A 41,928-nucleotide genomic window follows, 5' to 3' on the forward strand; every position below is an offset into this window, starting at 1 on the left:
GTCGACAGGTAGTCGCGCGGGGCCAGCAGCAGCCACACGGGCAGCACGGACGCGATGAAGCCGTAGACGATCAGGATCCAGGTCAGGCCCTTGCCGTCGAAGTCGAACATCGGGCCGATGACCGGATGCGCGGCGACGTCCTGGCCGAAGGTGATGGCGGCCATCAGGCCCACGAAGCCGATGATGGAGACTTCGCCGATCTTGCCCGGGCGGATGTAGCGCAGGTACACGCCCATGAAGAGCGCGATGGGGATGGTCGCGGCCACCGTGAAGGTGCCCCACGGCGAATGCGTCAGCGCCTTGACCACGATCAGCGCCAGCACGGCCAGGATGATCACCATGATCATGAAGGCGCCGAACAGCGCGATCACGCCCGGGATCTTGCCCAGTTCGGACTTGACCAGGTCGCCCAGCGAGCGGCCGTCGCGGCGCGTGGAGATGAAGAGGATCGTGAAGTCCTGCACGGCGCCGGCAAACACGACGCCGGCCAGGATCCACAGCATGCCCGGCAGATAGCCCATCTGCGCGGCCAGCACCGGGCCGACCAGGGGGCCCGCGCCGGCGATGGCGGCAAAGTGGTGGCCGAACAGCACGTGCTTGTTGGTGGGCACGTAGTCCAGGCCGTCGTTGTACTTCCAGGCCGGCGTCATGCGGGTCGGGTCCAGCTGGAAGACCTTGCGCGCGATGAAGCGGCTGTAATAACGGTAGGCGATGAGATAGACGCAGACGGCGGCAATCACCACCCATAGCGCGTTGATGGTCTCTCCTCTGGCCAGCGCCACGGTGCCCAGCGCGAACGCGCCCAGTACCGCAACCGCCAGCCAGACCAGGTGCTGACCCAGTCCCTTACTGCTGGTATGCATAAGTGCTCCTCTTGCCTCCCGCCATGCTCTTGGCGTGAAACGCTTTTTTCGTCCCGCGGAAGGCAGACTCATTGTTGTGGGGTGGCGGACGCACGCGTCCACGCTGCGTCCTGTCGACGCGGGCGCCAGTATTCCGCCTCACCCTGGCGCCAACAAGCGCGGAACTACGCAAACCGGGTACGTATTACTACGCCATGCGGCGCAGCAAAAAATCCTGGAAATCGTAAAATCCACCCGCAATTCCCAGTTTCCCGCCTGGGCCACGTCCCCTAATGCGCCGCAGCAATCCCCGCCTGCGCTGATACAAATCCTTATGAAGCTGCGCCTCAAGATCCTGCTGCTCGCGGCGGTGCCCCTGCTGGTGGCCGTTGCCGCCATCACGGTCGCCGTCTATGTGCAGGGACTGCAATTGGCGCAGCGCGAAAAGCAGGTCGTGGAAACCGCCTGGCTGGCCAGCAAGGAAGGCGAACTGCGCCACTACGTCAACCTGGCCTATAGCGCCATCGCCCCCCTGCAGGCGTCGGGCGACGACGACGCCACCCGCCAGCGCGCGCTGGACCTGCTGGCGCAAATGGAATTCGGGCATGACGGCTATTTCTTCGTCTATGACCTGAACGGCAAGAACCTGATGCACCCGCGCCAGCCGGAGCTCGTCGGCCAGGATCTCTGGAACCTGCGCGACACCAAGGGCCAGCCGGTCATCCAGAACCTGCTGACGGCCGCCCGGCGCGGCGGCGAGCAAGGCGAGGCGGTGCACTATCTGTGGGAGAAGCCGTCCACCCACCAGACCGAGGAAAAGCTCGGCTACGTGGTGGTGCTGGAGCGCTGGGGCTGGATGCTGGGCACCGGCATCTACCTGGACGACGTGCAGCAGGCGCTGGTGCGCATCGACGCCGCCGCGCAGGCCAACATCCGCAGCATGTTCGCGTGGGTGGCGGGCATTGCCGCAGTGTCCATCCTGGGCGTGGCCGCCTGCGGTCTTGCGCTGAATATCAGCGACCACCGCCAGTCGGACGCCAAGCTACGCCTGATGGCCCGGCAGCTTGTCCGGTCGCAGGAAGACGAACGCGCCCGGCTGTCGCGCGAGCTGCACGACGGCATCAGCCAGGTGCTGGTGTCCATCAAGCTGTCGCTGGAGGCCGCGCGCGAACGATTGCGCCAGTCGCAGCCGCGCGACCCGCAAGCGCTGGCGCATATCGACACGCCGCTGGGCAGCGCGCTGGACCGCCTGAACACCGCCGTGGGCGAGGTGCGGCGCATTTCGCACAACCTGCGCCCGACGCTGCTGGACGACCTGGGCCTGCCGGCCGCGCTGGAGCATCTGGGTCGTGAATTTGCCGTTCCCGCCGAAAACGGCGCGCCGCCGCTGGCGGTGAGCCTGCGCACCACCGGGCAGCCGGTGAAGCTGCCCGACGCCTACGCGACCGCGCTGTTCCGCGTCACCCAAGAAGCGCTGACCAATGTACTGCGCCATGCCGGCGCCACGCGCGCCGATCTGACGCTGGCCTATTCTGGCCGCGACCTGCGCCTGACGATCACCGACGACGGCCGCGGCTTCGACTACGCCGAGGTGCAACAGGACCCGCACCGCGGCATCGGCTTGCGCAACATGCGTGAACGCATGAATGCGCTGGCAGGCAGCCTGAGCTTCCATTCCTCCGCCCAAGGCACGACCTTGCAGGCCTGGCTGCCCCTGCCGGCCGCCGGCGCCCCACCTGTGAATCCCCAAGCATGACCGACAACTTCGACGCCGTCCGACTCCTGCTGATCGACGACCACCCGCTGGTGCGCGACGGCCTGCGCCTGCGCCTGGAAACCGTGCCGCATCTGCGCGTCGTGGGCGAAGCCGGCAATGCGGCCGCCGCGCAAGCCTTCCTGGCCGCCTGCATGGCCGAGGACCCGCAGGGCGGCACCCTGCCCCATCTGGCGCTGATGGACCTGAACATGCCCGGCGTGGGCGGCCTGGAGCTCACGGCCCAACTGCACGAACGCTATCCCCAGATCGCCGTGCTGGTGCTGTCCATGCACGACAATCCGGAATACATGGTGCAGGCGGTCAAGGCCGGCGCCCGCGGCTACCTGCTCAAGGACGAGCCCGCCCAGGAGATCCTGGCCGCAATCGACGCCGTCATGGCCGGCCGCAGCTACTTCAGCGCGGCGGCGGCCGTGCGGCTGTCGCAGGCCAGCGCGCTGGCCACGCTGCTCACCCAGCGCGAACGCGACGTACTGCGCCACATCGCCGACGGCCACGCCAACAAGCAGATCGCCCAGGCGCTGGGACTGTCCGTGCGCACGGTGGAAACCCACCGGCTGAACATCAAGCGCAAGCTGGGCATCGACGGGCAGGCCGAGCTGATCAAGTACGCGGTGGAGAACCGGGGCGTCTGAGTGGGGAGCCCCCACGCCGCGCACGCTGCGCGTGCTTGCTGCCCCCCGAGGGGGCTGCCCCGCCTTCGGGCGGCCGGGCGGCGGGGCCCGCCCCGCCGGCTGCGGTAGACTTGCGTCACGTATGCAACACAACGCGCGGCGTCGCGCGCAGGACCAGGAGTTCCCCCATGTCATTGGAAAAGCACTACACCGCCATTCTCGAAGCACTGGGGGAAGATCCGTCCCGCGAAGGACTTGCCGACACGCCGGCGCGCGCGGCCAAGGCGATGCGTCACCTGTGCCGCGGCTACGACCAGAATCTGGACGAAATCGTCAACGGCGCGCTGTTCACGTCCGACACGCGCGAAATCGTGCTGGTCAAGAACATCGAGCTGTATTCGCTCTGTGAACACCACATGCTGCCCTTCATCGGCAAGGCTCACGTGGCCTACCTGCCGGCCGGCAAGGTCCTTGGCCTGTCCAAGGTGGCCCGCATCGTCGAAATGTACGCGCGCCGCCTGCAGATCCAGGAAAACCTGAGCCGCCAGGTGGCCGAGGCCGTCCAGAGCGTCACCGGCGCGGCCGGCGTGGCGGTCGTCATCGAGGCGCAGCACATGTGCATGATGATGCGCGGCGTCGAAAAGCAGAATTCGTCCATGGTCACCTCCGTCATGCTGGGCGAATTCCACGACAACCCGTCCACCCGGGCGGAATTCCTCAGCCTGATCCGCTGAGCGCAGGCGGCGCCGCCGCCCCCTCATCCTTTTGGCGCATATCGCGGGCCCGCCCGCTGCGACGACGATGCCTCCTCGGGCATTGCCGGCGCGGCCGGCGGGCCCGGCCGCTTTTGGCGCCCGGCTTTGGCCGCCGGTTTTGGCACCTACTGATCCGGGCATCTGGCCCTAGCGTTCTGGTCCCATCCGGGCAAACTGGCACCAGCAAGCCGGTCGCGCCGGGGCGCGGCCGTTCTCTATCCCGGAGATCACCATGAACGCGATATACCGCCTGATTCGCCGCTGCACCCTGGCCGGCCTGGCCGCCGCGCTGCTGGCCGCGCCCGCCTACGCGCAGACCAAACTCGTGGTGGGCTACCAGCTCATCGTCGGGCCGTTCCTGTCCGCTATCGCGGACGGCAGTTTCGACAAGGCCCTGAAAGAGGCCGGCTACCAGGTGGACTGGCGCCAGTTCACCTCCGGCGGCGACATTTCCACCGCGCTGGCCTCCGGCAACGTGCCGGTTGGCGTGCTGGGGTCCACCGGCATCACCTCGGGCGCCACGCGCGGCGTAGACATGCAGCTCTTCTGGATCCTGGACAACATCGGCAAGTCCGAGGCCCTGGTGGCGCGCAACGGCTCCGGCATCAACAGTACGGCCGACCTGAAGGGCAAGCGCGTCGCCACCCCGTTCGTGTCCACCTCGCACTTCCACCTGCTGGTCGGGCTGGAACAGGTCTGGAAGGTGCCGCCGCGCGACGTGCGCATCCTGAACATGCAGCCGCCGCAGATCGTGGCCGCCTGGCAGCGCGGCGATATCGACGCCGCCTACGTCTGGCCGCCCGCGCTGACCGAGATCGCCAAGACCGGCAAGATCATCGCCGACTCGGAGCAGATAGGCGCCGCCAGCGTGCCCACTTTCGACGGCATCGTGGTCGACAAGGCCTGGGCGCAGAAGCATCCCAAGTTCAATGGCCGCCTTCACGGGGGTGCTGGCCAAATCCTATGCCGACTACCGCGCCAACGGCGCCAAGTGGACGGCGGACTCCCCGCAGGTCAAGGGCATCGTCAAGCTCATCGGAGGCAAGCCCGAGGACATCGTCGAGGCGCTGGGCCTGCTGGTGTTCCCGACCGTCGAAGAACAGATCTCCAAGACCTGGCTGGGCGGCGGCAAGGAATCGGGCGCCGCGCGCGCCTTCGCGGCCAGCGCCAAGTTCCTGAAAGACCAGAAGCAGATCGACAAGGCGCTGGACGACTACAGTCCCTTCGTCACCGATCAATACGCGAAGGCGGCGGCAAAGTAGCGCAGCCCGCCACGGCGCGGCGTCATCCCGGCGCCGTCGCCCGCCACGGGCGCAGCCCTACAGAACAGGGGGAAGCGGCATGACCATGCAGTCCACACCCGCCGCGCGGAGCCTGTGCGCGGAAGGCGTCAGCGTGACCTATCCCGGCCTGCACGACAGCGGCCCGGTCATTGCGCTGCACGACGTCAACCTGACCATCGAGCCGGGCGAATTCGTCGTCGCCCTGGGCGCATCCGGCTGCGGCAAGACCACCCTGCTCAGCCTGCTGGCCGGCTTTCTGTCGCCCACCGAAGGCGAGATCACGCTGGACGGCAAGCCCATCGTCGGCCCCGGCGCCGACCGCGGGGTGGTCTTCCAGAAGCATGCGCTGCTGCCCTGGCTGAACGTGCTGGAAAACACGGAGTTCGGCCTGAAACTGCAGGGCGTGGACAAGGAAACGCGCCGCGCCCGCGCCCGCCGCAATCTGGAACTGGTGGGCCTGCAGGACTTCCACCGCCACATGATCTACCAGCTGTCCGGCGGCATGCAGCAGCGCGTGGGCATCGCGCGCGCGCTGACCTGCGATCCCGCCATGCTGCTGATGGACGAGCCCATGGCCGCGCTGGACGCGCTGACCCGCGAGACCATCCAGGAACTGCTGCTGGACATCTGGCGGCAGACCGACAAGATGTTCTTCTTCATTACCCACAGCGTGGAGGAAGCGCTGTTCCTGGGCTCGCGGCTGATCGTCATGTCGCCGCGCCCGGGCCGGATCACGCACACCTTCCAGCCGGACTTCAACCGGCGCTACCTGGAGACCCGCGATGGCCGTGGCATCAAATCCAGTCCCGACTTCATCGCCATGCGCGAGCAAGTCCTCGGCATCATCTACGGGGACGAGCGCGCCGCCGCCCCGCACCCGGTCCATGCCTAAGCGCCGCGCCGGCCACACGCCCGCCGTGCCCGGCAAGGTCTACGGGTCTCCGGGCGCGGGCTACAGCGGGCACATCAGCCTGCTGACCAGCCTGGCGCTGCTTGCCCTGTGGTTCCTGGTCACCAGCGCGGGCTGGGTGCGGCCGCTATTCCTGCCCTCGCCCATCGCGGTGTACGACAAGTTCGTGTTCGCCATGACCGAAGGCGTCGCCAATTCGACGCTTACCGAGCACGCCCTGGCCAGCCTGTCGCGGGTGTTCGGCGCCTTCTTCCTGGCTTGCGTCACGGCCATCCCCATCGGCATCCTGATGGGCGTGAACCGGTATGTCCGGGGCGTCTTCGACCCGCCCATCGAGTTTTACCGCCCGCTGCCGCCGCTGGCCTATCTGCCGCTCATCATCATCTGGTTCGGCATCGGCGAATTCCCCAAGATCCTGCTGATCTACCTGGCCATCTTCGCGCCCATGGCGATCGCCGCGCGCGCAGGCGTGCGCTCGGTCTCCATCGAGCAGATCCACGCGGCCTACGCCATGGGCGGCACCAGCCGGCAGATCGTCTGGCACGTGATCCTGAAGGCGGCCATGCCCGAGATCTTCACGGGCATGCGCATCGGGATCGGCGTGGGCTGGACGACGCTGGTGGCCGCCGAGATGGTGGCTGCCGATCGCGGGCTGGGATTCATGGTGCTCAACGCCGCCCAGTTCCTGGCCAGCGACACCGTGATCATGGGCATCATCGTGATCGGCGTGTTCGCCTTCGCCTTCGACCTGCTGGTGCGCTACCTGGAACGCTTCGCCATCCCCTGGAAGGGCCGCATCTGACAGGGCAATCCCGCATTCCTTACCCCATCCGGCTCCTTTATCCTGAGGCTCGGACACCCCGGCCGCGGCAGCACCGCGCCCGGCCGTGCCGCAGTCAAAAGGAGCCATCCATGTCCAGCCAGGCCTCGATGCTCAAGCCGGTGCTGTGGGAACGCCTGTTCGAAAAGGCCAGCGCGCCCAACCTGAGCCTGCAGGGCCGCGTGCGGCAAATGCTGGTGTCGGCAATCCTTAGCGGCCACCTGCCGCCGGGCATGCCGGTGCCCTCCAGCCGCTATCTGGCCGACCAGCTGCGCATCGCCCGAAACACGGTCGTATTCGCCTACCAGCAACTGGTCTGCGAAGGCTATCTGGTGTCGCGCGAGCGCAGCGGGCATTTCGTCAGCGACACCGTCATGCAGGGGCATTCCGGCCCGGCGTCCGACGCTGCAACGCCGGACGACACCGCGGCGGCTGATGCCGCCGGCGGCCACGGCGTGCGCTGGGACGAAAGGCTGCGTTTCCGGCCCAGCCGCCAGCGCAACATCACCAAGCCGCGCGACTGGCAGAAGCAACCCTACCCCTTCGTCTACGGACAGTTCGACCAGGACCTGTTCCCCACAGCCGAATGGCGCGAATGCTGCATCAAAGCCCTGTCCGTGCTGGACATCCGCAGCTGGGCGCCGGACCTCATCACGCACGATGACCCCGCGTTGATCGAACAGATACGCACGCAGGTGCTGCCGCGCCGCGGCGTATGGGCGGACGCCGAGGAAATCGTCTGCACCGTGGGCGCGCAGCACGCGCTCTACCTGCTGGCGGACCTGCTGGTGAATGAGGACACGGTCGTGGGCATGGAAGACCCCGGCTACCCCGACGCCCGCAACATCTTTGCCAGCCATACCCGCCACCTGCTGCCCCTGCCGGTGGACGAACAGGGCCTGCGCACCGGCACGCAGCTGCTGGGCTGCGACTACGTTTTCGTAACGCCCGGGCACCAGTGCCCCACCACCGTCACACTGTCAGCCGAGCGCCGCGCAAGCCTGCTGGCGCTGGCGCGGCAGGCCGACAGCCTCATCATCGAAGACGACTTCGAAAGCGAAAGCCGCTGGGGCGAAGGCGCGATTCCGGCCCTGAAAAGCCTGGACCGCGACGGCCGCGTCATCTACGTCGGCAGCCTGGCCAAGTCCTTCGCGCCCGGGCTGCGCATCGGCTATATCGTCGCGCCGCGCGAACTGGCGGCCGAACTGCGTGCGCTGCGCCGCCTGATGCTGCGCCATCCGTCCGCCTACATCCAGCGCGCATTCTCGCTCTTCATTTCGCTGGGGCATCACCATTCGCTGCTGCGGCGCCAGTCGCAGGCCTACCAGAAGCGCGGCGGCGAACTGGCCCGGGCGCTGGCCCGCCACCTGCCGGACTTCAAGTCCATGCCCATCACCGGATCGTCGTCGTGCTGGCTGCAAGGGCCGCCATGGCTAAACGCCAAGGCGCTGTCCGAGGCCGCGCTGGCCGAAGGCGTAGTAGTCGAGCCGGGCGACGTTTTCTTCATGGACGGCGTCGACGCGCCCCGCAACTTCCTGCGCGTGGGGTTCACGTCGATCCGCCCGGAACTGATCGAACCCGGCATCGAACGGCTGGCCAAAGTCGTCGACGCCCAGCGCCGCGCCGCGCAGGACCTGGCGTACTGCCCGGGCGCCTGACGGCTACAGCAACTCGTCCCGCAAGTAATACCACCGGTACAGCAACCCCTGCCCGATCCTGCGGAACGGCGCGAACATATGCCCGGGCAGCGGCGAGTCGTAGATCGGCAGGTCCCACGAAACGCCGTCCTGCCCCATCATCCGCTGCGCCAGCCGCCGGCCGGCATGGGCTGAAAACGCCACGCCGTTGCCGCCATAGCCAAAGGCGTAATACACCTGCTGCGCCGGATCGGGCTGCGTGATGCGCGGCATCATGTCGTGGCTGACGTCCACCCAGCCCCACCACGAATACGCCACGTCCACCCCCCGCAGCGTGGGGAACTTGCGCGCCAGGCCCTCGCGCAGCAGCGCCAGGTGGCGCGGGTTCTCCGCGTCCGCCCCGCGCAGCGCGCTGCGGCTGCCGATCTGCATGCGGCCGTCGGGCAGCAGGCGGTAGTAAAAACGCAGGGTCCGCGTGTCCGTAATGAACACCGTGCTTTTCAGCCCCGCCGCCTCGCGCTCGGCCGGCGTCAACACCCGCGTCACCATTGAATTGGACAGCACCGGCATGATGCGGTTGTCCAGCAGGCGGTTCACGCCCTGCGCGGTGTAGCCGCCCGTGGCGAACGCCACGCGCCTGGCGCGCACCGTGCCGCCGGGCGTCTGCAGCAGATACATGCCGTTGTCCACGCGCCAGCCCAGCACCGGACTGGCCGGATGCAGGCGCACGCCCAGCGCTCGCGCCTGCCGCAGATACCCATACGCCAGCTTGAGCGGATGCACGCCCACACCGTCCGGCTCGTGCATCGCGCCCACGGCCTCGCGATCGTCCACATAGCGTTCCCGCAGCTCGGCGCGACTGAGCATTTTCACGTCGTAGCCGAACGTCTCGCGCATGACGCGAGCTTCGTTCTCCAGGAAGGCCATCTTCTTCTGGCGATGCGCCGTGTACAGGTGGCCGCCCGGCTGCGCATCGCAGTCCACCTGGGCTACCAGGCTTTTCCAGTATTCGAAGCCCTCGCGGATCTCCGCATCCAGGCGTTTCGCCGTCTCCAGCCCCCAGCGCGCGATCCACTGCGAACGATACAGGCGGCCAGAGGCGTTCTGGCCCTGGCCGCCGTTGCGGCTGGTGCAGCCCCACACGGCGCGGTTGGCCTCCAGCACCACGGCCTTCACGCCGAAGTCCCGCGCCAGCGCCAGGGCCGCGGACAGGCCGGTGAAACCGGAACCGACGATGACCACGTCGGCGTCGATATCGCCCTGGATCGGTCCATCGTCCTCGGGCGGCGTGCCGGCGGTCGCGACCCAATACGTGGGCGCATAGTCCTGGCCCTGGCCGGGCGGCGACACCAGCGGATCATAAGCCGGGTTATAGGCGTTGATGGCGGCGCCGGGCGCGGCGGCCGGGCGATGGGATCCGGCAGACATTTGCGTATCCATGGCCGGTGCTACGCCCGTGCCGGCAACGCTGGACGCTGCTTGCGGAACGCGTTTTTCACGCGGATCTTGCCGTCCTGGAAAGTGAAGACGTCGACCATGTCGGCCTCAACCCGCGAGCCGTCCGGCGCGGTGCCGCGGAAGGTGGATTCGGACACGCCGCGGTCGCCGGCGACCCAGTGCCGGCCGTCGTCCCAGCGGGCGTCGGGAAAGTTCTTCCAGGCCGCGGCAAACGCCGCGCGCACCGCTTCCGGGCCGGCATGGCGGCTGCCGTACTGCTCGGGGCCGGCGACGGTCTCGAACACGCAGTCCTCGCTCATGAAAGACATCAGGGCGTCGATGTCGTGCCGGTTCCAGGCGGCCGCGAACTCGGCCAGCATCTCCACGGTGACGGACTTTTGCATTGCCTACCCTCCTCTGCTGGCGGGGCGCGAGATGCGCCCACGCTGAACACCCAAGGTACGTTCGGGGTACGTCAGGGTCTAGAACCAGACGCGGGGAATCGCTTGCACCAGATCTAATGCCGAATTTCATTCAACTTGGCATTTGGAGGACTTTTCGGATTTGTCCTAAGCATTTGGCGGCAAATCGGGATGGATCCTATATGCCATAAACCAGCGATTGCGCAGGATTGAGCACTAAGTCCAAGCGCGTCCATTGCCATCCATCGTTGCAAACGGGACGCCTGTTCACAGGCGTGACTATCCACCCAAATCCGGAGGAAGAGGCCTGCTATTGCACGGAGCAAGCATGCCTTCTCAATCCGACCAGCGCTTCACCTTCGACCTCGTCGGCAGCGAGGCGCCGCTCGACGCAGACGTGGAACGGTACCTCGCGCTGATCTCCGGCAACCTCTGGCTACTGCATAGCGATGAGGCCCGCGTCCTCCTCAACGACCTCACAGAGTCCCCTCAGGCCCGCCTTCGCAAGTTGGAAGCGCTGGCGCGCGGGAAGGAATCTTCCAATGACTAAAACAAGTGCTGGCAGTGCAACGTCGACACCGGCATGCAGTCCGCGCGTTCCCATCCTGCCCATCCGCTACGCGATCGTGCCCAACGCGGGCGGCGCGCCGCTGTACCGTTATGCCGAGTCCGGCTTCAAGCTGGAGCAGGGCTTACCCAGGATCGAACTCTCTTCCTACACCTTGCGGGCGCTTCGGCCTGGGTACGTCTACGTCTTCATGAAGGGCCCCAAGGGCGAAAAGTTTGTCATCCATGAATACGACGGCGAGGGCCACTACAAGGAACTGACCTACCTGGGCCTGGAACAGTATCACCGCAAGGATCGTTACCGGACCGTAAGCAGCCGGGGTTGGGTTTGGGCCGATACGAGCCCCGACACCGCCAGCGAAGTCTGGATCGGCTTCAGCCCGCACCTATGGACCAATGCCGTCACAGCCAGGATGGCGGCGGACCCGTCTGCGCGCAAACGTCATATGCGCCAGATCGACATGGCCGAGCTGACCTCTGGCGAGAAAACACCCTCAAGCCAGCCGCACGTGTTGCCCGCCAGCGCATTGAGCCATTGGGTCGAGGACTTCAAGCCCAGGGACCAGCGCATGGACCTGGATTGGAGCAGCCATTGCAGCAAGGACGATCTGCCCATCAGCACCTTTCTGGCCCAGGGGCAGCACTATCGCTACACGCAGCCGCGCGTGCCGGTGGTAGTCGTACTTAATGATGCGGAGGGCCTGAGCCTGGATCTCGGCCTTTCCGTCGCCGCCTACCAGCACCAACTGCGCGACATCTTGCCAAGCCAACAGCATGAGGCCATTGCAAAACAAGGCAAAGCGGAGTTCGCCGTACCCGCCTGTTTCAGCCAGGACGTCGAAAAGCTGAGCGTCCAAAGCCAGCGCTATCACCATAAGAATCTGGTAGCCATACTGCTGGAGCAGACGCTGCAATCCATGTACCCGGCGGACCAGACGCCGCCGGAAACCCTGGCCAGGCTGCGCGACGAATACCAGCGCAAGCAAGTCGGCGGCAGCCGACGGGCGACGCTTTCCGAATTGCGCTATCAGGTTCTTACCGATAGCCGCATCTCGCCGATGGGCCGACGCCTTGCTGAGCGCATTGATACCGCCAAATATCACGCTTTCCTGGCCGAACGCGACCAGCGCGAGGCGCACCTGCGATCCTGCCTCGACACCGCCCTGAAGGCTTGCCGTGACCATGACCGATGGCTGGCCACGGCAGAGTCTGAGCACCGGGACGTTCCCACCAGCCTGGCCGCCGCGCTGGCCGCCTACGACCGTGACGAGCGCCTGTCGGCCGGGGGGCTGGAAGTGTCTCTGGCCCTGATGATCCACCCCATGAGCCAGGCCCTGCCGGGCACCGAAGACGACGACGCGCGATTCCAGCGGCTGTCCGCCTGGCTGGACAGGCAGGACAGTCCGCTTTACATGGCGCTGGCGCCATTCAACCCTTTCAAGGAAAAGGCCGATTCGGTCGGCACGCTGTTGGGGGCCGCCGACAACGCCATCGAAGGGCTGGCCGGCCGCTTCCCCGCCATGGCCGGGATCACCGACTTGACCGCTGAGGCGGTGACGACCGTAGTGCTCACGCGTCTGCCAGGCAAGACGCGCTGGACCGCTAGCGACAGTTTGCGGCAGCGGGTTCTGGCCGCGGTCCAAGAGGCCAATGGGGAGAAAGCCGTGGGATTGATTGGCGCGCGCTACCGCGTCACCGACCAGGCAGTGCTGAACGATGCCTACAGCAAGGAAGTGAACAATTTCCTTCAATCCGGGATGGCCGAAGTCACCGAGAGTAAGCGTGTCCGAATCACCGGTACCCGTACCGTCACCATCGAGCAGACCCTTACCCGGCGCGTGCGCCCGAACGTCTCGGCGTTGCTGACCACTGCCGGGGGCGGGGTGCTGAATGTGGGCATGCTTTGGTTCAATGTGATCAGCCTCAAATCCGCGTATGCGAGCTTGAAGAAGGACGCCGACGTAGCCGCTTCCGCCGCTTTTGCGTCCGCAATCTTCGGTGTGGCCGGGGCCACGGCCGCCGTTTTGGTCAGCGCCCGCGCAACGCAGAAGGTGCTTGTGCTGCGCTACGCGGCAGCGGCGCCGGGTATGGAATTTGGCAATGGGTTCATGCGGTTCATTGCGGGAAATCTGTTTGCGCGGTGGGTGGGGTATCCCGCGATATTGGCGGGGTTTGCATCTGATGTTGTATCCGCAAACCGAAAGCACCAGTCTGGTGATGAGGTTGCCGCTGCCTATACGTTCGGTGGAGGTGTCTTGGTCGGGCTTGGATCTGCTGTCGTACTTGAAGGCGCCTTAGCCATTGCGGGCCCAACAGTGGTAATTCCATACGCCGGGTGGGCTGCCGCAGCAATCGTGCTTGTGGGCGCTGGAATTCTTGCTGGTGGCGTTTGGCTTCACTCCCTAGCGGCGGCGCACGTTCACAGCCCCCTCGAACTCTGGGCGGCTCGCGGCATCTTTGGCACGCGCAAGAACGACGGCGAAATCCGCACTGGCATCGCGTTGGACGCAGACAAGATGCTTCCCCCCTTTGACGACGTGGCCGAGGAAATCAAGGCCTGGTATGCCGCGTACTACGCGCCACAACTCCTGGAGAAGCAGCAGGCCGAGGCGTTGGGCATCAAAGATGTCGACAGCCGGTGGCAAAGCGCATCCTCATGGTCAATCACAAGGAGTGCCGCTCCGAGTGTTGTGGAGTTCACCGTTTTGTGTCGGGGATACCTCATCGGGCAAAGCGCTTGGTCCGAGATGCTCGAACAAGACAAAGCCTGCGTTCCCGGTACCCCTGCCTGCTACGACACCGCAGCAGGGCTGGTCCTGCATTACAGGAAAGAAATCACGGATGCTCATCAAATGATATTGACGGTCAATTACTGCCCAAATCAGGGCATGGATGAAAGTGCCGTGGCCACCGTGCAGTTCAAGTTGGAGGGCTGAGGAAGTGGCTATATCGTGGCAGTTTTCAAGACAAGGCAGAACGGGCTTGGCGCCAGCTATTGGCGATCAATTGGTCAGCGTTGATCGGCATGTTCTCTGCTTGCGGAATCCATGGGTTGCAGATTCTGTGTTCATGGGAAAGATGTACACCTCATCCATGCTAATTCTCTTTTTCTGGAATAGTGTCCTATGGTGGGATTCTGGAATTTGGCGTATATCAGACACCTTTGATTTTTTGTTTTTTTTAATGGTGCTAGTAGGCCCTTTTTTCGCTGCCCCTCTTTTATGGTATCGAATATTCCTGATCAAGCGCCTCTCCAACTTCTACTTCAACCGCAAAACCCAGCGTATCTACTACCAGCGCAACAAGACGCTGATAGCCTTCGATTGGGCTGAGACTGAGGGCGGCGTGTTCGTGCGCAATGAGTTTGGCGGCAGCTCGTTCAGCACGAATTTCGCACTCGCCTTCGGCCCGCGACCGGCGCCCGGTGAAGAGAAAAAACGCGTCGCCCTCTGGGTCGACAGCAACGCATCCACCAATCCCGACCCGCGCCACGTTGCCCAGGTTTGGGAGTACATCCGTCAGTTCATGGAAAAAGGCCCCGACCGGTTGCCCGAGCCAGGAGAGCCGAACTGGTGGTACGTGCCGCTGCACAGCATCTGTCTGACGCCGGCCGAAGCTTGGCACCATTACGCCCCGTGGCGTACCGGCGAACGTGGAGAGCGGCAGGGCAAGAAGAACTGGCTATTGCCGATGTGGCTGGTGCTGTTTCCCTACAACCTGTTCTCGGCATTGTGCTGGTGCGCAGTATGCCGCCTGTTCAACGTGCGCGCCGCGCCGCCGCCGGCGCAAGCTTTGGAAGGTTGAGGCTGGCATTTGGTGGCGCAGCAGGGCTGCTCCTGCATTACAAGAGCGTAGCTCACCAGATTACGCTGCCTAGCGAGGACCTTGGACAGATCCGGAGAGGCGGCAGCCTGCGCCTTCACTGATTCGAAATAGTTGGCGATGAGCGTTGCGCTCTGCAACTTCTGGGCATTCTTGCCGGGATACTTGGTCTTGTCCGCCAGCCGCCGCCAAGCCCGTTCTGCCCTGTCTTGAAAACTGCCACGATATAACCACTTCCGTATCCACCCATCGGGCGCCGGCTTAGTACCAAACCGCCGGACTTGCTGGTGCCAGGGGTCCGGCGGCTCAGCCGCCCAGCGCCCGCGCATACAGGGCCGCGACGGCGCAGCTGTTGACGCGCGCGTCCATGGAGTCGGAGCGGCTCGTCAGCAGCACCGGCACACGCGTGCCCAGCACCAGCCCCGCCGCGCCCGCGCCCGCCAGCCAGGTCAGCTCCTTGTAGAGCATGTTGCCGGCCTCGATATCGGGGACCAGCAGAATGTCCGCGTCGCCCGCGACGCGCGACACGATGCCCTTCTGGTCCGCAGCCTCGCGCGAGATGGCGTTGTCGAACGCCAGTGGTCCGTCGATGTCGCCGCCGCGGATCTGTTGGCGGTCGGCCATTTTGGACAGCGCCGCCGCGTCCAGCGTGGCGGGCATGGCGGGGTTGACCGATTCGGTGGCGCACAGCACCGCGACCTTGGGCCGCTCGACGCCCAGCGCGCGCGCCAGGTCGATGGCGTTCTGCGCGATATCGGCCTTTTCCTGCAGACTGGGCGCGATGTTGACCGCGGCGTCGGTCAGGATGAGCAGTTTCGGATAGGCGGCCACCGCCATCACGAACGCGTGACTGATGCGCCGGCCCGTGCGCAGGCCAGACTCGCGCGTCACCACCGCCGACATGAAGTGATCGGTGTGCAGGCTGCCCTTCATCAGCATGCTGACCGCGCCATCGCGCGCCAGCGCGGCCGCGGCCCGAGCAGCCAGCAATTCGTCGTCCGGCGCATCGACGACCTCCATCGAACCCGCGCGCAGGCCTTCCTGCTCCATCAGCGCTGCCAGCCGCCCCGCCGGCCCGACCAGCACGGGCTCGATATAGCCCGCCGCCCCGGCCTGCGCGGCGGCGCGCAGGCTGACGGGACACAAGGGATACGCCACCGCCGTGCGCAAGCGTCCCGCCGCCAGCGCGGCAACGCGCAGCGGCTCGAACAAACGGTCGAATGCCATGTCTTCGCTCCTGCCGCGGGCGCGCCCGCGGCCGCCCGGAAGATGTCCGGCGCGGGCGGCACCTGCCAGCCCGCGCGTCGCGCCCGCCTTTTAGCGTCCCGCCGGCTCGATCGGCAGCGGCACCTCGCCCGCCTTGAAAGGCTGGTTCACGTACTTGCGGTATTTGTCCAGGAAACGCACCGGCTGCTTGAGGGCGTCGCGCCGGAACGGGTCGCCCAGTTCCTGGCTGACCATCATCTCCAGCACGGTGGTCTTGCCTTCCAGCTGCGCCTTGCAGGCGGCCTGCAGCGCCGCGCCGACCTGGTCGGCGTGCTCGACGCGGATGCCCTCCGCCCCCATGGCGCGCGCCAGGTCGGCAAAGCCCGGATTGCGCAGATTGCTGCCCACGAAGCGCCGTCCGTAAAAGTCCACCTGGTTCTTCTTTTCGGCGCCCCATTGGCCGTTGTGGAACACCACCGCGGTCACCGGAATCTGCTCGCGCACGCAGGTCAGCAGTTCCTGGAAGCTCATGCACCACGCGCCGTCGCCGACATAGGCCACGGCCGGCCGGTCGGGCCGGCCCAGCTTGGCGCCGATCAGCGCCGGCAGCGCGTAGCCGCAGTTGCCGAAGCTCATCGCGGCCAGCATGGAATTGGGTTCGTCAAAGCGCAGGTAGCTATTGGACACCGAGCAGATGTTGCCGATGTCCGTCGACACCATCACGTGCTTGGGCATGGCGCGTTCCAGCTCGCGCAGCATGCGGCGCGGATGCATGCGGCCGCCGCCCTGCTCGATGATGTCCAGGCTCCAGTCGTCGCGTTCGTGCGACCAGCCGTCCAGTTCCTGCTCCCATTCCGCCTTCTGCGCGGCGATCTCGCCGGCGCGCTGCTCCTTCGTGCGGACGCAGGCGACCTCCCTGCCCTGCAATTTCGCCGACAGCGCGGCGGCGGCCGGCTTGGCGTCGCCGCAGATGCCCACCGACACCGGCCGCACCAGACCCAGCATGCGGTGGTCGGCGTCCACCTGGATGATGCGGGCGTTCTGTGGCCAGTAGTCCAGACCGTGCTGCGGCAGGGTGCCGAAGGGCCCGAGGCGCGTGCCCAGCGCCAGCACCACGTCCGCCTGCGACAGCAGCTTCATGCCCGCCTTGGCGCCCTGGTAGCCCAGCGGGCCGCACCACAGCGGGTGGCTGGCCGGAAAGGCGTCGTTGTGCAGATAGCTGGTCACCACGGGCGCGCCCAGCAGTTCGGCCAGCGCCACGCATTCGGCCTGTCCATCCGAGAACAGCACGCCTCCGCCCGCCACGATGACTGGGAACTTCGCCTCGGCAAGCATGCGCGCCGCCGCTTCCAGGTCCTCTTCCGATCCGGGCCCGCGGCGGATCCGGCGCGGCTCGGGAATCGCCACGTCGATCTCGCCGTAGAAATAGTCGCGCGGGATGTTCAGCTGCGACGGCCCGCGTTCGGCCATGGCGTTGTCGAACGCCTTGGCGGTGAATTCCGCGATGCGGTCCGGGCGGTTCACATGCGCCTGGTATTTGGTGATGCGCGAAAAGATGGGCAGCTGCTCGGTTTCCTGGAAACCGCCCAGGCCCATGCCCGACGTCCCGGTCTCGGGCGTGATCGCCACCACCGGGCTGTGCGCCCAGTAGGCCGCCGCCACGCCGGTCACGAAATTGGTGATGCCCGGGCCGTTTTGTGCGATGCACACGCCGTGCCGGCCGGTCACCCGGGAATAGCCGTCGGCCATGTGCGCCGCGCCCTGCTCGTGCACCGTCGGCACGAAGCGGATGCCGGCCGCGGGAAACAGGTCCAGCGCATCCATGAAGGCCGAACCGACGATGCCGAAAACATCCTTGACGCCCTGCGCGACCAGCGTCTCGACGAATGCTTCGCTGGGGGTCATGTGTTGCTTGCTGCTCATGGTCTCTCTCCTGGCGGGCCGGCGCTCGTCCGATTGCTCATTGGCCGGTGTGATCCGATACTGCGCCAGAAATCTCGGGCTTCCCACCCCTCGCCGTTTCATTTTCTGCAAATTCTGTGCGAGGATGGCCTGCCCTTCGCCGAATCTTCAAATATTGAAAGATGAAAGACGAATCCTCCGCCGCCCTGCGTGCGCTGACGCTGCTGGAACAGGTGGCGCGTTCCGGCCAGCCCGTGTCCCTGGCCGCCCTGACCGAATCGACCGGACTGCCCAAGCCGTCGGTGCTGCGCATCCTGTCGCGCCTGGTCGACGCCGGCATGCTGCTGCGCGAACCTGCCGGCAAAAGCTACGTCAGCGGCCCGCGCCTTTCCGCCCTGGCCCGCGACACGCTGCTGAACTCGCCACTGCGGGGCGAACGTCACCGCATCCTGGACAGCCTGGTCGACGAAATCGGCGAAACCTGCAACTGCACCATGCTCGACGGCGACGAGGTCATCTACCTGGATCGCGTGGAAACCGCCTGGCCGCTGCGCGTCAACCTGACATCAGGGTCGCGCGTGCCGCTGCACTGCTCGGCCAGCGGCAAGCTATTCCTGGCCTACATGCGCCGCGAAACGCGCCAGCGCCTGCTGGCCGCCGCCGCGCTGCCGCGCTACACGCCCAACACGCTCTGCGACGTGCCGGCGCTGGAAGAAGAACTGCGGGAGATCAAAAAGGAAGGCGCCAGCTTCGACCGGGAAGAATTCCTGCTGGGCATTGTCTGCATGGCCGTGCCCATTCTGCACGGGACGCGGGCCATAGCGGCGGTTGCGCTGCACGCGCCGGTGGCGCGGCTTTCGATAGAGGGCGCCCGCGCGTGGCTGCCCAGGATGCAGGAGGCGGCGCGGGCGCTGGCGGGGACGTATGAGCCGCAGGACTAGGCCGTCTGCGGCTCGCGCCGCTCAAACGCCGAGCAGAATCCCAAGACGGCTGTTCCACGTATCGCCGTAGCCTTTTCCGGAAACCGGGATCCTGATCAACGGCCTCTTGAGATCGCTGGTGGAAAAGTCGAAGTGCACATTCTTGAACGAAAGGCCGCCGTTGCCCGAAACCTCGGTCCACTTCAGTTGCCAGCGGCGGATGTAGGCAAAGTCGAGCACTTCGCCCGGATCCTTGGCCCCCGTCACCACGCACAGCTTCTGGGACTCGGGATCAAACGCAATGACAACCTTCTTGTCATTGGCGCTAAGGATCAATTCACTGTCGACGCTGTTTTCGGGAAAGGACGTGCCCAGCCGTTGATTGTGCTCACGGAACTTCGCCAGCAGCGCGTTATGCCGCTTCGTCTGCAGGTGAACTCCCCAGGCGATCAGGGCGACGATTGTTACGACGATAGAGATGAAAGTGAACATGGCGCTAGTTTTTTCCGTTGGAGCATGGAAGCTGTATCGGCGTTAACGGCAGCCCGCGTGCGGAACTTTAGCGCCACGGCGCATTTTCGAGGTCTGCCCAACCCCAACGGAAAGATCCCACCCCAACTCAGGCCTTAAACTATCACCCAATTCAGCCTTTGCCCGATCCCGCCGGGATCCGCCCCACCGTGACCGACACCGCCTTTTCCACTCTGCCCCTCCTTCCCGCCCTGCTCGACAACCTGCAATCCCTGGGTTTCGAACAGATGACCCCGATCCAGGCGCAAGCCCTGCCGCTGATCCTGGAACGCCGCGACGTGATCGCGCAGGCCAAGACCGGCAGCGGCAAGACCGCGGCGTTCGGGCTGGGGGTGCTTCAGAACCTGGACGTGAACCGCCTGGCCCCGCAAGGGCTGGTGGTGTGCCCCACGCGCGAACTGGCCGATCAGGTCGCGCAAGAACTGCGGCGCCTGGCGCGCCTGATTCCCAACGTGAAGATCCTGACGCTGTGCGGCGGTGCGGCGGCGCGGCCGCAGGCCGAATCGCTGGCGCGCGGCACGCATCTGGTGGTGGGCACGCCGGGCCGCATCCAGGACCATCTGGAGCGCGGCAGCCTGGATCTGTCCGGCCTGAACACGCTGGTGCTGGACGAAGCCGACCGCATGGTGGACATGGGCTTTTACGACGACATCGTCGCCATCGCCTCGCACTGCCCGACCAAGCGGCAGACGCTGCTGTTCTCGGCCACCTACCCGGACAACATCCGCAAGCTCAGCGCCCGCTTCCTGCGCAACCCCGCCGAGGTCAAGGTCGAGGCGCAGCACGACGCCAGCCGCATCGAGCAGATCTTTTACGAAATCCGCGACGACGAAAGGCTGGACGCCGTGGCGCGGCTGCTGGCCCACTTCCGCCCGGCGTCCACGCTGGCGTTCTGCAACACCAAGATTCGCAGCCATGACCTGGTCGAGCGCCTGCAGGCCGAAGGAATCAGCGCGCAGGCGCTGAACGGCGACCTGGAACAGCGCGAGCGCGACGAGATCCTGATCCAGTTCGCCAACCAGAGCTGCGCCGTGCTGGTCGCCACCGACGTCGCTGCCCGCGGCCTGGACATCCAGAACCTGGGCGCCGTGATCAATGTGGACGTGACCAAGGACACCGAGGTCCACGTGCACCGCATCGGCCGCAGCGGCCGCGGCGACCAGAAGGGGCTGGCGCTCAGCCTGTGCTCGCCCGAGGAAATGCGCTGGGCCAACCTGATCGAGCAATACCAGGGCTCGCCACTGAAATGGGGCGACCTGAAATCGCTGCGGCCCAAGGCCGACCGTCCGCTGCGGGCGCCCATGATCACCTTGAGCATCCAGGGCGGCAAGAAGGACAAATTGCGCCCCGGCGACCTGCTGGGCGCACTGACCGGCGACGGCGGCCTGACGTTCGAACAGGTCGGCAAGATCAACATCACCGAATTCACGTCCTACGTGGCGCTGGACCGCCAGATCGCCAAGCAGGCGTTTTCGCGCATCTCCAACAGCAATATCAAGGGAAAGCGCTTCCGCATGCGCTTCCTGGAAGAGTTCTGAACGCCTTGCGCCGGGATCGCCGCCCGATGATGACCGCGATCCCGGCGCAAAACTTGGTGGTTTTGCCCGGCCTTTGCCATAATGGCGCCGCCAGCACCTGGGCAGCCCCTCTCGCGGGGGACTGGCCGGACGCGGAACCAAAGGCAAGCGGCGCGCTCCAACCAGCGCACTGTCCCCCTTAACCATCACAAGAGAAACTCACCATGATCAAGTCCGATGACACCGGCAAGCTGATCCTGCGCCTGACCCTCGGTATCCTGATTCTGCTCCACGGCCTGGCCAAACTGACCGGAGGCGGCGTCAGCGGCATCAGCGGCATGTTGTCCTCGCACGGCCTGCCCGGCTTCCTGGCCTACGGCGCCTATGTCGGCGAAATCATCGCTCCCGTTCTTTTGATCATCGGCGTCTACACCCGCCTGGGCGGCCTGCTGATCGCCATCAACATGGTCGTCGCCATCTTCCTGGCGCATAGCGGACAGATCGGCAGCATGACCAACAACGGCGGCTGGGCGCTGGAACTGCAAGGCATGTTCCTGTTCACCGCCCTGGCCATCGCCTTCATGGGCGCGGGCCGTTTCAGCCTGGCCGGCAACGGCGGCCGCTGGAACTGACGACAACGCTTCCGACCCGTCCGCGGGTCGGCATGGCAAGCGGGGCCGCTCTCTGAGCGGCCCCTTTCTTTTGCGCAGACATTGATACGAACGACATTGATACGAACGACATTGATACGAACGACATTGATACGAACGACATTGATACGAACGACATCGACGGTCACGCAGACGCAAACATCCGTCACCCGAAAGCTGTTTCGGAACGATTACAGTCCGGAACGCGCAGCCACTGCTGTGGCCTAATTCCTACGAGCGCAAGAAACGGCGTGTCTCACGCCCGGCGCCCGGCAGGAGCTGCGAATGAAGAAGAGTCTGTTGTTGTTGGTGGCGATGGCAAGCGCCCTGAGCGGGTGCGTGGTGGTTCCGGCGCGGCCGGCCTACTACCGTCCCGCGCCGGTCTACTACACGCCGCATTATTACTACCCGGCCTATCCCGCGCCGCATTACTACTACCGCGCGTATTGATCCGCGAGCCCTGCGCCAAGGAACTCCATGAATCCTTACTTCCAGATCGTCCGATTGCGGCCCTTGGCCACCGCGGCCCTGCTGGCGGCCAGCGCGGCGGCGTACGCACAGACCTATGCGCCGCCGCCCGCGCCCGTCGATGCCGCCTACGACCCCGCCTACGACAGCGGCGACCCCGCCAACGCCAACCTGGCGCTGGTCGACCGCAGCCCCGAGCCGCCGCCCGCCCTGCCCGTCTATGTGCAGCCCCCCGCCCCCGGCGACGGCTACCTGTGGGTGCCCGGCTACTGGAGCCGCAATCACTACGGCTTTTTCTGGGTCCCCGGCGCATGGGTGCTGGCGCCCTATGCGGGCGCCCTCTGGACGCCCGGCTACTGGGGCTATTCGAACGGCGTGTATCTGTGGAACGCGGGCTACTGGGGCCCTCATGTGGGCTTCTACGGCGGCATCAACTATGGCTTCGGGTACACCGGCCTGGGCTACGTCGGCGGCTATTGGAAGCGCGACCGCTTCTACTACAACCGGTCCGTCACGAACGTGAACGTCACGCGCGTCACCAACGTGTACAACCATACCGTCGTGGTCAACAACGTCGACAAGCGGCGGGTCAGCTATCACGGCGGCCCGTCGGGCATCCGGCGCCAGGCCGACCCTCGCGAGCTTGCCGCCCGCAAGGAACGCCATGCCCCGCCGACCGACGTGCAGCGCGGCTATGTGCGCGACGCCGGCAATAACCGCGCGCAGTTCTACGACCACAACAAAGGCCGCCCGCCGCAGGCGTACCTGGACCATCCTGACAACGGCAGGCGTTCCGACTGGCAACGGCCGGGGTCCGACGGCCGCCCGGGCTACAACCGGGACGGTCGGGACAACAATGGTCGGGACAACAACGGCCGCGACAACGGGCGCGACGACGGACGGGACAATCGGCCCGGCGGCGGCAACGACGCGGCTCAGGAACAGCGCCAGCGCGCCCAGTTGGCGCAGCAGGACCGCCAGCAGCAGGTCCGCGACCAGCAGGCCCGCGAACGACTGCAACGCGAGCAGCGCAGCCAGCAGCAGGCGCGCGAACAGCAGGGCCGCGATCAGCAGGCGCGGGAACGCCAGCAAAACGACGCCCAGGCTCAACAGCAAGCCCGCCAGCAACAAGCACGCGACCAGCAGGCGCGCGAACGCCTGCAGCGCGATCAGCAGAACCAACAGGAATTGCGGGACCAGCGGCAGCGGGACCAGCAAGCCCGCCAGCAGCGCGAGCGCGACGACCGCGCACAGCAACAGGCGCGCGACCGCCAGGAGCACGAGCGGCAGGCGCAACAGCAGCAGCAACGCGACCAGCAGGCCCAGCAAGCGCGCCAGCAACAGCAGCAACGCGACCAGCAGGCCCAGCAAGCGCGCCAGCAACAGCAGCAGCAACGCGACCAGCAGGCCCAGCAAGCGCGCCAGCAACAGCAGCAGCAACGCAACCAGCAAGCTCAGCAGGCACGCCAGCAACAGCAGCAGCAACGCGACCAGCAAGCTCAGCAGGCGCGCCAGCAACAGCAGCAGCAACGCGACCAGAACCGCGGCGATGGCAATGGCCGCGGCGGGCCGGGGCGCGACTGAACTGGACCCGCGCCATCCGCGCCGCTACAGTAGGCAACTTGCGCGGCCTTCCCCCGCGCCTCGATTCAGGAGACTCCGATGAAGCGCCTTGCCCCGTGGTTACTGGTATGCGGCCTGATGGCCGGTCCGTCGGCGCAGGCTGCGCTGAACGTAGGCGCCCCCGCGCCGGACTTCAGCGCTCAGGCGTCGCTGGGCGGCAATGTGTTCACCTTCAAGCTGAACGAGGCCCTCAAGCAAGGTCCAGTGGTGCTGTATTTCTTCCCCGCTGCCTTCACACAGGGCTGCACGATCGAAGCCCACAACTTCGCTGAAGCCACGGACGAATACAAGTCGCTGGGCGCCACCGTCATCGGCGTGTCCACCGACAACATCGACACACTCAACAAATTCTCGGTTAGCGAATGCCGCAGCAAATTCGCCGTGGCGGCGGACGGCGACGGCAAGATCATGAAGGCGTATGACGCCGTGCACGACAGGCGCCCCGAATACGCGCAGCGCGTGTCTTACGTGATTTCGCCCGAAGGCAAGATCCTGTATGAATACACGGACATGAGCCCGGAATCGCACGTGGCGAACACGATGCGCGCGCTGCGCGCCTGGAAGGCGAAGCAGTAGGTCCGGCAGCCCCCGGGCAGATAACCCGCGACCGCAGACCAACTCAGTTGAAGGGCCAGACCGTCTGATGGGTGCCGGGCGGGCTGGACGGACGCGTCCAGCGCGCTGGGGTCTCGGAAAACTGCGCGGCGTGGCGCACGGCGACCAATTCGCCGAAGCCCGAGGGCACGGCTTCCATCAGTCCGTCGAATCCGGGCATGGGACAGGCCAGCCCGCCTTCCACCCGTCCCAGCCCGCGCAGCCAATGGGCCGTCTGCGCCAGCGAGACCCGCACGTGCCAGCTGCCGCCCTCGGTCGCCTGGCGCGCCAGCGCCACTTGCGCGCCGAACGCCATCAGATACCCCGACGCGTGGTCCAGGATCTGCATCGGCATCGGCTTGGGCGTTTCCTGCCCGGCGGCCTGCGCCTCCGCGTGGTTGAAGCCCGTTGCCGTCTGCACCAGCGAATCGAAGCCCCGGCGGTTGGCCCACGGGCCGCTGGTGCCGTAGGCGGTCAGCGACACGTAGACGATGCCCGGGCGGATGCGCGCCGCATCCTGCGGGCCGAACCCCAGGGCGGACATCCCGCCGGGACGGTAGCCCTGGACGAAGATGTGCGCGCTGCGCAGCAGATTGCCCAGCGCGATGCGGCCGTCGGCCGTGTCCAGGTCGGCCAGCACGGAAAGCTTGCCCCGGCTGGTGTCGATGATGTTGTCGATATTGGGCAGTTGCGGCGAATTGACCAGCATGACGTCGGCGCCGTAGGCGGCCAGCGCCCGGCCGCACACCGGGCCCGCAATGATGCGCGTCAGGTCCAGCACGCGGATGTCCTTGAGCGGACGCGCGTCCTGCCCATACCTGGGCAAGGGTCTGGGATCGGCCTCGCCGATGCGTTCGATGGTCAGCAGCGGCTGCGCAGCCACGGCCTGGGCCTGTGGATGGCGGTCCCATTCTTCGAAGCTGCGCATGGCGGACACCACCATGCCGGCGTCTGCGGCCACCTGCTCGAAATCCAGGGCCTTCCAGCGGCCCAGCGCGCGCTCCACGGCCTCGCGCGTGGCGCCGTCTCCGGTGGGGCAGCCCAGCAGCGCCAGGGCCCCGTCGCGATGATGGGCGAAATTGGCGTGGATGCGCACCCAGCCCCCGTCGCCGCACCGGTACACGCCGGTGATGGGATCCCAGGGATTGGGCGTGACGCCATTGATCGTGAAATGGCTGCGGCACTCCTGCGCCGCATGCAGCATGTCAATGCTGACCTGCTGCCGCGCGCCGCCGCGCAGATGCCAGACTTCGGCGGCCGCCAGCGCGGCCGCCGCCATGCTGGCCTGCGCCGCCGTTCCCACGGCGAATGACGAAGGAACAACCGGGTCGGCGCCCGTCAGCACCACATGTTCCAGCGATTCGTCGGGCAGGTCGACCGAGCGCCAGAGTTTTTGCAAGACATCCCGGGACGACTTGCCGGAGGGTGTGCGTCCCTTCAGAAAGGACGGGCGAAGGTCCATCAGGTTTCCCATAGCGTTTGTCTACTCTAATCGTTTACTTGCATTACATGGCGGGGTATCCACGGCGTCAATATGCGCGCCGCGCCAGCGTGTTTCATGGTTTGACGGCTAAAAAAGGACGCCTCGCCACCCGAGCGCATGCTCGGCTCTCCCCGTCCCCGCGATCCCGCGCATCGGTTGCGCTGCAACACCCGTCACATCTCCTCGTAGTATTTACATTGTCTTCCATGGGCTGCGCCCCAGTGGCGGCGGCCGGGGCTCGGGATAGAATCCCAGCCTCGCCGGCATGCCGCGCGCGCCGATTCCCCAGCCCAGGAGCCCTCTTCATGAACACACTGCTCTGGCTGCGCACCGACCTGCGCATGCACGACAACGCCGCCCTGGCCGCAGCCGCCGAAGGCGGCACGGTGACCGCCCTGTTCCTGGCGGCGCCCGGCCAATGGCGCCAGCATGGCGACGCGCCCGCCAAGGTGGATTTCTGGCTGCGCAATCTGCGCGAGCTGTCTGCGGACCTGGCGCGCAAGGGCATCCCCCTCAAGCTGCTGACCGTCCACGACTGGCGCGAAGCGCCGGAAGCCATCGCCCGCTTCTGCAGGGCTCACGCGATCACGCAGGTCCACGCCAATGCCGAATGGGCCGTCAACGAGCGCCGCCGCGACGCCGCCGTCGCGGACGCCCTGCAGGCCAGCGGCGTGGACTGGACGCTGCACCACGGGGCGACCCTGCTGCGGCCGGGCACTGTGCTGACCGGCAAGGGCGAATGCTATCGGGTCTATACGCCCTACGCCCGCAGCTGCCGCGAACGGCTGCGCACTGCGCCGATCCGCGCCATCGCCGCGCCGCGCGCCCAGACGCCGCCCGGCTGGGCGGCCGATCCCCTGCCCGACGCCTTCGACGGTTTCGAGGCGCCGGGCGACGCCGTGCGCGCGCTCTGGCCGGCCGGCGAAACCGCCGCCAGCGATCGCCTGGCGGCCTTCGCGGACGACGCCATCGACGCTTACAAGGATGAACGCGACTTCCCCTCGCTGCCCGCCACAAGCTGCCTGTCGCCCTATCTGGCGGCGGGCGTGCTGTCGCCCGGCCAGGCCCTGCGCGCGGCGCTGGCCGCCAACCAGGGCGAACTGGATAGCGGCAAGGCCGGCGCCGCCACCTGGATCAACGAACTGCTGTGGCGCGAGTTCTACCAGCACCTGCTGGCCGCCTATCCGTCCTTGTCCATGCACCAGCCCATGAAGCCGGAAACCGCCGCCGTGCCCTGGCGCGACGCCCCGGACGACCTGGCCGCCTGGCAGCAGGGCAAGACCGGCATTCCCATCGTCGATGCGGCCATGCGCCAGCTGCTGGCCCTGGGCTGGATGCACAACCGGCTGCGCATGGTGACCGCCATGTTCCTGTCCAAGAACCTGCTGATCGACTGGCGGCTGGGCGAAGCCTGGTTCATGTCGCAGCTGGTGGACGGCGACCTGGCGGCCAACAACGGCGGCTGGCAATGGAGCGCCTCCACCGGCGCGGACGCCGTGCCCTACTTCCGCGTCTTCAATCCGCTGTCGCAATCGCGCAGGTTCGACCCGCGTGGCGCCTTCCTGCGCGAATGGCTGCCGGAGCTTGCGCACCTGGACGACAAGGCGATCCACGATCCCAGTCCGATGGAGCGCGCCGCCGCCTGCTATCCGCAGCCGATCGTGGACCTGGCGCAAAGCCGGCTGCGCGCGCTGGAAGCCTTCGGCAATCTGCCCAGCGCCTGAGACCGCCAACCTCCCCCTGCCTTGACCTGCGTCAACGCCGCCGCCCCGCCGGTCCCGGATGATCCCGCTGCCCCCGCCCATCACAGGACGAAAGACGCATGCGCAACAATCAGCCGGTCTATGACAAGGAATACACGCTGCGGGACGAGCAGTACCTGATATCCCGCACCGATGCGCGCGGCCGCATCATCTACGCCAATCCGGCGTTCGTGGAAGTCAGCGGCTTTGCGCTTGAAGAACTGCTGGGCTCTGCCCACAACATCGTGCGCCATCCCGACATGCCGCCGGCCGCGTTCGAAGACCTGTGGCGCACCATACAGCGGGGCCAGTCGTGGACGGGCGTGGTCAAGAACCGTCGCAAGGACGGCGGTTTCTATTGGGTGCTGGCCAACGTCACGCCCATCGAGGAACGGGGCGAAACCGTCTGCTACGCCTCGGTCCGCGTCAAGCCGACGCCGGCGCAAATCGAAGCCGCGGAACACGCCTACGCGCGGCTGCGCGACGGCGCCGCTGGCGGCATCCGGCTCACCGGCGGGCGAGTCCGCCCCACCGGATTGCGGGGCGTGCTGGCGCGCCTGAAGTTCTGGCGCCTGACGGGCGTGCGTTCGCGCATGCTGGCCTGGGCGGTGCTGGCGTCTTCGCTGTTCCTGGGCGCCTCGGGCGTGGCCCTGCACGGCATGGCCGGCCGCCTGGGCGCCGAAGGACTGGCCATCGCGGCCGGCCTGATGGCCGGCGGCGTGATCCTGATCTTCGCGTCGGGCTGGGGCTTTGCGCGATCCATCACGGGCCTGCTGGTCGACGCCACCGACTTCACGCGGCAGATCGCCGCGGGCAACCTCAGCACGCCCCTGCCGGCCGGCGCCATGCGCGACGAAATCGGCGAGCTGAAGTTTTCGCTGGAAGTCATGCGCAAGAGCCTGGTCAGCATCACGCGCGACGTCCATAACGGCGTCGAAAACGCCCTGCAGTCCGCCGCCGACATCGCCGACGGCAACGCCGATCTGTCCGCCCACACCGAGCGCCAGGCCGCGTCGCTGGAGGAAGCCGCGGCCAGCATGGAAGAACTGGCCGCAACCGTGAAGCACAATGCCGCCAACGCCCACGATGCGGACAAGATGGCCTGCCAGGCCAGCGATGTGGCCAAGCATGGCGGCCAGGTGGTGGACGAGGCGGCGCAAGCCATGCAGGGCATCGTGCAAAGCTCGTCGCGCATCGCCGAGGTGGTGGGACTGATAGACGGCATCGCCTTCCAGACCAACATCCTGGCCCTGAACGCGGCCGTGGAAGCGGCCCGCGCCGGAGAGGCCGGCAAGGGTTTCGCGGTGGTGGCGAGCGAGGTGCGCAGCCTGGCGCAAAAAAGCGCCACCGCCGCCCACGAAATCAAGGCGCTGATCGAGACATCCAACGAACGGGTCGACGACGGCGTGCGCCACGTCGAACGGGCCGGCGCCAGCATGCGCGACATCGCCGCGTCGGTGCACCAGGTGACGCGCATCATGAGCGACATCGCCGCAACCTCATCCGAGCAGCATGCAGGCATCGACACCGTCAGCCGCACGATCTCGGAAACCGACAACGCCGCGCAACGCAACGCCGCGCGCGTGGAGCAGGCCGCGCAAGCCGTGCAGACCTTGCGCACGCACGGCGCGCAGCTGCGCCACGCCATCGAGGTATTCCGGGTGTCGGGCGCGCAGACCGCAGCGCGCGCCGTCGCGGCTCCCGCCGAACGATCTGCCGCGTTACGGTCCGTGGTCGCGCTGCCGGGCAGGCGCATGGCGCGGGCCGCGGCACAGGGCCAGGGGGAAATGACGTAGCATGCCGGGTCGCAAATCAGCCACGGCGCCGCCCGCACACACAACATGGACAAGCAGGCCAGGAACATCCTTTTCAAGACCTACTGGAACGCTGGCGGTTGGGTAGACCGGGCGCAGCGCCGCACCGCCCCCGAGGATTTCGAATACGCGAAGTCCAAGGGGCTGATGTTCGACCCCGCCTGCTTCTCGCACGACGACTGCCTGGCGCAGACACTGGCGTTGCGCGACCGCATCCCGGCGTCGCTGCCCGGCCGCGCATTCCTCAGCAGCCTTTCCAGCCGCCGGCTGGACTGGCGTTCGGGCCTGGCCTCGTATCTTGTGGCCCAGGCACTGGCGCCCCATGCCTACATGGCCGCAGTCAGCGGCCAGAGCTACGCCCCCGACGGCAGCGTCGCGCATGTCAGCCATGTCTGCGGCGTGTGCCGCGACGCCGGCGACAGCGTGGTCGCCAAGGAACACTACGCGGACGTCGACCTGAATGTCCTGAACTTCGAACGGATCAAGTGGGGCGGCGTGCGCCACGGTTCGCTGGAATACACGTGGTTCGACCTGCGCGAACTGGCGCGCGCCGAGATCCCGGCGCCCACCGCGCAGGACCTCGCCGTGTTCCGGGAAATCCTGGCGGTCGTTGCGGCCTGCGACGCCAAGGACGGCCCTGGCGCGCTGGAACAGAAGCTCAAGACGGTCCTCGCGTCATCCAAGGCCGAGCGCCAGATGTTGATCGACATCCTGGCCTGCGCGGGCGTGCTGCGGCCGCAGTCGTACGATAGACGGGTGCCCGGCCGCAGCGACTGGCGCTACGCGGGCGCGTGGCGCGGCGAGGACGGCTATTCGGAAGACGCCGTGCAGCGCTGCTTCGGCGGCTATCTGTAGGCGGGCGAGCCCCAGGCCCGCGAGCCGCCCCGCGGTGGCTCAGGCGCCTGCCGCCGCCCCTTTGTCCAGGCGCTTGATGAACACCTGCAGCTCTTTGACGACCTGCTGGTCGCCCCGGGCATGGGCTGCCGCAAGGCCGGATTCCCAGGCGGCGCGCGCGCCGTCCTTGTCGCCCAGCCCCAGGCAAGCCTTGCCCAGCCATTTCCACGCCACCGAATACGCGGGATCGAACGCCAGCGCAGCGCGCAGGTGTGTTTCGGCCTCGCGGTAGCAGGCCTGCTCGGCGTAGGCCTTGCCCAGCGAAAACCGCAACAGCATGTTGTCGGTGCCCTTGGCCAGCATCGCCTCCAGGCGTTCCGTCATTCCTTCCATCTTCTGGCTCCTATCTGCACTGGCGCAACCGTCAATAGCGCATGATAGGACCGGCGCGGCTTCCGGACGGCAAAGCCCCCGCGGCCACTGGGGGCGGCGCTACACTCGCGGGGTCATCCCGCGTGGGCGCGCCGCGTCCAAACGCACACCCCAGGAGCCCGCATGACCACGATCCATGATTTCACCGCCCGCGACATCGACGGCACGGAACAGTCCCTGGCCGCGTATCGCGGCCGCGTGCTGCTGGTGGTGAACGTCGCCTCCAAATGCGGCTTCACGCCGCAGTATGCGGGGCTGGAGAATCTCTACCGCTCGTTCCACGACGACGGCCTGACCGTCCTGGGCTTTCCCTGCGACCAGTTCGGCCACCAAGAGCCGGGCGACGAAGCCGAGATCCGGAATTTCTGCAGCATGCAGTACGACATCACCTTCCCGCTGTTCGCCAAGATCAACGTCAACGGCACCGACGCCCATCCGCTTTACCAATGGCTCAAGGGCGAAAAACCCGGCGTGTTCGGCACCGAAGGCATCAAGTGGAACTTCACCAAATTCCTGGTGGGGCGCGACGGCCAGGTCATCAAGCGCTACGCGCCCACCGACAATCCGGCAAGCATCCGGGACGATATCGCCAAGGCCCTGGCCGCGCCCGCCTGACGCCTAGCGCAGGGGCGGCAGCCGCCGGCGCACCGTATGCGCCTTGACGATGGACGTGTTGGTTTCGGCGAACTCGGTCACGCGGTCCAGAATGCCGTCCAGGTGCGAGATCGACCTGAGCACCATGCGGGCGATGAAGCAGTCGTCGCCCGTCACCTTGTCGCATTCCACGAATTCCGGGATCTCCTGGATCACGCCTTCGACATGGCGCAACTGCCCTGGCAAGGGCCGGATGCGCACGATCGCTTCCAGCCCGTAGCCCAGCGCCGCGGGGTCGACGTCCAGCGTGTAGGCGCGTATCACCCCCGAATCCTCGAGCCGCCGCAGGCGGTCCGCCACGCTGGGTGCGGACATGCCGACCTGCCGGGCCAGGTCGGCCGTGGTGGTGCGCGCATTGACCGACAGCATCTCCACGAGGCGGCGGTCGATGCCGTCCAAAACCGGGCTTTCATTTTTTAGGTCGTTTTGCATAAATTCCACCTAAATAAAGGTTGAATCGTCAAAGAGCCACGGCAACATCATATAAGCAGTTGGAAGCGCCTGGGATAATTTCTCCAACAAACATCGCGGCCTCAGGGCCTGTGGAGAAACATCATGATCCCCTCGACTGAACGCGTCGGCCTCGCGCAAATGGCGGCAGCCATGACCTTGTCGGGAACACTGGGCGTATTCGTGCTGGAATCGGGCCAGAGCGCCTGGAACGTCGTGTTCTTCCGCTGCGTCTTCGGCGCGCTGTCGCTATTTCTGTACTGCTGGGCCCGCGGCCTGCTCAAGCCCGGCCTGTTCACGGCCAGGACGCTGGCCCTGGCGCTGGGCGCGGGCGCGGCCCTGGTGCTGAATTGGGTGCTGCTGTTCTCGGCCTACCGCCTGGCGTCCATTTCGCTAGCTACCGCCGTCTATAACGTGCAGCCCTTCTTTCTGATCGGACTGGGCGTGCTGTTCCTGGGCGAGCGCCCGTCGCGCGGCAAGCTGGCCTGGTCGGTGGTGGCCTTCGCCGGGCTGCTGCTGGTGCTGCGCCTGGGCGACACGAACCTGGCGGGCGGCAGCGCCTATCTGTCCGGGCTGATGCTGGGCCTGGGCGCGGCCGCGCTTTATGGCGTCACGGCCATCATCGTCAAGCGCCTGAAGGGCATTGCTCCCCAGGTGCTGGCCCTGGTGCAGGTGACGCTGGGCGCGGTCATGCTGCTGCCCATGGCCGACTTCAACGCCCTGCCGGCCCAGCCCGCTCAATGGGGCTGCCTGGTTGCGCTGGGCCTCATCCACACATGCCTGATGTACATCCTGATGTACTCGGCGATCCAGAAGCTGCCCACCACGTCTACCGCCGCGCTCAGCTTCATCTATCCCGCCGTCGCCATCCTGCTGGATTTCGTGGTCTACGGCCATCGCATGGACGCCTCGCAGATCGCGGGCGTGGCGCTGATCTTCCTGGCCGCCGCGGCCGTCAGCCTGAACTGGACCTGGCGCATGCCGGGCAGGCCGCGCGCCGGGGCGGCCTGACTGCCCTATAAGCCGGGGCGCGGGGAAACCCGCACCCGGTCCCCGGTTATTCAGGCGTCCGTCCAGCCGGCCCCGCTATCATGGCTTTCCGAACCGCGGGCTCCGGCCCGCGCCGCCATGACGACAGGACATCCTCATGATTGATCTCTATTACTGGACTACCCCCAACGGTCACAAGATCACGCTGTTCCTCGAAGAAGCCGGCCTGCCCTACAAGATCCACCCCGTGAACATCGGCCGGGGCGACCAGTTCAAGCCCGAATTCCTGGCCATCGCGCCCAACAACCGCATCCCCGCCATCGTGGACCAGGCGCCCGCCGACGGCGGCGCGCCGATCCCGCTGTTCGAGTCCGGCGCCATCCTGCTCTACCTGGCCGAAAAGACCGGCCGCTTCCTGCCCGCCGACGTGCGCGGCCGCGCCGAGGTCTCGCAATGGCTCTTCTGGCAGATGGGCGGCCTGGGCCCCATGGCCGGCCAGAACCACCATTTCTCGGGCTACGCGCAGGAACGCATCGCCTACGCCATCGACCGCTACGTCAAGGAAACCAACCGCCTGTACGGCGTGCTGAACAAGCGCCTGGCGGACCGCGAATTCGTAGCGGGCGACTATTCCATCGCGGACATGGCCGCGTACCCGTGGATCGTGCCGCACGCCAAGCAGGGCCAGGACCTGAACGACTTCCCGCACCTGAAGCGCTGGTTCGACGCCATCCGCGCGCGTCCCGCCACGCAGCGGGCCTATGCGCTGGCCGACACCATCAACACCGCGCCGTCCGTCAGCGACGAGGAATCCCGCCGCATCCTGTTCGGCCAGACCGCCCAGAACGTCGCCCGCTGACGCGCAAAGGAAACGCCATGACCGAATCGCAATTGGTTTTCCGCCGCGCACGCCTGGCCGACCTGCCCGCGATCGTGGCGATGCTTGCCGACGATGCGCTGGGCGCGGCCCGCGAGGACGCGTCCGTTCCGCTGAATCCGAGCTACACCGCCGCATTCGGCGCCATCCAGCAAGATCCCAATCAATTCCTGGCCGTGGTTGAGCAAGATGCACAAGTGGTAGGCTGTTTGCAGTTATCGTTCATACCCGGCTTGTCGCGGCTGGGCCTGTGGCGGGGTCAGATCGAAAGCGTGCGCATCGCTTCGTCCTACCGCGGCGCGGGCCTGGGCCGCGCCATGTTCGAGTGGGCCATCGAGCAGTGCCGCGCCCAGGGCTGCGGACTGGTCCAGTTGACCACCGACCGCGCCCGCCCCGACGCGCGCCGGTTCTATGAAAGCCTGGGCTTTACGGCCAGCCACGACGGCATGAAGCTCAACCTGTAATGTCTGATTCTCAAGGAACGCCCATGCATGGCGAATACAAAGTCCCCGGCGGCAAGCTGGTCGTCGCGGATCTGGAAGTGCGGGACGGCCGTTTGGCCGACGTGCGCATCAGCGGCGACTTCTTCCTGGAACCGCCCGAAGCGCTGGAAGCCATCAACCGCGGCTTGAACGGCATGCCCGCCGACGCCGGCGAACTGGAACTGGCGGTGGCCGTGCAGTCCGCGTTGCCGGCCGATGCCGAAATGTTCGGCTTCTCGGCCGAAGCCGTGGCCGTGGTGCTGCGGAGGGCGCTTGCATGACCCGCACCGACTGGAACGACTACGACTGGCAATTGATCCATGAAGGCCCGCAGCCGCCCGCGCTGCACATGGCGCTGGACGCCGTCATCACCGATGAAGTCGGCGCCGGCCAGCGTCCGCCCACGCTGCGCATCTGGGAGTGGTCCGCGCCCGCCGTCGTAATCGGCCGCTTCCAATCCCTGAAGAACGAGGTCGATCCCGAGGGCGCCCGGCGCCACGGCATCGAAGTCGTGCGCCGCGTCAGCGGCGGCGGCGCGATGTTCATCGAACCCGGCAACTCCATCACCTATTCGCTCAGCGCGCCGCAGGCCCTGGTCCATGGCATGAGCTTCCAGGAGTCCTATGCGTTCCTGGACGCCTGGGTGCTGACCGCCCTGCAGGGCCTGGGCATCAAGGCCTGGTACCAGCCGCTGAACGACATCGCCTCGGACATCGGCAAGATCGGCGGCGCCGCCCAGGCCCGCCGCGCCGGCGCCGTGCTGCACCACGTCACCATGTCCTACGACATCGACGCCGATAAAATGGTCGAGGTCTTGCGCATCGGGCGCGAGAAGCTGTCCGACAAGGGCACCACCAGCGCCAAGAAGCGGGTCGATCCGCTGCGCACCCAGACCGGGCTGGCGCGCGAGGTCATCATCGACCGCATGGTGGAAACTTTTGCCGGCCTGCATCGTCTGACTCCGGGTCAAGTGGGCAACGAAACGCTGGCTCGCGCACAAGCGCAGGCCGACGAAAAGTTCTCCACCGCGGAATGGACGGGTGTCGTGCCCTGAAGACGGCGCCCTGGTTTTTGGAGGTAATTCAATGCGTCGCACATTCACGCCGCAAGGCGCGATAGGCGGTTTGATCCTGGGCGCCGCCCTTTTGGCGCTGGCCGGCTGCGGCAGCACGCCGCCGTCGAACATCACGTTGGCGTCGCAGGACGCTCAGTCGTCCGCCACGCCGGAAAAAGTAGGCGACCTGTCGACTGAACGCATCAAGTGGGCCTCCAGCAAGCCGGGCTGCGACGGCGACTGCCCGCGCATCGAAATCGACAGCGTGGCCTTTCCGGGCATCCCCAAGCTGACGGCGCTGGTGGACCACGTGCTGGCCTACATGACGGGCACCGATGCCAACCGCCGCGGCCCCTACGACACCTTGTCGGAATACACGCAGTATTTCTGGTCCACGGCGCGCCCCCGCGACGCCACCTATTTCAAGGCCAGCGTGAAGGACAGCGTCGGCGACATCGTTTCCATCGAACTGCACACAGAGCAATTCCTGACCGGCGCCGCGCACGGCATACCGGCCACGCAGTACCTGAACTGGGAGCGCAGCCGCGGCCGCGTCATGAGCCTGGACGAAGCGCTGATCCCCGGCCGCCGCGCCGAATACGTGGCCGCCCTCAAGAGCGCACACACGAAATGGCTGGCGGGCAACCCGGACGCCAAGCGCGACCCCGCGTCGTACAACAAGATGTGGCCTTTCCAGGAAAGCGACAACTTCGCGCTGACGCGTGACGGCATCGTCGTCAAATACGACGCCTATTCGATCGCGCCGTATTCGCACGGAGAACCCGAACTGGCGATTCCCTACGGGGATCTGCGGGGCATCCTGAAGCCGGAGCTGCTGCCGGCGTCGTAAAGCCTCGCCGGCCGCGCCTCGCCGGCCGCATTTTGCTTGCTCGGACGCACAAATAGGAATCGCCCCTTTCGGGGCGATTCCTTTTTTTTGTCTCACTCGCCTCCTCGGCAATGCGCCGGACGGCGCATTGCCGATTCAGTCTTTACGGGTACAGGCCGCGCACCTGGCGCGCCTGCAGGATGCGCGTGCAAGCCACGATGAACGCCGCGGTGCGCAGCGTCACCTTGTGTTCGCGGGCCACCTGGGCCACCGACGCGTAGGCTTCGCGCATGAGGCGCTCAAGGCGCTGGTTGATTTCGTCTTCGCTCCAGAAGAAGCTGGAGAAGTCCTGCACCCATTCGAAGTAGCTGACCGTCACGCCGCCGGCGTTAGCCAGCACGTCGGGCACGACGTAGACGCCGTTTTCGGCCAGGATGTCATCCGCTTCCGGCGTGGTCGGGCCGTTGGCGCCTTCGACCACGATCTTCGCGCGCACCTTGGCGGCGTTGTCGAGCGTGATCTGGCTTTCCAGGGCCGCCGGGATCAGGAATTCCGTTTCGAGCGTCCAGAATTCGTTCTTGTCCAGCGCCTGGCCGCCCGAGAAGCCGCCCACGCCGCCGGTCTGCGACACGTGCGACAGCAGCTTGTGCACGTCCAGACCCGCGGGATTGTGCACGGTGCCGGTGTGGTCCTGCGCGGCGATGACCTTGGCGCCGGCTTCGTGGAACAGGCGGGCGGCCGTGCCGCCCACGTTGCCGAAGCCCTGCACGACGACACGCGCCTTGGACACATCAATGTTCTGGTCGCGCGCGGCTTCGCATGCCACGACGAACACGCCGCGGCCGGTGGCCTCGACGCGGCCCAGGCTGCCGCCCAGCGCGATCGGCTTGCCGGTCACCACGCCGGTGGCGGTGGCGCCTTCGTTCATGGAGTACGTGTCCATCATCCAGGCCATGGTCTGGGCGTTGGTGTTCACGTCAGGCGCGGGGATGTCCTTGGACGGTCCGATGATGACGCCGATTTCGCTGGTGTAGCGGCGCGTCATGCGCTCGAGTTCGGAAGCGGAGAGCTTGCGCGGATCGACGCGGATGCCGCCCTTGGCGCCGCCGTACGGCAGGTTGACCGCGGCGTTCTTGACCGACATCCAGGCGGCCAGCGCCATGACTTCGGACAGCGTGACGTCCTGGTGGAAGCGCACCCCGCCCTTGCCCGGGCCGCGCGACACGTTGTGCTGCACGCGATAGCCCTCAAAGTGGGCAATGGTGCCGTTGTCCAGTTCGATCGGCACGTCGACGATCAGCGAGCGCTTCGGACGCTTCAGCGTCTCGACCCACCGGCTCAGGGAACCGAGGTACGGTGTGACCCGGTCAACTTGTTGCAGGTAATTACCCCAGGGGCCGAGGTCCTCGGCATTCAGATAAGACGGCAAGGCATGGGTGGGAGTTTGAGACATGAGCAGGCTCTCCTGACAAAGTTGCGCCATTTTATCCATGAAAGTCATAGTGTCCCTATTTAAAGTTTAAATATTTTAAATGGGGACGCATAGATGTTGCGGATACCGAACGGGTCGCAGACCGGCCCTGAAGGCCCTTCTATCCTAAGTCTCCCTTCTTCATGCGTCCACCCTTCCTACGAAGCCGCCCGACGCTTGCCCGTCAGCGGGTGTCAGACACCGTCCAACCAGCCTCCCCCCAGAAAAACAAAAAAGGGCGGCTTCCGAAGAAATCCGCCCTAGCCGTCACGAACGACCAGCCGCCAGCCGTCAGGGCGACATCAGTTGCCACGCCAGGCGCGCCGCCGCGCGCGCGCCATGGCCGTCGATATCCAACCCGGGGTTGAATTCCGCCATGTCGGCCAGCCTCAGCTTGCCGCTGGCCTTGACCCGCAACACGATTTCCTCGATGACCGCCATCGGCACCCCATACGGCGCGGGCGCGGACACGCCTGGCATCACCGCCGCCGGCAGCACATCCAGGTCGATCGTCAGGTATACGTGCCGCGCCCGGGCCAGCAAGGCGTCGACATTCGCCAGCCGCGCCTCAAGGTGGCGCTCCTGCATGTCGCGGTCCTCTACCCAGACAGCGCCGACTTCCGCCGCGCGCGCATACAGCGCCGGCGTATTGGCCAGCCGCGACACGCCCAGGCAGGCGTACTGCAACGCCTGTCCGCGCGCTTCGCAATCGCGGGCGATCTGGTCGAACGGCGTGCCCGAACTGCCCGGGCGCCCGGTGCGCAGGTCGAAATGCGCGTCCAGGTTCAGCACCAGCACGGGACCGGCATCGCCGCGCGCCTCCAGCCAGCGCCGCAGGCCCTGGAAGCTGCCCCAGGCAATCTCGTGGCCGCCGCCCAGCACCACCGGCCGCGCGCCCTGCTCCATCAGCCCGGCCAGGCGCACGCCCAGCCGTTCCTGGGCGTCTTCCAGTTCGTCGCCCTTGCAGGCCACGTCGCCCGCGTCCAGCAAGCGCGTCAAGCTATGCGCGGGCAGGCCCGCCATGAACTTGCGGATGCCCGCGGGGCCGGCGGCCGCGCCAGCGCGGCCCTGGTTGCGCACGACGCCCGCGTCGCAGGCAAAGCCCAGCAGCACGGCTTCGCCCCGCTTCGCCTGCCCGGACTCCGGTTCGACGATGTGCGCCAGCCGGCGCGTGTCGCCTTGCTCGGCGCTGTCGTCGCGCGCCTTCCAGAGGCTCATATCCAGTTGCGCCACGCTCATGCCGCCGCTCCCGGACCGGCGCTCAGCACGGCCTGCAGGAATTCGCGGGTGCGGGCCTCGCGCGGGGCGCTGAAAATGACCTCGGGCGGGCCGGATTCCAGGATGACGCCGCCATCCATCACGGCCACCACGTCCGCCACGTCGCGGGCAAAGCCCATTTCGTGCGTCACCACCATCATGGTCATGCCCTCGCGGGCCAGCAGCTTCATGACCTGCAGCACCTCGCCCACCAGCTCCGGATCCAGGGCCGAGGTCGGCTCGTCGAACAGCATGACCTGCGGCTGCATGGCCAGCGCGCGCGCAATGGCGACGCGCTGTTTCTGCCCGCCCGACAGGCTGGCCGGCATGGCCGACATCTTCTGGGACAGGCCGACCTTGTTCAGCAGATCTGCAGCCAGGGCATTGGCTTGCTCGCGGCCCATGCCGCGCAGCTTGCGCGGGCCGACCGTCACGTTGTCCAGCACCGACAGGTGCGGGAACAGGTTAAAGCCCTGGAACACCATGCCCACCTGCATGCGCAGCTGGTTCAGTTCGGCCTCGGGCAGCATTTCGCCATGGTCCTGCAGCGTCTGGCCGCAGATTTCCACGGTGCCGCCCTGCGCCACTTCCAGGCCATTGCAGCAGCGCAGCAAGGTGCTCTTGCCCGAGCCGCTGGGCCCGATGACCACCACCACCTGCGACGGCAGCACATCGAAGTCGATGCCGCGCAGGACGGCGTGGTCGCCGTAGGACTTGTGCAGGCCGCGGATGCGGATCATTTCCTGCGGTTCGTTTGCGTGGCTCATTGCACCATTCCTCCGGCGCGCAGGTGCTGTTCCACCTTGCGCAAAATCACCATGGCGACCGTGGTCAGGACCAGATAGATCAGCGCCACCACCAGGTAGGTTTCCAGCGAGCGGTACGACACGCTGATGATCTTCTGCCCTTCGTGCATCAGATCGTGAATGGTCAGGAGCGACACCAGCGCGGAGTTCTTGATCAGCGCGATGAACTCGTTGCCCAGCGGCGGGATCATGCGCACCACCGCCTGCGGCAGGATGATGATGCGCATGGCCTGGCCGGAGGACATGCCCAGCGAACGGGCCGCTTCCGTCTGGCCGCGGTCCACCGACTGGATCGCGCCCCGCACGATTTCCGACACGTAAGCCCCCGAATACATGCCCAGGCCGAGCACACCGCAGGCAAAGGCCGGCAGCGTCACCCCGAACTGCGGCAAGCCGAAGAACCAGATGAACAGCTGCACCAGCAGCGGCGTGCCGCGGAAGAACAGCAGGTACGTGCTGCACAGGTGATAAATGACGCGGCGTTGCGGGTTCAGCCGGCCGACGCCGACCAGCAGGCCCATCACGCAGCCCAGCAGCAAGGCGCCGGCGGTCACCTCGATGGTGACCGCCGCGCCCCGCAGCAGCGCGTCGAAATCGGCGAAGACGGGAGAGAAATCCAGGTTCATTTCGCGGGCGCCTCGAACCACTTGTTCACGATGGCCTGGTAGCTGCCGTCAGCCTTGAGCTTTTGCAGCGCGGCGTTCAAGTCGCGCGTGAGTTCGGGCTTGTTCTTCGGCACGGCAATGCCGTAGTCCTCGGTCGTCACCTGTTCGTTCAGCACGGTCAGGCCCGTGGTGTTCTGGGCGAACAGCTTGGCGGCGGGCTTGCCGGTCACGGCGGCGTCGGCGCGGCCAATCTGCACCAGGTTGAACATTTCCTGGTTCTTCTCGACTTCAACGCGCTGCACCTTCGGGAAATGTTCCTTCAGGTAATTGACCGACTTGGTGCCGACCTGCACGGACACCTTGCGGCTGTCCAGGTCCTTCAGCGTCTTGATGGGGCCGTCGGCCTTGGTCAGCACCACCAGCCCGCCCGCATAGTACGGATCGGTGAAGTCGACGACCTTGCTGCGCTCGGGCGTGATGTAGATGGCGGAAACCGCGATGTCTGCGCGGCCGGCCTGCAATGCGGGAATCAGGCCCTTGAAGTCGATGTCGATCCATTCGACCTTCTTGCCCATCGCGCCGGCCAGCGCTTCAACCAGTTCAATGTCGAATCCGGTGCGCTTGCCGTCTTTGACGAACTCCATCGGCGGGAAGGTGGCGTCGGTGACGGCGCGGATTGTTTCCTGGGCATGCGCGGGGCCGGCGGCCCAGGCAAGGCCAAGGGTCAGGGCGGCGGTCAGCAGTGTGCGGCGAGTGGTCATGGCGGTTCCTGTGGATGTGGGTAGGTACGGCTATCGTTGCGGCTTGGGACTGGCTAAGGGGTGCAGCGTGTAATCCGGTGTGGCTCTAGGTGATCAGGCAATCAGGCGGCCTTCAATCGGTCCGAAATGCGGCGGGCGGCGGCCACGGTCATGTCGATCAGCGCGTCCGGGCGCTGCGCGGCCCGCGTGGACGGCGCCATCAGGGTGATCGAGGCAACGGCCTGGTTGGCGCGTTGGAAGATCGGAACGCTGACCCCCCAGACGCCGGCATCGACCTCGCTGTCGGTCACGGCATAGCCCTGCTGGCGAATGGCGTCCAGCTCGCCGGCAAGCCGGCCCGCGTCCACGCCCGCCTCGGCGGCCAGGTAGGCCAGCGCGGCCTGCAGGCGGGCATGCGGCATGAACGCCAGCAGCGACTTGGCCGAGGCCCCGCGGGCCAACGGCAGCCCGCGGCCCTTGGTGAACGAACAGCGCAGCGGATGCTGGCTTTCCACCATGTCCAGGCAGACGGCCTGGTCCTTGACGGCCACCAGCAGGCCGATGGTTTCACCGGACGCCGCCGCCAGCGTCGCCATGTCCGGCTGCGCTTCATGGATCAAGAAAGAAGACTGGTCGAAGCCCCAGGCCAGTTGCACGCACAGCGGCCCCGGCCCATATTCGCCCTCGTGTTCGGCGACGAAACCCCAACGCTTGAGCAGCGCGATCTGGCGGTACAGCGTGCTTTGCGCCAGGCCGGTCTTCTCGGCCAGGGCGGCGATGCTGAGCGGGCCGTCGTGCCGGGCCAGGGTGGCCAGCACATACAGGACGCGATCCGCGCCGGCCCCTACGGACGTATCCGACATAAGCATTCATCTCCCAGCAATATGACGGCGAGATTATCAACTTATGGTTTTACTCAACCGAATTTTTCCCGTTTATTGAGAATCGCAAGGGAAAACCCCAAAACGCGGGCACAAAAAACCCGCCAAAGGCGGGTTGCCAGAGGCGGGCTTTTCGGTGCGGCCGGAGCAAGCCCCGGCCGGCGCGCGTCAGGGCGCGGCGGGCTTTCCGTAGTCCGACAGTCCCACGCCGGAAACGCCCTGCACGCCGGATT

The 41,928-nt window shown here is 66.5% G+C and carries 40 protein-coding genes and 1 pseudogene (1 of these 41 only partly in view); 26 read left to right on the plus strand and 15 right to left on the minus strand.

What is annotated here, in order from left to right:
* Positions 1-863: the start of a carbon starvation CstA family protein gene (locus KYC_RS11680; RefSeq protein ID WP_008162288.1), read on the minus strand. 1,225 nt of this gene lie to the left of the window's left edge; the window shows 863 of its 2,088 coding nt (coding positions 1-863); it begins with the start codon at positions 861-863; its stop codon lies beyond the left edge, outside the window.
* 313 nt (positions 864-1,176) lie between these two features.
* On the opposite strand from KYC_RS11680, the gene KYC_RS11685 reads away from it, so the two are divergent.
* The 7 genes and pseudogenes from KYC_RS11685 to KYC_RS11715 all read left to right on the plus strand — a co-directional run bounded on the left by KYC_RS11685 (position 1,177) and on the right by KYC_RS11715 (position 8,656).
* Positions 1,177-2,598 (plus strand): cache domain-containing protein, encoded by a 1,422-nt coding sequence (locus KYC_RS11685; RefSeq protein ID WP_008162291.1) that lies wholly within the window; start codon positions 1,177-1,179, stop codon positions 2,596-2,598.
* Positions 2,595-3,251 carry a response regulator gene (locus KYC_RS11690; protein ID WP_008162293.1) on the plus strand — a complete coding sequence of 219 codons (657 nt, stop codon included), beginning with the start codon at positions 2,595-2,597 and terminating at the stop codon, positions 3,249-3,251. Before KYC_RS11685 ends, KYC_RS11690 begins: the two co-directional genes overlap by 4 nt.
* Before the next feature lie 167 nt (positions 3,252-3,418).
* The gene (gene folE, locus KYC_RS11695) at positions 3,419-3,964 is read left to right on the plus strand and encodes a GTP cyclohydrolase I FolE (RefSeq protein WP_008162296.1); all 546 of its coding nucleotides are present in this window, start codon (positions 3,419-3,421) and stop codon (positions 3,962-3,964) included.
* Between the two features lie 253 nt (positions 3,965-4,217).
* Positions 4,218-5,247, plus strand: a pseudogene (gene tauA, locus KYC_RS11700) (taurine ABC transporter substrate-binding protein).
* A gap of 79 nt (positions 5,248-5,326) precedes the next feature.
* Positions 5,327-6,160 carry a taurine ABC transporter ATP-binding protein gene (locus KYC_RS11705; RefSeq protein ID WP_008162299.1) on the plus strand — a complete coding sequence of 278 codons (834 nt, stop codon included), beginning with the start codon at positions 5,327-5,329 and terminating at the stop codon, positions 6,158-6,160.
* The gene (locus KYC_RS11710) at positions 6,153-6,980 is read left to right on the plus strand and encodes an ABC transporter permease subunit (RefSeq protein ID WP_008162300.1); all 828 of its coding nucleotides are present in this window, start codon (positions 6,153-6,155) and stop codon (positions 6,978-6,980) included. The genes KYC_RS11705 and KYC_RS11710 overlap by 8 nt, the downstream gene beginning before the upstream one ends.
* 110 nt (positions 6,981-7,090) lie before the next feature.
* Entirely contained in the window at positions 7,091-8,656 is a 1,566-nt protein-coding gene (locus KYC_RS11715) for an aminotransferase-like domain-containing protein (RefSeq protein ID WP_008162303.1), read from the plus strand.
* A gap of 3 nt (positions 8,657-8,659) precedes the next feature.
* Here the strand turns inward: KYC_RS11715 and KYC_RS11720 are convergent, their stop codons facing one another.
* A complete protein-coding gene (locus KYC_RS11720; protein WP_008162305.1) occupies positions 8,660-10,063 on the minus strand; it encodes an NAD(P)/FAD-dependent oxidoreductase in 1,404 nt (467 codons plus the stop codon).
* Positions 10,064-10,083: 20 nt separating this feature from the next.
* Entirely contained in the window at positions 10,084-10,476 is a 393-nt protein-coding gene (locus KYC_RS11725) for a nuclear transport factor 2 family protein (protein ID WP_008162307.1), read from the minus strand.
* Between the two features lie 346 nt (positions 10,477-10,822).
* Here KYC_RS11725 and KYC_RS11730 point away from each other — a divergent pair, with 346 nt between their 5' ends.
* The 3 genes from KYC_RS11730 (at position 10,823) to KYC_RS11740 (ending at position 14,865) form a co-directional block, all read left to right on the plus strand.
* Positions 10,823-11,044 carry a hypothetical protein gene (locus tag KYC_RS11730; RefSeq protein WP_008162309.1) on the plus strand — a complete coding sequence of 74 codons (222 nt, stop codon included), beginning with the start codon at positions 10,823-10,825 and terminating at the stop codon, positions 11,042-11,044.
* Positions 11,037-13,997 (plus strand): T6SS effector BTH_I2691 family protein, encoded by a 2,961-nt coding sequence (locus tag KYC_RS11735; RefSeq protein ID WP_008162314.1) that lies wholly within the window; start codon positions 11,037-11,039, stop codon positions 13,995-13,997. Before KYC_RS11730 ends, KYC_RS11735 begins: the two co-directional genes overlap by 8 nt.
* Before the next feature lie 133 nt (positions 13,998-14,130).
* A complete protein-coding gene (locus KYC_RS11740; protein ID WP_238531916.1) occupies positions 14,131-14,865 on the plus strand; it encodes a DUF6708 domain-containing protein in 735 nt (244 codons plus the stop codon).
* Positions 14,866-15,189: 324 nt separating this feature from the next.
* Here the strand turns inward: KYC_RS11740 and KYC_RS11745 are convergent, their stop codons facing one another.
* Together KYC_RS11745 and xsc are read right to left on the minus strand one after the other, a co-directional pair.
* Positions 15,190-16,110: a bifunctional enoyl-CoA hydratase/phosphate acetyltransferase gene (locus KYC_RS11745; protein WP_008162317.1), complete on the minus strand. Its 921-nt coding sequence runs from the start codon at positions 16,108-16,110 to the stop codon at positions 15,190-15,192.
* A 90-nt stretch (positions 16,111-16,200) separates the two neighbouring features.
* Complete coding sequence (gene xsc / locus KYC_RS11750) at positions 16,201-18,012, minus strand: sulfoacetaldehyde acetyltransferase (RefSeq protein WP_008162318.1); 1,812 nt, start codon at positions 18,010-18,012, stop codon at positions 16,201-16,203.
* A gap of 161 nt (positions 18,013-18,173) precedes the next feature.
* Here xsc and KYC_RS11755 point away from each other — a divergent pair, with 161 nt between their 5' ends.
* Positions 18,174-18,932, plus strand: a complete 759-nt coding sequence (locus KYC_RS11755; protein ID WP_008162319.1) for an IclR family transcriptional regulator — start codon at positions 18,174-18,176, stop codon at positions 18,930-18,932.
* A gap of 21 nt (positions 18,933-18,953) precedes the next feature.
* Here KYC_RS11755 and KYC_RS11760 read toward each other — a convergent pair whose 3' ends face one another.
* Positions 18,954-19,403, minus strand: a complete 450-nt coding sequence (locus KYC_RS11760; RefSeq protein WP_008162320.1) for a hypothetical protein — start codon at positions 19,401-19,403, stop codon at positions 18,954-18,956.
* Between the two features lie 188 nt (positions 19,404-19,591).
* On the opposite strand from KYC_RS11760, the gene dbpA reads away from it, so the two are divergent.
* The 5 genes from dbpA to KYC_RS11780 all read left to right on the plus strand — a co-directional run bounded on the left by dbpA (position 19,592) and on the right by KYC_RS11780 (position 24,276).
* Positions 19,592-20,980: an ATP-dependent RNA helicase DbpA gene (gene dbpA, locus KYC_RS11765; protein ID WP_008162321.1), complete on the plus strand. Its 1,389-nt coding sequence runs from the start codon at positions 19,592-19,594 to the stop codon at positions 20,978-20,980.
* Between the two features lie 203 nt (positions 20,981-21,183).
* Entirely contained in the window at positions 21,184-21,591 is a 408-nt protein-coding gene (locus KYC_RS11770) for a DoxX family protein (RefSeq protein WP_008162323.1), read from the plus strand.
* Positions 21,592-21,894: 303 nt separating this feature from the next.
* On the plus strand, positions 21,895-22,059 hold the full coding sequence (locus tag KYC_RS29620; protein WP_008162326.1) for a membrane lipoprotein lipid attachment site-containing protein: 165 nt from the start codon (positions 21,895-21,897) through the stop codon (positions 22,057-22,059).
* A gap of 27 nt (positions 22,060-22,086) precedes the next feature.
* The gene (locus tag KYC_RS11775) at positions 22,087-23,661 is read left to right on the plus strand and encodes a YXWGXW repeat-containing protein (RefSeq protein WP_008162327.1); all 1,575 of its coding nucleotides are present in this window, start codon (positions 22,087-22,089) and stop codon (positions 23,659-23,661) included.
* Between the two features lie 78 nt (positions 23,662-23,739).
* Positions 23,740-24,276 carry a peroxiredoxin gene (locus tag KYC_RS11780; protein ID WP_008162329.1) on the plus strand — a complete coding sequence of 179 codons (537 nt, stop codon included), beginning with the start codon at positions 23,740-23,742 and terminating at the stop codon, positions 24,274-24,276.
* Positions 24,277-24,319: 43 nt separating this feature from the next.
* Here KYC_RS11780 and KYC_RS11785 read toward each other — a convergent pair whose 3' ends face one another.
* A complete protein-coding gene (locus KYC_RS11785) occupies positions 24,320-25,768 on the minus strand; it encodes a CoA transferase (RefSeq protein ID WP_008162330.1) in 1,449 nt (482 codons plus the stop codon).
* A gap of 314 nt (positions 25,769-26,082) precedes the next feature.
* Between KYC_RS11785 and phrB the strand changes: the two genes are divergently transcribed.
* From phrB to KYC_RS11800, 3 genes are all read left to right on the plus strand, one after another.
* Complete coding sequence (phrB, locus tag KYC_RS11790; protein ID WP_008162332.1) at positions 26,083-27,501, plus strand: deoxyribodipyrimidine photo-lyase; 1,419 nt, start codon at positions 26,083-26,085, stop codon at positions 27,499-27,501.
* A 98-nt stretch (positions 27,502-27,599) separates the two neighbouring features.
* On the plus strand, positions 27,600-29,315 hold the full coding sequence (locus KYC_RS11795; protein WP_008162334.1) for a methyl-accepting chemotaxis protein: 1,716 nt from the start codon (positions 27,600-27,602) through the stop codon (positions 29,313-29,315).
* Between the two features lie 45 nt (positions 29,316-29,360).
* A complete protein-coding gene (locus KYC_RS11800; protein WP_008162335.1) occupies positions 29,361-30,188 on the plus strand; it encodes a hypothetical protein in 828 nt (275 codons plus the stop codon).
* 39 nt (positions 30,189-30,227) lie between these two features.
* Here the strand turns inward: KYC_RS11800 and KYC_RS11805 are convergent, their stop codons facing one another.
* On the minus strand, positions 30,228-30,560 hold the full coding sequence (locus KYC_RS11805) for a tetratricopeptide repeat protein (protein ID WP_008162336.1): 333 nt from the start codon (positions 30,558-30,560) through the stop codon (positions 30,228-30,230).
* Between the two features lie 162 nt (positions 30,561-30,722).
* Here KYC_RS11805 and KYC_RS11810 point away from each other — a divergent pair, with 162 nt between their 5' ends.
* Positions 30,723-31,214: a glutathione peroxidase gene (locus KYC_RS11810; RefSeq protein ID WP_008162337.1), complete on the plus strand. Its 492-nt coding sequence runs from the start codon at positions 30,723-30,725 to the stop codon at positions 31,212-31,214.
* Positions 31,215-31,217: 3 nt separating this feature from the next.
* On the opposite strand, the gene KYC_RS11815 is transcribed toward KYC_RS11810, so the two are convergent.
* The gene (locus tag KYC_RS11815; protein ID WP_008162338.1) at positions 31,218-31,685 is read right to left on the minus strand and encodes an Lrp/AsnC family transcriptional regulator; all 468 of its coding nucleotides are present in this window, start codon (positions 31,683-31,685) and stop codon (positions 31,218-31,220) included.
* Positions 31,686-31,808: 123 nt separating this feature from the next.
* Between KYC_RS11815 and KYC_RS11820 the strand changes: the two genes are divergently transcribed.
* From KYC_RS11820 to KYC_RS11845, 6 genes are all read left to right on the plus strand, one after another.
* Positions 31,809-32,714 (plus strand): DMT family transporter, encoded by a 906-nt coding sequence (locus tag KYC_RS11820; protein WP_008162339.1) that lies wholly within the window; start codon positions 31,809-31,811, stop codon positions 32,712-32,714.
* A 136-nt stretch (positions 32,715-32,850) separates the two neighbouring features.
* On the plus strand, positions 32,851-33,552 hold the full coding sequence (locus KYC_RS11825) for a glutathione binding-like protein (protein WP_008162340.1): 702 nt from the start codon (positions 32,851-32,853) through the stop codon (positions 33,550-33,552).
* Positions 33,553-33,569: 17 nt separating this feature from the next.
* Entirely contained in the window at positions 33,570-34,034 is a 465-nt protein-coding gene (locus tag KYC_RS11830) for a GNAT family N-acetyltransferase (protein WP_008162343.1), read from the plus strand.
* A 23-nt stretch (positions 34,035-34,057) separates the two neighbouring features.
* The gene (locus KYC_RS29210) at positions 34,058-34,333 is read left to right on the plus strand and encodes a lipoate-protein ligase small subunit (RefSeq protein WP_008162345.1); all 276 of its coding nucleotides are present in this window, start codon (positions 34,058-34,060) and stop codon (positions 34,331-34,333) included.
* Positions 34,330-35,106: a lipoate--protein ligase family protein gene (locus KYC_RS11840; protein ID WP_008162347.1), complete on the plus strand. Its 777-nt coding sequence runs from the start codon at positions 34,330-34,332 to the stop codon at positions 35,104-35,106. Before KYC_RS29210 ends, KYC_RS11840 begins: the two co-directional genes overlap by 4 nt.
* 31 nt (positions 35,107-35,137) lie before the next feature.
* Positions 35,138-35,956: an RsiV family protein gene (locus KYC_RS11845; protein WP_008162349.1), complete on the plus strand. Its 819-nt coding sequence runs from the start codon at positions 35,138-35,140 to the stop codon at positions 35,954-35,956.
* 142 nt (positions 35,957-36,098) lie between these two features.
* Here the strand turns inward: KYC_RS11845 and KYC_RS11850 are convergent, their stop codons facing one another.
* The 6 genes from KYC_RS11850 to KYC_RS11875 all read right to left on the minus strand — a co-directional run bounded on the left by KYC_RS11850 (position 36,099) and on the right by KYC_RS11875 (position 41,677).
* The gene (locus KYC_RS11850; RefSeq protein WP_008162351.1) at positions 36,099-37,388 is read right to left on the minus strand and encodes a Glu/Leu/Phe/Val family dehydrogenase; all 1,290 of its coding nucleotides are present in this window, start codon (positions 37,386-37,388) and stop codon (positions 36,099-36,101) included.
* 309 nt (positions 37,389-37,697) lie between these two features.
* A complete protein-coding gene (hutG, locus tag KYC_RS11855; RefSeq protein WP_008162353.1) occupies positions 37,698-38,645 on the minus strand; it encodes a formimidoylglutamase in 948 nt (315 codons plus the stop codon).
* Positions 38,642-39,430, minus strand: coding sequence for an amino acid ABC transporter ATP-binding protein (locus KYC_RS11860; protein WP_008162357.1), 789 nt, complete (start codon positions 39,428-39,430; stop codon positions 38,642-38,644). The genes hutG and KYC_RS11860 overlap by 4 nt, the downstream gene beginning before the upstream one ends.
* Positions 39,427-40,095: an amino acid ABC transporter permease gene (locus tag KYC_RS11865; protein WP_008162358.1), complete on the minus strand. Its 669-nt coding sequence runs from the start codon at positions 40,093-40,095 to the stop codon at positions 39,427-39,429. Before KYC_RS11865 ends, KYC_RS11860 begins: the two co-directional genes overlap by 4 nt.
* Positions 40,092-40,835 carry a transporter substrate-binding domain-containing protein gene (locus KYC_RS11870; protein ID WP_008162359.1) on the minus strand — a complete coding sequence of 248 codons (744 nt, stop codon included), beginning with the start codon at positions 40,833-40,835 and terminating at the stop codon, positions 40,092-40,094. Before KYC_RS11870 ends, KYC_RS11865 begins: the two co-directional genes overlap by 4 nt.
* 101 nt (positions 40,836-40,936) lie before the next feature.
* Positions 40,937-41,677, minus strand: a complete 741-nt coding sequence (locus KYC_RS11875) for an IclR family transcriptional regulator (protein ID WP_008162360.1) — start codon at positions 41,675-41,677, stop codon at positions 40,937-40,939.
* Between the last annotated feature and the right edge of the window lie 251 nt (positions 41,678-41,928).

It is taken from the genome of Achromobacter arsenitoxydans SY8 (genome assembly GCF_000236785.1).
Taxonomy (GTDB): Bacteria; Pseudomonadota; Gammaproteobacteria; order Burkholderiales; family Burkholderiaceae_B; genus Achromobacter; species Achromobacter arsenitoxydans.

Bases quoted from the DNA above. Each gene is read 5' to 3' on its own strand.
- KYC_RS11685 (WP_008162291.1), top strand. From the start codon at position 1,177: ATGAAGCTGCGCCTCAAGATCCTGCTGCTCGCGGCGGTGCCCCTGCTG.
- KYC_RS11690 (WP_008162293.1), top strand. From the start codon at position 2,595: ATGACCGACAACTTCGACGCCGTCCGACTCCTGCTGATCGACGACCAC.
- folE (WP_008162296.1), top strand. From the start codon at position 3,419: ATGTCATTGGAAAAGCACTACACCGCCATTCTCGAAGCACTGGGGGAA.
- KYC_RS11705 (WP_008162299.1), top strand. From the start codon at position 5,327: ATGACCATGCAGTCCACACCCGCCGCGCGGAGCCTGTGCGCGGAAGGC.
- KYC_RS11710 (WP_008162300.1), top strand. From the start codon at position 6,153: ATGCCTAAGCGCCGCGCCGGCCACACGCCCGCCGTGCCCGGCAAGGTC.
- KYC_RS11715 (WP_008162303.1), top strand. From the start codon at position 7,091: ATGTCCAGCCAGGCCTCGATGCTCAAGCCGGTGCTGTGGGAACGCCTG.
- KYC_RS11720 (WP_008162305.1), bottom strand. From the start codon at position 10,063: ATGTCTGCCGGATCCCATCGCCCGGCCGCCGCGCCCGGCGCCGCCATC.
- KYC_RS11725 (WP_008162307.1), bottom strand. From the start codon at position 10,476: ATGCAAAAGTCCGTCACCGTGGAGATGCTGGCCGAGTTCGCGGCCGCC.
- KYC_RS11730 (WP_008162309.1), top strand. From the start codon at position 10,823: ATGCCTTCTCAATCCGACCAGCGCTTCACCTTCGACCTCGTCGGCAGC.
- KYC_RS11735 (WP_008162314.1), top strand. From the start codon at position 11,037: ATGACTAAAACAAGTGCTGGCAGTGCAACGTCGACACCGGCATGCAGT.
- KYC_RS11740 (WP_238531916.1), top strand. From the start codon at position 14,131: ATGGGAAAGATGTACACCTCATCCATGCTAATTCTCTTTTTCTGGAAT.
- KYC_RS11745 (WP_008162317.1), bottom strand. From the start codon at position 16,110: ATGGCATTCGACCGTTTGTTCGAGCCGCTGCGCGTTGCCGCGCTGGCG.
- xsc (WP_008162318.1), bottom strand. From the start codon at position 18,012: ATGAGCAGCAAGCAACACATGACCCCCAGCGAAGCATTCGTCGAGACG.
- KYC_RS11755 (WP_008162319.1), top strand. From the start codon at position 18,174: ATGAAAGACGAATCCTCCGCCGCCCTGCGTGCGCTGACGCTGCTGGAA.
- KYC_RS11760 (WP_008162320.1), bottom strand. From the start codon at position 19,403: ATGTTCACTTTCATCTCTATCGTCGTAACAATCGTCGCCCTGATCGCC.
- KYC_RS11770 (WP_008162323.1), top strand. From the start codon at position 21,184: ATGATCAAGTCCGATGACACCGGCAAGCTGATCCTGCGCCTGACCCTC.
- KYC_RS29620 (WP_008162326.1), top strand. From the start codon at position 21,895: ATGAAGAAGAGTCTGTTGTTGTTGGTGGCGATGGCAAGCGCCCTGAGC.
- KYC_RS11775 (WP_008162327.1), top strand. From the start codon at position 22,087: ATGAATCCTTACTTCCAGATCGTCCGATTGCGGCCCTTGGCCACCGCG.
- KYC_RS11780 (WP_008162329.1), top strand. From the start codon at position 23,740: ATGAAGCGCCTTGCCCCGTGGTTACTGGTATGCGGCCTGATGGCCGGT.
- KYC_RS11785 (WP_008162330.1), bottom strand. From the start codon at position 25,768: ATGGGAAACCTGATGGACCTTCGCCCGTCCTTTCTGAAGGGACGCACA.
- phrB (WP_008162332.1), top strand. From the start codon at position 26,083: ATGAACACACTGCTCTGGCTGCGCACCGACCTGCGCATGCACGACAAC.
- KYC_RS11795 (WP_008162334.1), top strand. From the start codon at position 27,600: ATGCGCAACAATCAGCCGGTCTATGACAAGGAATACACGCTGCGGGAC.
- KYC_RS11800 (WP_008162335.1), top strand. From the start codon at position 29,361: ATGGACAAGCAGGCCAGGAACATCCTTTTCAAGACCTACTGGAACGCT.
- KYC_RS11805 (WP_008162336.1), bottom strand. From the start codon at position 30,560: ATGGAAGGAATGACGGAACGCCTGGAGGCGATGCTGGCCAAGGGCACC.
- KYC_RS11810 (WP_008162337.1), top strand. From the start codon at position 30,723: ATGACCACGATCCATGATTTCACCGCCCGCGACATCGACGGCACGGAA.
- KYC_RS11815 (WP_008162338.1), bottom strand. From the start codon at position 31,685: ATGCAAAACGACCTAAAAAATGAAAGCCCGGTTTTGGACGGCATCGAC.
- KYC_RS11820 (WP_008162339.1), top strand. From the start codon at position 31,809: ATGATCCCCTCGACTGAACGCGTCGGCCTCGCGCAAATGGCGGCAGCC.
- KYC_RS11825 (WP_008162340.1), top strand. From the start codon at position 32,851: ATGATTGATCTCTATTACTGGACTACCCCCAACGGTCACAAGATCACG.
- KYC_RS11830 (WP_008162343.1), top strand. From the start codon at position 33,570: ATGACCGAATCGCAATTGGTTTTCCGCCGCGCACGCCTGGCCGACCTG.
- KYC_RS29210 (WP_008162345.1), top strand. From the start codon at position 34,058: ATGCATGGCGAATACAAAGTCCCCGGCGGCAAGCTGGTCGTCGCGGAT.
- KYC_RS11840 (WP_008162347.1), top strand. From the start codon at position 34,330: ATGACCCGCACCGACTGGAACGACTACGACTGGCAATTGATCCATGAA.
- KYC_RS11845 (WP_008162349.1), top strand. From the start codon at position 35,138: ATGCGTCGCACATTCACGCCGCAAGGCGCGATAGGCGGTTTGATCCTG.
- KYC_RS11850 (WP_008162351.1), bottom strand. From the start codon at position 37,388: ATGTCTCAAACTCCCACCCATGCCTTGCCGTCTTATCTGAATGCCGAG.
- hutG (WP_008162353.1), bottom strand. From the start codon at position 38,645: ATGAGCGTGGCGCAACTGGATATGAGCCTCTGGAAGGCGCGCGACGAC.
- KYC_RS11860 (WP_008162357.1), bottom strand. From the start codon at position 39,430: ATGAGCCACGCAAACGAACCGCAGGAAATGATCCGCATCCGCGGCCTG.
- KYC_RS11865 (WP_008162358.1), bottom strand. From the start codon at position 40,095: ATGAACCTGGATTTCTCTCCCGTCTTCGCCGATTTCGACGCGCTGCTG.
- KYC_RS11870 (WP_008162359.1), bottom strand. From the start codon at position 40,835: ATGACCACTCGCCGCACACTGCTGACCGCCGCCCTGACCCTTGGCCTT.
- KYC_RS11875 (WP_008162360.1), bottom strand. From the start codon at position 41,677: ATGTCGGATACGTCCGTAGGGGCCGGCGCGGATCGCGTCCTGTATGTG.